The sequence below is a fragment of the Enterococcus sp. LJL128 genome (genome assembly GCF_056924295.1).
Map to the genome: position 1 here is coordinate 1 of NZ_JBXPBP010000013.1, position 57362 is coordinate 57362.

The window sequence follows — 57362 nt, forward strand, 5'->3', positions numbered from 1 at the left end:
TTAACCCCTGTCAGCTCTAGTATCTCTTTTGTTGTCTTTCCTTCAATTTTCAATTCAATTACTTTCTCTTTGACTTCAAGAGAATACGCCATTTTTTTCTTCATCAAAAGCACCTCCGCTAAATTTATTATATAAAATAAATTCAACGGAGGTGCCTCTTTTTTATATTCTCATTCTTGGGGGTCAGTGCCTTTCTGTCGCAACCTCATGTTTTTTTAGTATGAATAATATGAGATGAGTTTCTTAATCGTTTCTCTAGAAAAAATCAAAGCAATATCATAAAATCTATTTTGAGTGACTATCTGCACCTATCAAAATTATAAAGTATGCGAATCGTTTTTGAAAGAACGGGCCGCGTATGAAAGAACAATTATATACTTTTATTCTGTTGGTATTAAAAAATTCAGTCTGTTTTTATCTGAGAGAAATCCGCAAATAAATATTAAGCACAAAATAATGGATTTTCAAAAATGAGCGTTTGTGAGAGGATGATTCTTAGTGCATTTTGACCATTTAGGATAACTCTTGGTGAATATTCTCAGAAACAGACGTTTTTTAAGAAAATAAAAGGTTCTCTCAAAACTGAGATAGCCAAAAAAGTTTATTGAAGAGAACGGGGTTAATTTGAATTAATAGTAGAGTATAGAAGTGTGATTGTCAACGCTGCTAGTAAACTAATCCGGGGGAATTTGAATGGATGTATCCGATTTCGACATTGAGTTAACAAGCGGGATTAAAAATTATGATATTGCTATTTATGATATTGCTATTAAAGAAGAGATTTATAAACAACCAGTTATTTTTCATGAAGTCCTTGGTTTGCACGTGATTTACGACTTCAAATATGATGGCTGTTGGGTTGTTGTTCAAAAAATAGATGTAGAAAACAATTTTTCTAAAAGCGAACGGTAAAAATTCCTGAAGCTGAAAATAGTTAGGCTTCTCAGAAGGTAGATATTGATAAATACTATTTATTTTTGAAATAGTTGAATATTTTTGTTATAGCTGTAGTAATCGCCAAAACAATGAGCGGAGAAATAATTTCGCTTCTAATAAAAGTAAAATCCATTTTCTGTATGATTGGAAGAGCAAAAAAAATAAAATAAATTGAAGGCGATACAATCATACTAACTAGGCTCAAAAAAATTAGGTCTTCATCAGGAAGAGTATTATGTTCAAAAGTTATTCGGACAAAAAAAGCAGAGATGAGTCCAATAGCTAGTACAATAATGTAACAAAGCAATAACGACTCAGGCATAAATTTAAAGAAAAACAGAGAAATTAGTATATTACATTGGAATGCTAAAGTAAGATCCTTAAATGACTTTGTATGGATTCTGAAAACAGGAGAAATAATAAGTGAATTAGAAGCAATAAAAGTCATTATTGCTGTAAGTGTAGAAAGCATATTCCAGAGAACTAAGGGTTGCTTGTCAGCGAATATATCACTAGTTAGTATAGTAAGATAGATTGTTGAAAATGCTAACATGTCTAAAACTACGTTCATAATCTTTTCTAACTTTCTCATAATGTTCTCCTTAGTGTAGTATTTACTACAATATAACAAAGTTTAAACATTAGTGGAATACTTTTTGTCTATAATTATTTGTTTAGCGTTAATAAATATAATTAAGAAAGAATTTGAAAAGAAGAGTGAATCACAAAATCGTTAGAATTCACAAAAAGGATAAATTGGAGGAATAAAATTTTGGAAGATAGAATACGAGAGTTAGAAATTCAAGTGATGGGTTTGTCATTTATGAATGAGATGTTGATGGGTAAAATAGGTGTTACAACAAAAGATATTCAGGATTTTGCAATAAAATGTTTAGACAATTTAGATAGTAATGAAAAAAATACCGATTTATATTACTCACTTATGGGATATGCTTATCAGGAGAAGGCGGTTGAAATGTTGAAAAAAGATTTTGAGAAATCTTCAACCAAAAAAGATTGAAAGAGAGGTTAAAAAATGGATTTTGTCGTAAGTGGTCAATATTCTTCCCCTAAAGTATTATTAATCCATGCCATGTTAAACGATTCAACTTGTTTCGATGATTTAGCAGAAAAATTAAAAGAGAAATACTGTGTCATTAGACCTACGCTAGATGGTCATGATGGAAATACTGAATTTTCTAGTCTTAACGATCAAGTTAACAAAATAGTACAATACTTAACTAAGTATAATTGTTGTGAATTAGAGTTCATAATGGGTTCGTCTTTAGGTGCACTTGTTGCATTAGGTGTTTCAAGAGATTCAACGATTAAAGTAAAACAAACCATTTTAGACGGTATTCCTTTTTTTAAATTTGGAAAAGTGATTAAATCCATAGCTAAAGTCATTTTCCTCCAGATATGGAAGAAAAGTAGAAAACAACCAGATTATATGACAAAAAAATTTGAAGCTTCTTTCCCCGGGAGAGGTGAGAGGATGGTGAAAATCACCAGTACCATGACAAAATCAACTATAGAAAGATTAGTAGAAGCCTGCTATAGCAATGATTTATTTGTTCTGAATAAGACTAGTCAAAAAAATTTTCATTTTCTGTTTGGAAGTAAAGAACCCGCACGATTTAGTATCCGTAGAATTAAAAAAACTGGAAATGTAGATATTCAGATTTTTAATGGTTATGGACACTGCGAGTATATAAATAAATATCCAAATGAGTATATAGAAAAGATTTTTTCTATTTTAAAGCAATTTCCCACGCAAGAATAACTAAGAATTTTTTGTATCACTCATACTAAAAAAATACCCGTTTATAATAAATAAAGAATGAAAGATTTGGGAGGTAGACCAAGGATGGCTGTTACTATCAGACTTGAAGAAGAAAAAGATTATAGAATTGTGGAAGAAATAACCCGGGAAGCATTTTGGAATTTATATGTTCCAGGAGCTTTTGAACATTATATCGCGCATAACATTCGCAAACATGCTGACTTTATTCCAGAATTGTCCTTTGTCATTGAATTAGATGATAAAATTATCGGCAGTATTTTATATACTCAGGCGAAGGTTGTGGCCGAAGATGGGACGGAATATCCAGTCATCTCATTTGGTCCGGTTAGTATTTTACCGGAATATCATAGACAAGGGTTTGGACGTATGCTGATTGAGCATTCCATTAACGAGGCGAAAAAACAGGGCTTTAATGCCATTATCCTTGGCGGCTATCCGTATCATTATCAGCCATATGGATTTATCGGCAGTAAAAAATACAATATATCAATGCCTGACGGTAAATTTTATACAGGAATTATGGCTCTTCCTTTATATGAAGGAGCATTAGCAGGAATTAGCGGCAGCATTCACTTTTCAGAGTCGATGTATCCGGATGAAGCAAAGATGGAGGCTTTCGACAAAACATTTCCGCCTAAAGAGAAAAAGGTTCAAGCGAGTCATCAGGAATTTGAAAAAGCAGCGACAGAGATAGACAATAATTTATATGATTGAGTAGTTAAATCAAAAAGCTTTAGAATCTCTCATGTGTGGGAAATTCTAAAGCTTTTATTATGTTGACTGATTGTAATTAAACAATCAAAATAAATGAGGATGAACGCATAAGGCATAGTTAATTCTTATGGCTCAAAAATCAGTTGTGGCATTATCGTTTCCCATAAATCCCATATAAAAACATATCCATGATTTCATCTGTATATGGCAGGATTTTGTTATAAATGCCTTGGTCCTGCATCGAGGTAGTTAATAACTGCATGTACAGCATTAGCGCTGGAACAGATAAATCTTTACTAATCATCCCTTCCCTTTTACCCTGTTCAAATAAAAGCAGATACAAATCAGTTCCTTTTTTCAAAAAATCCTTCATGGCAGGATTATTCGGTTTGCTGTATTCGGCCATCAGGGCTTCATAAAATTCAGGATGTATTTCTTTAGAAACCTGATTCTTGGTAAAAATCAAAAAATGCATCTTTTCTTCAAAGCCTTTATCAGAATGGACCATATGAAAAAAATCTTCATACATAGTATTTAAGTAAAGAAAGCAGGTTTGTGTTATTAGATTTTCTTTTGAATTAAAATAGTTAAAAATTGTAACCGGTGAAACCCCTGCTTGTTTTGATATTATCTGCACGGATGTATTTTTGAGCCCCTCAGATAGAAATAGGTGGAGAGCTGTTTTTAGAATGCTTTCTTCTTTTTGCTTTCTTCTTTTTTCAAAACCGTTCATCTAATCTGTCAGCTCCTTTACTATTGATATAATCTGTTTCAAGACCACATGAAGCTTTAGTGTTTGCTGTAGATTCCAGATAAGTCTTAATTTTAATATAGAATATTATTTGAATTATTTCAACGATTAAAATACATAATTTGTTGCTAAAAAAAGTGAATCGGCGTATATTATGAATTATCAATAGGATTATAATTCATAATTAAATGGTTAGTGTTAGTGATGAAAAAGTACAGGAGGGGTAAATATGACTAATGTTATTGAAATGACCAATGTAACCAAGCGGTTTGGACATTTTGAGGCGCTAAAATCTATTAGTTTAACGGTGAAGCAGGGAGAAGTGTTTGGTTTTATTGGTCCAAATGGCGCAGGAAAATCTACAACGATTAAAACCTTGTTGGAAATTATTAAAGCGAATTCTGGTGAATCCAGTGTGTTCTCAAAGGATTCCTGGAAAAATACTGTTGAAATTCATAAGAATCTCGCCTATGTACCAGGAGATGTAAACTTGTGGCCGAATCTGACAGGCGGCGAGGTTATTGACTTATTTATGTCTCTACAGGGGCGGCCAAATCCGCAGAAACGGGAAGAACTAATCAGAAAATTTGATTTGGACCCAACAAAAAAATGCCGTACTTACTCAAAAGGAAACCGGCAAAAGGTGGCTTTAATTGCAGCATTTTCTAGTGATGCAGACTTATTTATCCTTGATGAACCCACCTCTGGCTTAGACCCGCTGATGGAAAGGATTTTTCAGGAATGTGTAGAGGAAGTTAAGGCACAGGGGAAAACAGTGTTGCTTTCCAGCCATATTCTCTCCGAGGTAGAACGGTTGTGCGATCGTATTACGATAATTCGGGAGGGAAAAATTATAGAAACAGGTTCTTTAAATGAGATGAGGCATCTAACAAGAACTTTGTTGAAGATAGAAACTAAAACGGCTGTACCAGAGCTGTCGAAACAGCCTGGTGTTCATGAGGTTACCGGAACAGAAACAGCATTCAGTTTTCAAATCGATTCTGAGCGGTTAGGTGAAATGATTGCATATTTGGTTCCCTTTTCAGTTGTTAAACTAGAAAGTACGCCCCCAACGCTGGAAGATTTGTTTATGAGACATTATGAGGATAAAGACGGCAAGCTGGAAGGGGATCGTTAAGATGAGCATCTACTTTTCAGGCTGGCTGAGATTACTGCGGCTGAACCTGCGCAGAGACCGCTGGCAGATTGGCTGCTGGCTGTTGGGATTGGCTGGTTTATCAATCACTGTAGCGGCAGCCTTTCCAGAGCTGTTTTCCACTCAAGAGGAACGGCAGGTAATGGCTGAGACAGTGAAAAATCCGGCCATGATTGCGATGATTGGCCCAAGTGAAAGCTTAGATAATTATACTCTCGGTGCTATGTTTGGTCATGAGATGACCTTGCTGATGGCTATTGCAGCGGCAATTATGATGATTCTGTTAACTGCAAGGCACACAAGAGGTGAAGAAGAGGATGGCCGGCTGGAAATGATTCGGGTTCTTCCTGTTGGACGTTTGGCAACCTTGATAGCTGTTTTTGCAGAAATGGTCATTATTTCTTTTTTTATTGCAGGAACTAATGGTATTGGTGTAGGACTGCTGGGCATTGAGACAATGCCGATGAGTGCTTCTATTTTATATGGCGCTGCGTTGGCCGGTGCGGGTTTGGTGTTCTCTGCTGTAACAGCGGTATTTGCTCAGTTGGCAGAAACCAATCGGGGAACAGTTGGTTTTTCCTTAGGTATTTTAGGTGCCGCTTATCTCTATCGGGGGTTTACAGATTTGAGCAATAAACAGCTGTCCTGGCTGTCGCCTTTGGCTTGGGTTTATAAGACTGAGGTTTACGTGAACAATAACTGGCTTCCGATCGTCTTAAGTATCGTCTTTGCACTCTTGGTATTTGGGTTAGCTGCTTATCTTAACAGTATTCGAGATTTAGAAGCAGGCTTTATTCCTCAAAGAGCTGGTCGAAAACATGCTGGCAGATTTTTGAAAAGCAGGATAGGCTTCAGTCTAAGCTTGATGAAAACCACACTAATCAGCTGGGGTGTTGCTCTTTTGATTGCTGGGGCAAGTTATGGTTCATTTTTCGGTGATTTAGATAGCTTCTTCCAATCAAATGAAATGCTGGTTATGCTGCTGCCGAAGAACAGCAGCTACTCGTTAACTGAACAGTTTATGACGGTATTAATGGTCATTCTTGCTATTTTGAGTTCTATTCCTGTATTAAGTGTGGGGTTGAAGATTTATTCAGAGGAAAAGAAAGGTCGTTTAGAGCAGCTATTTTCAAAAGCAATAACTAGGTATCAGCTGTTTGGCGGGTATTTAATCATAGCTGTCGTTGCTTCAGTAATCATGATGGGAGCAGCAATCACAGGTTTGTATATAGCCTCCAGTAGTGTAATGACGACACCAATTGCTTTAAATGTGATGCTTCAATCCGGTTTTGCTTATCTGCCTGCTATCTGGTTTGTTCTTGGAATGGGTGTGTGTTTAATCGGTTTTCTGCCAAAATGGAGCAGCTTGATTTGGGCATATCTGGTCTTTTCATTTTTTGTTGATTATCTTGGCAATATGCTGAATATTCCTGAGTGGGTTAACCGTATCTCTGTATTTAGCTATATTCCAAGAATACCAGTTGATTCTATGGATTGGTTCCCTTTGCTGATAATTTGTGGGGCAGCAGCAGTGTTGACAGCTGTTGGTCTTGTTGGCTATCGTCAGCGGGATATTAAAGGATAATAAAAAGAAGACTGGGTAACGGAACAGGTGTGCCGCAATCATCCTTTAGCTGGCGAGCTGTAGCTGGATTTTTTCGGTGAAACAGATGATTATGTTGAGAATAGAGAAGATGGTACACTTGGCATGAAAATAGATTCAGACGATAAGAAGTGTGTGGGGAGTCCGATTATGTTTGTCTGCACTTCGGGAAGAATGGTTGTCTGCAAATGGCTAGCTAATCTTTAACGAAGGTAGGAATCCTTGTACCCAAATCATCTTTCGATTAGGGGAAGGTGAAAGATTTTCAGTGAATCCATATGATTTTTCCCTGCACAAGCTTTGACTGGAGTATGCAGCAAGAGATGTCTAACACAATCAAAAGAAAAGAAGGAGTGATTCATGATGACCCATAAATTTGGCAGCTGCTTATGGCTGAAAGAAAAACCTCAGGAAACAGCGGACTTTTATTTATCGGTTTTTGAAGATGCCCGTCAGACAAATATCAGCTATTTTGTAGATGATCTTCACGGAAGCAAAGGAGATATTTTGACAATTACTTTAGAGCTAGGTGGTCATGAATTCATTTTACTAAATGGCGGACCTGATTTTACTCCCACACCAGCAGTCTCATATGTTGTGACGGTAGCAACAGAGGCTGGACTTCGTAAGCTGTGGGCGCAGTTAAGTGCTGAAGGAGACGTTTTAATGGAGCTGTCAGAGCTTCCCGGAATTGGACTTTTTGGCTGGACCAATGACCGGTATGGTTTTTCATGGCAATTAAAACTAGCGAAAGGCAAACAGACCATCACGCCAGCACTTTTGTTTGCTAATGAACTGTATGGAAGAGCGGATGAAGCAATGACCTATTGGTTCGATGCTTTTGGTCAGGGGGAAGTTTTATCCAGAGTGCCGGATAGTAATGGCAATATTCAGATAGCGGAATTTCAACTATATGATCAGCATTTTTATAGTATGGATAGTGAAGTTTCCCATAACTTTGGCTTTTCAATGGCGAATTCCTTCTTTGTTTATTGTGAAAATCAGGAGGAAATTGATCGATTGTGGCAGCGTATTGCTCTAGATGGTGCTGAGTATCCCTGTGGCTGGATGCAGGATAAATTTGGTGTTGCTTGGCAAACAGTAACAGAAGATATGAATCAGCTTTTTGATGCTGCTGATTTTGAAAAAGCCTATCAGACAACGATGGCTATGTATGAAATGAAAAAAATTGATATTGAATTATTAAGAAAAATCCACCGGGAAGCGTAACGCACGACGGAGGAAAGAGGAAATCCGAGGGTGTTGTTGACTTCGGATTTTTTTCTTTACACCAGTTCCTAGAAACGGACTACCTGAAATGATATAATTTTTAAAGTAGTGTGCGGCTAAATAAGGCTTGAAAAAAGCCTACAGGAGCCTGTTGTAGAATAAATATAGATGCTATTGAAGCTGTGGAGAGAAGGTGGCGGTTATCGATTTAGATACAATGTGTCGGCAGGTTGAAGAACGATATCAGCTGTACAAGCCGATAAAAATGACTGAAGCAGCCTACGCCAGCTATCTTTTCAGATTAGTTGAACTAGAAAGAAAAATAATCGAGCAGGATGGTTGGGACGAGCCGGCATTGCGGGCCTGTATTTTCTGGTTGAAGAAAAAGGTCGAAGAAGTACCCGAAGAAGCCGAAGCACTTATTCAACAGCTGGAGCTGGAAGCTAGGCAAATAGGGACAGTTGGTTATTCCCGGCTATTTTACGGAAGTCAAAAGGGCAATCGGGAAAAAGTTCGGCTGCTGCTGCGACAGCTAGGCAGTAGGATGGATGAGCATAATCAGCTGCAGCTGTATGGAACCCATAGGATTTCATTGAGTATAGCGCCCCACAGTCAATTTTTAGAGGAGCTGGCTGCGTGTGTCAAGAGAGGGTATCCCTCCGGGCTGCTTGTAGATGCAGATGAAGGAACTAGTAAAAGGGAAATTCAGATGGTTCATCAGCTTCGACATTATATTGACCGGCAGAATTTATTTTATATTCGAGCGAATTATACAGGAGAAACGGATTATGATAAGCTGCTGAGCTATGCACGATTAGAGAGACAAAAACTTATCTACAGAGATACGGCCCGTTTTCATAATCGAATGAGTCGAAGTCAAGTGGCAGCTGTTTCAAAAAAGTATAAGAAAAAACAAGTAGCGAAGCAGGCTAATGCTAAAGTGAAAACTGCTAATGGGTTATCTGAATTTATTATTCATGTTGAAACAGGTGAATTTATTTCTCAATGGAACCAGCTTCGAACCCAAGATGGCTTGCCTGTATTTATTGAACAGGCTGGCGCGGTAACAGGAATTAGGCATCAGTTGATTGATAGCTCGGTGAGCAGCTATGACTTGAAAGGCCGCTCTGGAAAAGAGATTGCGGATACAGAGTCCTTCAACTATGATTCCGGTTTTCTTGATTGGCTGCCTTGGCGACGCAGACATGAGCGCTATGACATGAAGCCGGGCGGACAGGAAAAGCTGGACAGCGATATACGAAAAAGAGCTAAAAAGGAATGGCCCTTTCCCAAAAGATACCGAGAAATCTACTGGAGCGAAAAAAGTATTTTCCGGCAGATAAAAAAAAGTTAGAACTAGTGTTTATTGGAATAGAATGTTTGAAAGTTATATGGAGGGACAAGAATGGAAAGAAAAATGTTGATTGAGCTGTTGTCAGAGACATTGTTGTGGGAGACTGTGTCGCTGCATGCAGAGGAGTTGGAGCGTGTGAAGCCGCTGTTGAAAACTCTTGAGTATGTCGATCAGAAAAAAGCGGCGGCAGTCAATCGCTCTGAGGTTTTCCATACAGATAGTTTTGAGGTGAAGTCATGGGGCGTAGAAGGAACGAAGCTAATTATGGATTTTGAGATGCCGTTTGTTTTGTCTCTTTGGCAGGAGGAAGAGTGCTTGTTTCGGTTGAGTGCTTCTGCAGCAGGAAGCTGCATGATTCCAGATGTGGGGAGTTGGGACTGGTCTAAGCTGGACTGGGAAAGCTTGGATAAGCTAGAGATGCTAAAGCATGCTCACTTAGTCGATATAACAGGCATGAGATATACGAATGTTGAGTGTGATGATATCAGTTTGTTCTAAAAATATAAATCCCGTAAAAGATTTAGGTATTGCTGCCATTTTCAAAATCTTTTGCGGGATTTGTATATGTTTCGGACTTTAATAAATTTTAAGAATTATTCTTGTTAGTACGAAACCGCAGTTTGACAGGGTTTTATCTTTTTTTGTAATTGAAAAACAATAGATTTTTATCGATTATCGATAAAAATCTATTGACCAACAGTAAAATGTCACTTATGATAAATGTACCTGAGGGAGGGAATAATGCATGCATTGGACTGATAAGCAATCAATCCGGCTATCTGCGTGGTGTATCTATATTTTGGGGCTTTTGATTCTTTTGGCTATGGTTTTCATATCTGTATTTATTGATATTGTTATTCCGGACTATGCCATCTCAAGAGATAACCGAATGTTTTTCATACTCACGTTGGAGATATGTCTGGCAACAGGTTTAGCTATCCTGTTTTTGCTGTACCAACTGATTCAAAACATTGATAACAATCAAACCTTTACTGAAAAAAATATTAAGCTGTTGAGAGGAATTAGCTGGCTGTGCTTTTTAGAAGCCTTGTTCCTGCTGGTTTCAGGAAGCTATTACTATCCTTGGTTTTTTGTAGCCGGGCTAGCTGCTTTTGTTGGCGTTATTGTAAGAATAATTAAAAATGTGTTCTGCCAGGCACTTTTAATTAAGGAAGAGAACGATTTTACAATATAATGCCGATAATTGTAAATATTGATGTAATGATGGCAAAACGAAAGATGAGTGCCGGTGAACTGGCAGAGAAAATTAATTTAACACCAGCTAATCTTTCGATTTTGAAAAATAATAAGGCTAAAGCAATACGTTTTAGCACGCTGGAAGCCTTATGTCGGGCACTGGATTGTCAGCCGGCAGATATCTTGGAGTATCGAGAGGATGAATGATTTATGGAAATGGGTCATGGAAATGAGTTGGAGGAGAAGCCAAAGCCGACCCTTCAGTTTGAAACGAAGGACATTATCTTTAGTGTAGTAAGTATTTTGATTGCTTTCTTCGCATTGGAAATGATTGTACAGAATCGAGGAGGCGTCTGGGTAACGTTGTTGACGGGCATTTTTTGTCTCGCTGTATTTATTTATGGTAAATCACAAAAGCTGACGATGAAATGGTATCATTTCGGCTTTATGGCATTTAATCTATTGTTGGGGATCTCATTTTCACTGTTTGAAAATAAGCTGCTGCTGGGAACAAATGGGCTATTTCTCTTTATGAGCTGTATGTATTGGGTGTTAGTATTATCTGGTTCCAGAAGGACAGGGCGTTTGGATGATCAGCTGATATTTGACTATCTTGATGGCTTTTTATTGCGGCCTCTGAAAGATTTTTCTGCTAGCTTCTCCATCTATCAGTCGATAGGGAAAGGCAATAAGAATTTGAAGTATATGCTGGCTGGAATTGCTGTCTCGCTGCCGGTAGTATTAGTTGTTGTTTCCTTACTGGCAGGTGCAGATACGATGTTTGATCATTTTATCTACCAGTTGGTAGGGAGTATTTCAGAAAATGTTATGGAAAATTTAATTACCTTTATTTTCGCAGTTCCAATTGGCTTTTATCTGTTTCTCTGTATTTATAGAAACATGAAAAAGAGTCAAGTTCGTCATTTTGCACTGCCGCTGCTTAAAGGACCTGATGTTCTGTTCTGGACGATACTAACAATCTTTATTTCAATTTATCTGCTCTTTTTCGGAACTGCAATTTACGGATATCTTAGCTTCAGTAAAGGTTCATTTGCTGGTCAAAGCTTATCTGATTATGCTAGAGAAGGCTTCTTCCAGCTACTGGCAGTTGCATTGATTAATGTTCTTATATTTGGTGTGATTAATATGTTCAGCAGCAACTCAAAAGGAATCAAAGTTGGGCTAACACTAATTGGTGTTGAAACACTTGGACTGGTTGTACTGGGATTGGCGAAAATGAAGCTGTATATTGATTCTTTCGGATTGACTGTTTTACGCTTTAATACTTCGTGGTTTATGCTGCTGCTGTTTGTTTGTGTCTGCGTTTTTATCGCAGCGTTATGGCAGCAGTTTAACTACCTGCGTCTAATTGTCCTTTTATTAGGCAGCTGTATGTTGTTTTTCAGCTTTCGCAACAGCGGTAAAGAGATTATTAACTACAACTACGAGCACTATCAGCAAGGGAATTTATCAGAGTTAGATGTCAGTGTTTTTTATACACTAGGAGTTGCCGCTGTTCCTGATGCGGTAAAAATCTATGAAGAGACTGATGATGTGTATTTAAAGGAAGAATTGGAAAATTACTTTTGGATGATGAAGGCGTATGTTGAGGCCACACCAGGAAAGATTAATCTCCAACGCTCACAAGCAATGACCTTAATTGAAAAAACATTGAGTTAACTATCAGGCGAAGCTGTTGAACAATCCTGTAAATTCTGTTAAAGATTCTAGTGAAGCTTTTACAGAGTTTATGTTGGGAAATGTTCAGCAGCTTTTTTGTAAAAAGCATATTTATAGAAGCCGGCTGACGGAGTAAGATATAATAAAGAAAAAAGGAGGCAGGGTTATGGAAATTAAAGCGGAAGTGATTATTTCAGAAAAAAAGGTGTGTATTCAACTGCCGGAAGCTCTGGGAAAAATAGTCATTAGTGAAAAGGTTAAAAAGAAATTAGTCATAGACGAACCTGCAGTTTATGTTTTATTAAAGGATAAAGCGGTCGTTTCAATCGGTCTTGCTGAAACAGCAGTGCAGGCTTTAACTGATTACAATCAAAGTATTTTGTTCATCCCTCCTGTCTGGGATGTGGAGCCTGATTATCTAAAACAGTTTTTACTTACGGTGGCGATAGAGAACGGCGTTTACTCAGGAGAAGAGCTGGAAACCATCAAAATTCCTGTGAATCATGAAAAGGCATTAAGAAGCTATGTGGAACAAATTTCACTGGTATTAGAAAAATTTGGTGTTTCTTTAAATAAGAAAGTCGAACCTGAAAAAGTAAAGGCGAAGCCTGCGAAAGCACGTCACCGCTGGACTAAGGAAGTCAGCCAGATAGAGTTCACAGTAGCATTTCGGGAAAGTAAAGGAACGGTTTTCTGGCAGAAAAGAAATGAGATGCTGTTAAAGGCCGGAGCGATATTGAAGAAAGAACCTGAACTAAACAAAGATGGTTCTTTAGGTTATAGTGGGAAATATGGAGAAAAGCTTCGAGCGGACTATCAGGATAAAATTAAAAACTTTAAAACAACCGAAGACATTGTTTTAAAAAGTGTGAATGAATTAGGTCTGTTTTTATATTTCGGCGGAACCAATGGCTGGTTGGAACTAAAGGATGCTGACGGGAAAACGATGAATGAATGGACCGTGGTTGAATAATGAAAGATGAGATTGTGACAAAAAGGATGTGCCTTAAAAAATTGTATTTTTCATGTACAATTTTTTAAGGTACATCCTTTTGTTTTAACCTTTTTTCGACAATAAATACGTAGAGAAGCGCCGGCAAAGAGTCGCCCCGCCTCCTCGACAGCCTATTTAAGAAGCAAGATACTAAGCAACGCCAGAATTGCTGGTCCGCCTTGTTTGATAATAATTGATTTTGAACTGGTTAATCCGCCGTAAATAGCAACTGTAATGATGATGATTAGAAAAACAGCAGCCATTTCAAGAGGATTGCTGGAGAAAAATATGCTATAGAGCAATCCAAGTGCCAGCATGCCATTGTAAACACCTTGATTTTTCAATAAGGTATTGATGGTTGTATCTCTTAGCTGTTCAGTTTTTACATTAAAAGTTTGCGCTGTTTTTGCTGAAGTTGTAGCAAGTGTTTCCAGATAGAAAATATATAAATGTTCCACTGCCACAAGTCCAACTAAAAGCATTGAAATCAGAGACATGGCTTTTCCTCCCTATTTCCAGTCGGTAAATTTCTCAGGTGATAATCTGATTGATTCATAGCCTTCTTCAGCAGCCTTACCAATAGAAAGAATCATAACCGGTACGTAGCGTTCAGAATCCAAATCAAAAGCAGCAGCTAGCTGATCTGCTTCAAAGCCGCCAATCGGATTTGTATCATAGCCATGTGCTCTGGCCACCAGCATTAACTGCATTGCTAATAAGCTGCTGTCGATTTTTACAACGTCATTCATTTTTTCTTTAGAAAAGCTTTCATAATAAGGTAAAATTGCAGCAAGCTGCTGATCACGAACCTCAGCCGGCATTTTTCCTAAATCAACAGCAGTATCATAAATTTCTTTTCCATAGCTATAGCATTCTAAATCACCAAAAATTAAAATCATTGCTGAAGAAGTATCATTTTGATTTGTATTAAAACGGATTAAGGGCTTTAGCTTATCTTTGCCTTCCTGTGATTCAACAACCACAAAGCGCCAAGGCTGCATATTAACTGAAGAGGGAGCAGTAGCAGCTTCTGCCAGCATTTCCATCATTTCCTCTTTCGGTATTTTGACCGCTGGATCATAGGCCCGAATAGAACGGCGGTTTTTTAGTAAATCTGAAAAATCATTGTTTTTAAAAGTTGTCATTTCTTTTTATCCTTTCTTTTTTGAAATCATTTCTTCAACAGCTTCTGCCTGACGGTTAAAATCAGTAAGAAACTGGATAAATGAACACATTTGCTCTGGCGAATAGTCACGGAATAAGGAATCAATCAGCTCAGACTTATTTCCTGCGCACCCATGAAGCACGCTTTTTCCTTCGCTAGTTAAATACACTAAGACTTCCCGATTATTTTCAGGATTTCGTTCTCTGGATATATAGTTCTTTTCCTCCAGAATTTTCAGATGCCTAGCAACAGCAGCTTGATCAATCCCTAGCTTTTCCTGCAGTATTCGTTGAGAAACAGCTTCTTTTTTTGCCAGCTGCAGCAGTAGTTCATATCTCGTTAAGCTAATGTTCATCTGAGATTCAAACAGATGAGTGATGTGCAAATCCGCCTGCTTCAGAAGAAAAAAGATTTCACTGTAGGCTGCGTTTTCCATCATTTTCTCCTCCTTTTTAACGAATGACTAGTCAACAGTTGATGAGTCATATTATAGTCCAACTTACTTTTAAGTCAAACATTTAGGCTTGCGTACTCTTTGATTTTATTGATTAAAGATGAAATAATGGTTGTTAGTAAACGCTCTCATGAAAAGTAGAATAGTTAAATATAATAGAATAAGAAGTTTTCAGAAATTTTCCTTGACCTTTTCTAAGAGAATGTCGTAAAATAGTTAGGCAACGAACTATTTAAGAAGGAATGGATTATGAGTAAAAAAACAGCGTTACGAGTCAAAATTGTAGCAAATGAGCTGAATCGAAAAGTTGCGGAGCTATTAAAGGAAGACGGTGAACCTTCTTCCGGAATTCAGATGCGTATACTGAATTTCATTGACAGAAAGAACCATAAAGAAGAGCCTGTTTATCAAAAGGATATTGAGCATGAATTTGATATTCGTCGCTCTACAGCCAGCGGTATCCTGCAAAGAATGGAAAAACGCCAGCTGATTGAACGTCAGAGCTGTAAGGATGATAATCGTCTGAAGGCTATTTTTTTGACGCTAAATGGTCAGGTAAAGGTAAAGGAAAATATCTGCAAGCTGGAAAAATTTGATAAACAGCTGATTCAGGATATTTCTGAAGAGGAGCTTGAAACATTTTTCAATTTATTGGAAAAGTTATCCGATAATTGTAAAAAAATAGAAATTGGGGAAGGTAGGCGAACTACATGATAAAAAAATTACTTGCTAATGTAGGTGAGTATAAAAAAGAAAGCATCATCACTCCGATTTATGTGACTGGTGAAGTTATCTTAGATATTATTATTCCTTTAGTCATGGCGATGATGATTGATAATGGTATTGAAAAAGGCGATACGAAAGCAATTTTGATGTATGGCGCGTTATTATTCGTATGTGCAGTTATTGCATTGTTTTTGGGCGCGATGTCCGGCCGTTATGCAGCCGTAGCGTCTGCTGGTTTTGCAAAAAATTTGAGAGGCAATTTATTTAAAAAAATTCAAGGCTTCTCATTTTCCAATATTGACCGGTTCTCAACATCCAGTTTGATTACACGGATGACAACAGATGTAACCAATATTCAAAATGCCTATCAGATGATTATTCGTTTGTTAGTAAGAAGCCCGTTGATTTTCATTTTCTCATTAGCGATGGCTTTCAAGATTAACAAAGACTTATCTGTCATTTATTTAGCGGTAGTACCATTTTTGATTATTGGGCTGGCACTGGTTATCTATTTCGCCCATCCGATTTTTGAAAAAGTTTTTCGGATTTACGACCGTTTGAATAATGTGGTACAGGAAAATCTACAGGGAATTCGAGTAGTAAAATCTTATGTGAGAGAAGACTTCGAAGATGAAAAATTCAAAACAGTATCAAAAGATATCTACAAGAATTTTTCTAAAGCTCAAAGTATAGTTGCCTTCAATAACCCTGTGCTGCAGTTTGCAGTGTATACCTGTATGCTGCTGATTTCATGGCTGGGTGCAAAATTTGTAGTGGGCAGTACGCTGACAACAGGAGAATTGATTAGTATGTTTACGTATACTATGCAGATTTTGATGAGTCTGAACATGCTTTCCATGGTTTTTGTTATGGTCATTATAGCCCGCACTTCTGCAGAGCGTGTCACAGAGGTTCTGTCGGAAGAAAGTGATTTGAAGAATAATGCAGATCCATTATACGATGTACCCAATGGATCAGTGACGTTTAAAGATGTTTGCTTTAGCTATGCCAACGATCCGGAAAAGCTGGCGTTGATGCATGCTGACATGAGCATCAAGCCTGGTGAAGTCATCGGGATTGTCGGTGGAACTGGTAGTTCGAAATCGACTATGGTTCAGCTGATTCCCCGATTATATGACGTGACCAACGGAGTTATTGAGGTTGGTGGTCATGATGTTCGGGACTATGATTTGAAAACACTGCGGGATCAGGTAAGTATGGTGCTGCAGAATAATGTACTATTTACTGGAACGATTAAAGAAAATCTCCGCTGGGGAAATGAAGATGCTACCGATGAAGATATCATCAGAGTCTGTAAAATTGCCCAAGCTGACGGATTTATTCAGGAGTTTCCTGATAAGTACGATACAATGCTTTCTCAAGGCGGAAACAATGTGTCAGGCGGACAAAAGCAGCGGTTATGTATTGCCAGAGCACTGCTGAAGCAGCCTAAAATCCTAATTATGGATGATTCAACAAGTGCTGTCGATACAAAAACAGATAGGTTAATTCGAGAAGGAATGAGAAAAGAAATTCCGGGAACAACAACCTTTATTATTGGTCAGCGGGTTTCTTCTGTTCAGGATTCCGACAGAATTATTGTAATGGACAAAGGAATGATTAATGCAATCGGCACACACGATGAACTATTGGAAACAAATCCGATCTATCAGGAAGTGTATGAATCTCAGCAGAAAGGATTTGGTGAAGATGATGAATAATCCGAAAAAAGGTGCACGCGGACCACAACAGCCGCTGAAAACACTAGGCCGTCTGTTTTCTTATATGTTTCAAAAATATAAGTTTCTTCTAATTCTAGTGATTGCCTTCATCCTGATTAGTACGTATGCAAATGTACGTGGTTCTCTGTTCCTACAGGTCGTTATTGATGATCATATCACTCCGCTTTTAGGACAGTCGAATCCAAATTTCTCTGGTCTGCTGAAGGCTATTACAACAATGGCCTTTATCTATGGCATCGGAATTTTATCCAATCTATTTTATAATCTGATTATGGTTCGAATTAGTGAAGGAACACAAAAAGAAATTCGTGATCAGATGTTTACCCATATGGAAACACTGCCGATTGGTTATTTTGACTCAAATTCTGATGGAGATATCATGAGTCATTTTACTAATGATACGGATACGCTAAGGCAGATGATTTCACAAAGTATTCCTAATCTGCTGGCAGCGGTTGTCAGCTTTGTCAGTGTCTTTATTGCTATGTTCACAATCAGTGTTCCGCTGACGTTAATCGTGATTGTCTCAGTAGGTATCATGATTCTAACCATTCGGACAATTGCCGGTCGAAGTGGCAGATACTTTGGTAAGCAGCAAAAAGATTTGGGAAAAGTAAATGGTTATATTGAAGAAATGATGCATGGACAAAAAGTTGTTAAAATCTTTAATCATGAGCCGAAGGTTATTGAAGAATTCAATGAAATCAATGAATCACTTCGTGAGAGTGCCACACAGGCCAATAAATACGCGAACAGTCTAATGCCGATTATGATGAACCTGTTGAATATTCAGTATGTACTGCTGGCCATTATCGGCGGGTTATTCTCAGTCTATGGTATTTCAGGCTTAACGATTGGGATGATTGCTTCCTTCCTGCAGCTAAGCCGGTCATTGAACATGCCGATTAGTCAGGTCTCTCAGCAAATTAACTTTGTTATCATGGCACTGGCAGGTGCTGACCGCATCTTCAAGCTAATTGATGAGAAGTCAGAAGTTGACGATGGGTATGTAACCTTGGTTAATGTAACACGTCAGGAGAACGGCGCCTTAGCAGAAAGCCAAGCCCGGACGGGACTATGGGCTTGGAAGCATCCCCATGAAGATGGAACAGTTACCTATACAGAGCTGACAGGGGATGTTCGGTTTGAAGATGTATCCTTTGGTTATGTAGAAAATAAAAGGGTTCTAAAAGATATTCAGCTTTATGCAGAGCCAGGTCAGAAAGTAGCCTTTGTGGGTGCAACTGGTGCGGGTAAAACAACTATTACCAACCTGATTAATCGTTTTTATGATATTCAGGAAGGAAAAATCCGTTACGATGGAATCAATGTCAAGAAAATTAAAAAGCATTCTCTGAGAAGATCTTTAGGGATTGTCTTACAGGATACACACTTGTTTACTGGTACGATTCGAGAAAATATTCGTTATGGAAAACTTGATGCTAGTGATGAGGATGTTGTTGAAGCAGCTCAGCTGGCAAATGCAGAGGTCTTTATCAATAACCTGCCTGATAAATATGATACAGTCATTACCGGAGACGGAGAAGGCTTGTCACAAGGGCAGCGCCAGCTTTTAGCTATTGCCCGGGCAGCGATTGCTGATCCGCCGGTGATGATTATGGACGAGGCGACTTCTAGTATTGATACTAGAACAGAGAAGCATGTTCAGGCGGGGATGGATCGTTTGATGAACGGGCGGACCGTTTTCGTGATTGCCCATCGTCTGTCAACCATTCAAAATTCGGATGTTATTATGGTAATGGACCATGGTCGAATCATCGAACGCGGCAGTCATGATGATTTATTAGCTGAAAAAGGTGTTTATTATCAACTATATACTGGAAAAGTTGAATTAGATTAATGTAACGTGAAAAAGGAACCGTATAAACCATCGTTTTCTCTAGAAAATAAGATGGCTTATACGGTTTTTCTTGTTAGTATTCTGTTCTGATTAATAGGAGTAAAACGTCCTGTTCCCTATGCAGAAGGAGTATGAGTAAGATCCCCTCAACTCATTTTTCTATACGCTATTCTTTCAGCTTTTGATTTAGAACGATTAGTTTGCAGCCAATAGCGCATCGATATCTGCGGTCATTTTTAGCGGATTAGTTTGAGGTGCATAACGCTGCACAACTTCGCCCTGCTGATTCACCAGAAATTTGGTGAAGTTCCATTTTATCACACTACCCAATGTACCGCCCGTTTCTTCCTTCAAATAGCTGAACAGAGGCAACGCCTCTTTCCCATTTACCCGGCACAGCTGATGCATCGGGAAGGTTACTCCATAAGTTAGGCGGCAGGCTTCCGCAGCCTCCTGACCATTTTCAAGCTCTTGTTTAAATTGATCGGATGGGAACCCCAGAACAACTAAACCTTGATTCTTATACGTTTTATATAATTCTTCCAGTTGTTCAAACTGAGGTGCCAGTCCACATTTTGTTGCGGTATTTACAATAATTAGGGGCTGACCTTTATAGCGGTCAAGTGAATAGGTTTCTTCGTTTTCAAGTGTTGCTTCAAAATCATAAATGGACATGCAAATCCCTCTTTTCCTGTATCTGTCTGTGTAATTCCTGCAAAAGCTTCTATTGCAAGTCTTTATATTATCAGTATAGTACGAAATGAGGAATAACACACGGTAAACAGCTCACTTGCACCTTTCAAATGTGAAGAAAAGTATAGCTGGTTTTGGCGTAGTAGGGCTTATCTATTGTAATTAGAGCAGCTTCTAAATCATTTGCCGGAAGCTGTGTTTCAAAAGTAATACCTGCATATCTCGGATAACAGCGCCCGTCAATGCTAAAGGCAGGTTGTTCCTGATTGAAGGTGAAAATGACTGCGGCCGGCAAGGTCGTTTTAATGCGAACGGCTCGGCCGTTTTTTTTATGCCGAATTAGTCCCTCTTTTTTCTCTCCCAGTTTAAACGTTGTATCCAGACCACCGTAGGCTGCTAGATTACTTAGTGATTTTCCTGTAGGCTGAGTAAAATCCCATTGGCTGTTGGTCGGAATAGATGAAAGTCCGGAAATCAGTTTTTGCTCATTCTCCAAATAGTAAGCTGTACTATCTAGGTAAAGTGAATGGCTTTCGACAGAGTCAAAGAGATTGCCGTTCAAGTTAAAATAGATATGATTAGTTGGATTAAAAAAAGCTGTACGCTCTGTACGAGCGGTGATTTCCATAGTCAGCTGTTTTGATAATGTTAGAGAATAACAAACTTCAGCCTCCAACTGATTTTTCCTATCAGAAAAAGAAAAAATAAGCTGAGCAGTATCCTCTGTTTGGTGAATGGTATATCGCCATAGCTGCTTATCATAACCCGCTGTTCCCCCGTGAAAATGCAGCGGGGCTCTATTTTGTTCTAGGCTGGTATGACGAGGATGATATCGTCCTGCTAAAGGAGCGACAATTGCTCCTGAATAGGTTCGCTCTTTTATCCATTCCAACGGATTGTCAGGTATTAATGTCACATTTTCATAGTTTTTGTTCTTATCTGAAAATTTTATTCCATAAATAGCACTCCCTAAATTGCTAAAGGTTACAGAGAACTCATCTTCTATTGAAAAGCTAATGAAATGAACGTCTTCGGTGACTTTTACTTTACTTACCTGGATCATGTTGTCAGCCCCTTTCAAAATTAGTATAGCATATTTAAGAATATTTTTTTCATAAATGTTGACATTTTTTGAAAATATTGTATTATGTGTGTAAGCGCTAACCTATTAAGGAGGAATTTCAGATGATTCATGTAAAGGATTTGAAAGAATCTTACGATGTCATTGTTGCAGGAGGAGGGATGTCTGGTGCCTTTGCTGCAATTGCTGCAGCAAAGAATGGAGCGAAGGTACTAATCATTGATCAAAATGGCTATTTTGGCGGAACGTTGACTGCGAATGGTGTTGGACCAATGATGACATTTTTTGCAGGCGAAAAACAGGTAATTCAAGGATTAGGGGAAGATATGGTTCAACGTCTCGTGAAGCGGGGCTACTCGCCAGGACATGTGTTGGATTCAACGAATTATATTTCCTATGTTACGCCTTTTTCTGCAGAGGGTTTAAAAATGGTGCTGGATGAGATGGTAACGGAAGCTGGCTGCGACGTGCTTTTCCATACGTACCTGATAGATGTTGAGCTAAAAGAGAAGGAGTTGACAAGTCTTGTTGTCTCTAACAAGGACGGCATTTCAAGAATTCATGGAAAAGTTTTTATTGATGCTTCAGGAGATGCTGATTTAGCAACACAGGCCGGTATTCCTTTTCAGCTAGGTAGAGAAGCAGATAACGCCATGCAGCCAATGACAATGAATATGAAGGTCTATGGTGTGGATACAAAGGCTTTAAGACAGGCAGTTTTGGCTGAACCGGAAAAATTTCCACGCCTGAATAGAGATCTCAATGTGATGAAAAATACGGAAATCCTATCATTTGTAGGGTTTGATGAAGAATTCAAAAGAGCCAAGGAAAATGGTGAAATCTCTATTCCAAGAGAGGATATTCTCTTTTTTGAAACAGGCACACCGGGAGAATTCATTATGAATACTTCTAGAATCATTAATGAAAGCGGTGTATCTGCTGCAGGCTTGACAAGGGCGGAAATGTTGGGAAGAGAACAATGTGAGGAGCTTTATCGGTTCCTTGTAAAAAATATTCCCGGCTTTGAGCAGGCCCAGGTAGCCTACACTGGACCAAGCGTTGGCGTTAGAGGCACCAGACAAATCAGAGGAGTTTACACACTGACGAATGAAGATGTACTGGAAAATAAAGATTTTCAAACAGCAATTGCACATTCCGGTTATCCGATTGATATTCACAATCCTAAGGGAGAAGGAACAGTATCTGTTCACAGTAATCAAAATGAAGAGCTTCAGGATCATGCATTTAACAGAGATGCCTTCAATAGCTATTATAAAATTCCTTATGAAATCATGATTACGAATGAGTTAGATAATTTGATTGTAACCGGACGATGTGTTTCAGCTTCCTTTGAAGCGCAGGCGGCAATCCGCACGACGCCGACAATGACTGCCATCGGACAAGCAGCCGGGACAGCAGCAGCACAGGCCGTTAAATGGGGGCAGTCAGTAAAGGACATTGATATTCCGAAATTACAGGATACATTAATTAAACAAGGAAGCTATATCGAAAAATAGGAGGAGAAGAGATGGAAACAGTACAGTTAATTGGTATTTTACTTGTGTTTTTAGTAATGGTCGGCTTAATGATGACGAGGAAGGTGCCGACAATTCTTGCCCTTCCTATTATGGCAATAGCTATTTCTTTTATTGCCGGCATTCAGTTTATGTCGAATGACGGGGAGCAGTTTACGATTGTAAAGGATGTTCTGGAAGCTGGTTCGATGCGGATGTCAACAGCTATCTCCGGATTGATTTTTGGGTCACTGTTCGGTAAGGTGTTAAGCAAAGTTGGCGTAACAGAAACAATCATTAAGAAGGCAGCGGAGATGGCAGGAGATAAAGCCCTGCCGATAGCTTTGTCCTTCCTGGCAGTATGTTCCGTTATTTTTGCTGCCAGCAACGGCTTGGGAATGGTTATTTTGGTTGGAACGATTATTATCCCAATTATGATTTCAGCGGGTCTGTCGCCAATGGTCAGCGGGATTATTCTTTTGCTGGCAAACGGGATAGGAGTGACTTTCTCCGTATCAACACTAGCAGTTTATATTGATGTATTAGGGTTACCGCTGGAAACAGTAACTTCTTATTCCTGGCTGGTCGGCGTTCCGCTAATCATCGTATCTGTCTTAATGGTATTTTACTATATCAAGTTTCAAGGGAAACGCCGGAAGGCATGGGCAATGCCTGTAAAGCAAAGAAATAATGGACAGGTTCGAAGCATAGCCCTGATTTCACCAATTATCCCAGTCGTTTTAGTATTTGCCTTTAAAGTTCCGTTGGTTGCTTCCATTATTATTGGTATTGCAGCGGCTCTGCTATTAAGTACACCAAAAAATCCGATTCATGTAGTCAGCAGCTCCTTTGTTGAAGGGATTCAGGATGTAGCTGGTGCGGCTGGTCTGATGATTGGCATCGGGATGCTTTTAAATGCAGTAATGTCTGTTGAAGTTTCACAAATTCTGCAGCCGGCGATTTCCATGATGATTCCTAAAAATCAACTGATGTTTATTCTAGTCTTTGGCTTGCTGTCGCCGTTAGCTATCTATCGCGGTCCATTAAATGTTTGGGGTCTAGGCAGCGGGATTATTTCTTTACTGGTTGCCGGCGGTATGAATCCGATAGCAGCAATGGTAGCATTGCGCTTAGATAGTAATGTTCAAGCTGTCTGTGATCCGACAAATTCACATAATGTCTGGGTATCAGATTTCACAAAAACAGATGTCAACGAAGTCTTGAAGAAAACAATTGTCTGGATTACTGTATCCACAGTCATTGGATTGATTGTATCTTCATTCTTCCTATATTAAGAGACGGTTGGAAGGGATTAGTATGAGTAAAAAAGTAAGAATCGGTATTGACGTAGGCGGTACATTTACAGATGCAGTTGCCATTGATAATGAAACCTATGATGTGATTGCAAAATTGAAAATTCCTACTACCCATGAAGAGGGCGTAGCTCAGGGGATAGTTACAATTATTCAGAAGCTTTTAACAGAAAATAAGATTGCGCCGGAAGATGTAATGTTCATAGCTCATGGGACAACACAGGCAACAAATGCACTTCTTGAAGGTGATGTTGCCAAGGTTGGAATTATCGGGATGGGCACAGGAATGGATGCCCGAACAGCCAAGAAAGAAACAGCTATTGAGCATATTGAGCTGGCACCTAACAAGTATCTAAGCTCTGAGCATTTATTCATTGACTCAGCCAAATTAAACAATGAAGCGATAGAAGCGGGTATCCGCACATTAGTAGGAAATGACTGCCAAGTAGTTGTGGCCAGTGAAGCCTACTCGGTAGATGATCCGGAAAATGAGCTGACTGTGATCAAAAAGGCACAGGAAATGCAGCTCTATGCGACAGGCGGTCATGAGATTTCTCAGCTTTACGGTTTGAAAATGCGGACGCGGACAGCGGTAGTTAATGCTTCGCTGATTCCCAAGATGATGCAGACGGCAAACATGACAGAGGATGCGGTCCTAAATACTAATATTCAGTCCAATCTGATGATTATGCGTTGTGACGGCGGTGTGATGAGCATTAACGAAGTGAGACAACGACCGATTTTAACTATGCTGTCTGGACTTGCGGCTGGTGTAGCTGGTGCACTGATGTATGAAAAAGTCAGCGATGGCATTTTCTTTGAGGTTGGCGGTACAAGTGTGGATATTTCGGTTATCAAAAATGGAAAAGTAATGATTAAATACGCTCAGGTCGGCGGACACAAAACCTATCTACGTTCATTGGATGTTCGGACGCTGGCAGTTGCAGGCGGTAGTATGATTCGGGCAAAAGGTGGGAAAATCATTGATGTAGGTCCTCGAAGTGCCCACATTGCCGGACTCGAATATGAATGCTTCACAGATAAAGAAAACTTGGCTGACCCTGTTATTGCATTTGTCTCCCCTCGTGAAGGAGATCCCAATGAATACGCAGTGGTTCAAAGCAGTACCGGAAATACCTACTCTTATACATTAGCTGGAGCGGCTAACCTATTGGGCTATGTTCCGGCAGGAGACTATGCAGAAGGAAAGCGGGAAAGTAATCAGGCAGCCTGGGAGGCGTTAGGTGCTTATCTTGGCATGTCGGCAGAAGCAGCAGCTAAAGAAGTTGTACGCTTGGCAATGGAAAAGCTGGAGCCGGTTATCGATGAACTCATTGACGAATATGAGATGGACCGCAGCTTTATTACCTTAGTTGGCGGCGGCGGCAGCGGAGCTATCGTTGTACCTGCACTGGCAGAACATTTCAATTATAAATGGAAGCTGGCTAAGAATGCGCCTTATATTTCTACGATTGGTGTGGCGCTGGCTATGGTACGGGAACAGATTGAACGGTCTGTTAATAATCCTACAGAGCAGGATATCAAAAAAATCAGAGCAGATGTCATTGAGAAAATTATTCAGTCTGGTGCCAATGAAGAAACAGTAGAAGTCAATATCGAAATTGATTCTCAGCGAAACATCGTTCGAGCAGTGGCGACGGGTGCAACAGAGCTAAGGCAAAAAAATCTCGGAGCAGCAGATGTTACTGAAGACGAGCTGAGACAAATCACTTCAGAAGCTTTAGGTATTGATGGAAATACAGTGCAGAGGATTGCTCAAATTGGACGCTGGAATTTGATGGATGCTTTAGTCGTTAAGAAGAAATTCTTGTTTAAGAGTAAGCAGAATAATGTTTGCGTAGTGGATCGGGAAGGGGTAGTGCGCTTTAAACGAAGCAATGCCCACTATCTGACTTTCAAGAAAAATCAGACAGAATCTGATTTCCTGTCCTTCGTAGATGACTATACAATCTATTCAGACGCCAATGCGACTATCCCTAAGGTATTTCTATTTTATAAAGAAAAAATGCTTGATTTGACTGGGATGCAGACAATTGAGCAGTTGACGTCTATAATGGATGTAGAGACAGAAAATCTTGAACCGGATGAGGAAATTATTGCTGTCGCTTATAAATAGAGGTGAAAATATGATGGATTTTTCTGATGGGTTTTTAGGCTATTTAGAGTTGAAGCAGGATTTGCTGTTCCATAAAATTCCAGATGAAAAAGTACCCTATTATGTCCGAGAGGCTCTAGAGATTGGGCGAAAATTAGGGCAAGAGTTCAAGGGGAAATCTCCGGAGGAATTACTAGCTGATAGAAATATTGCTGTTAAGACAGATGAGGGAGACGGCAGTTTTTTTAAGGTAACTTTTAGGGCCCAGTTTGAAGCAGACCGGAAAGGCAATCATCAGGTACTTATCTATGACCAGTCAATCCGAGCACTAGCTGAAGCTAACCAACTGGAGATGGAGGCGATGAAGAATATTGTGCTGATGCATGAGTTCTTCCATTATCTTGAATATGGTCATGGATTAATGGTTCCCGATCAGTTGGAGAATATCGAATCTTTTCAGTTCTTAGGCTTATCAAGGAAGGCGAAGGTTCAGCGGACGAGCGAAATTGCTGCCAACAGCTTTACAAAAGAAGCACTGGACTTGCCTTTTCTACCGAGCTGCTATGACTATATTTATCTGCTTAAAACAGGAGGTATAACTGAATCTGAGCTTGTAAGTGAACAACAGCAATATAAAAAGCTTTTTGAAAAAGTTGAAAAAAGTAACTAGAAATAGAGGACAACAGCAGCTTTTTAAATTAGAATAGAAGAGAAATCGTGTATAAGGTTCAATAGACTTTGTACACGTTTTGTCTTTAGAAATGAGAGTGGAGGACAGAAGGATGAGTAAGTTATTAGGCAGCATTGAAGCTGGAGGAACGAAGTTTGTCTGTGCAGTCGGCAATATGAACTTTGAGGTACAGGATACTGCTGTTTTTCCAACAGGAAATCCAGAGGAGACGATGGCTAAAGCCATTGAGTTTTTCAGCAACTATGAGATTGCTGCAATTGGGATTGGGTCTTTTGGCCCTGTCGATGTGAATCCGAATTCAGAAAAGTATGGTGAAATTTTAGCTACTCCTAAATTAGAATGGCGAGGGTTTAACATTCTCAAGGCACTGAAAAAGCATCTGGATGTTCCCGTATTTTTGACAACAGATGTCAATTCAAGTGCTTTTGGTGAGTATACAAAGGGCGCTGCACAGGAAGATAACTCCTGCGTTTATTATACAGTAGGTACTGGGATTGGCGGTGGCGCAATTCAAAATGGAGAATTTATCGGCGGCTTCACCCATACTGAAATGGGGCATGCTTACGTAAAACGTCATCCGCTGGATGCTGATTTTAAAGGAGTCTGTCCTTCACATGGCGCAGACTGTCTGGAGGGGCTAGCCTCGGGACCAAGTCTGCAGGCTAGAACGGGTCTTCGAGGTGAAAAGGTGGGGGAAGAGCATGATGTCTGGGCTATTGAAGCGTACTATATCGCTCAGTTGGCTTTTAATACTCGTCTGAATTTTGCGCCGGAACGGATTATTTTCGGCGGTGGAGTGATGCAGCAGGATCACTTGATGGAAAAGGTTCGTGCCATTTTTAAAGAACTGAATAATGGGTATGTAGATGTTCCCAATTTGGATACATATATTATAAATCCAGCTATTCCAGGCAATGGCAGTGCAACAATCGGCAACTTTGCCTTGGCATTGCGCGAACTGAAAAAATAAAAAAAGAGAATAGGAAATAATAAATTCTCAGACTCTTAGTCTACCTAAATCCGAATAAGCGAAGATTCGAAAGCTGCTTATTCAAAGAGAAGCCGTACTATATTGAAAATGGGTGCCAACCATTTTCGTATAGTACGGCCTTTTTTATTACCATTCATATTTTGATGAATCCGCAGATTGAAAGGAATTAATAATCGTATCGCTGCTTAGCTTACGCTGCCGCAATCCACGATTGTCTCTCAAAATTGTGGCATAGATAATATCAAGAATTAGTGAAATCATTGGTGAATTTGAGAGAACTAGCGGATTATTCGCCATGACATGATCCGGTGTAATAATCTTTATGTCAATAAGATCATTGATTTTAGGATTATCATTTCCCGATAGAAGCATTGTTTTAACATTCTTCTTTTTGATATTCGATAAGAAAGGAATAACATCCTTGCTGATTACAGAAGGAACGACCGCAATCAAAAGGGAATCACTGTTCATGTTTTCAATAGATAGTTGTGCCTCCAGTGATTCCTTCAAGGTTGTAACATCCAAACCAATTTGCCGCAGTTTAAAAGCAAATTCATCGCTGATAAAGGATGTCGTATAAATTGACAGGATAAATATTTTGCGTGAAAGGATAATGGAGGAGGCTGCGTCTTCTATTGTCTTCTCATCCAGCAAAGCACAGGTATTCAGCAGCATTTTCTGGTAATCATGAGTGACGTACTCTAATAGATTGGATTCATCAACGGCTTCATCGCTAAACTTGTCAAATTGTGTATTGCTTTGGGCTAAGGCAATTTTAAATTTATTGAATCCCTTATAGCCAATTTTCTTGCAAAAACGATTAATACTAGCTTCAGAAGTATTGATTTTTCTTGCAAGAGTAGTAATTGTATTTGTAATGACGAAATCAGGATTTTCTATCACAAACTGACTTATTTCATACTCGCTTGTCGTAAAGGTTGATTCAAGAGAAATGATTTTTAAAATCACTGCAGACTGCATAATGACACCTCTTCTAAAAGTTCTTACCCATCATTATAGCAGATTATCAGATGTCGTGTGTGGATAAAAAACTGTTTGCTTTTTGCATACTTAAAAGTAAGTAGAATGAAAATAAAAAATCAAAAAAAATGATAGGCTTTGCCAAATTTTTTACGCTCATTATGTTGAAGGTAAAGGCTTATCTCCAATAAGGCTGTAGTCAAGTTAGCAGAAATGATAGAAAAATGAATGAATGTATAGAGAAATACAGAAAGACTATTGCCTAAATAGCTAGAACAGGGTACTTTAAAAGTAATAAGAAAGAATGAACACTGGGAAGGTTTAGCTAAGAAAGGCAGAGGAGAACTTTTTTTCTGAAATAAACAAGTTGTTTGGCTGGTTGAACAACTACGGAGGGATTATGATGAAAAAGAGGAGCAGAAAATTCTGGTTTTTAGGAGGAGCAGTTATTCTCATGATTTTCCTAATCTTTTTAGGAGGAAGAATCCTAAAGAAAGAATCAGGAAAATCAACTGATGCTACAATTGGCTCGTCAATCAACGAGGGCAGACCTGCAGTCAGCTCGTCAAGCTCGATAGAGAAAGATGACGGAGATCGTATTCCCAGCCAAGAAATCAGTACAAGTGAGCAGCAGAGTACAATGAGCGACACGTCAAATGAGAGAAAACACGAATATGAAACTGTGCTGGGCGTAGAGATTGAACGGAAAATAAGTTTGCCAATTAGACAGCGAATACAAGAGACAAATTACTACTGTGTACCAGCAACTGTCCAAATGCTGCTGGAGAGTTTTGGTTTTGATGTTGAGCAAGAAATAGTGGCACAACAAATGAAAACGAGTTCTGTTACAGGTACAGAATATATTGAGATGGTTTAAGTGATTAATGCTTATTTATTTGATAAGGAAATAGCGGATGAAGGTGAATCAGGCTATCGGGTACAAGTAGTTGCTGCTAATGAAACGGAAGAGGGAGAGAATTTATTTAAAAAAAGAATAAAAAAAAATATTGATAATGGCTATCCAAGCTTTGCAGCAGTGGATTTGAATAAATTATATCCCGATTTACCTAGAGCGAATCATATGATATTAATAGTTGGTTATGCCACTTATAAAAATAGTGAAGAAATTGCATTTTATTATATAAATGATCCCTATCCTCTTGTTCAAGACCCAGTTTTTGGAAATCAAAAAATAGTTCCGGAATACGAGCTGTTTGAAGCAATCACTCGAAATGAGGAGCCTGCATATATTTGGTAAGGATTTGTATAAAAAGAACAGGGGGATAGTGATGAAAAAGCGGATGGTTGTTCTTTGTTTTCTTCAGTTGATCATTCTAGGTTCTTGTAAAAATAATTCTGAGCGAACTAAGGAGATACTGCCTGAATCAAGCTATTTAGGAGAATGGAAAGTAACCTATACAAATGACCAGAATTTAACTTATGATTTTTTGGAAGACAAAATAATTATAAAGGATGGAAATGGTAAGAGCAGTATATTGCCTTATCATGTAAATCAGAAAACAGACAAATATATTAATTTTACAGAGGCAGATAGTGAAATGGAGATAACACTTACGCTCCATTTCCCCTACACTACAGATTTGTCAACAGCAGTTCTCTTGTCCAACGTGACGAAAGAGGAGCCTTTGTCAGATAACTTATTTGCTGTGATGAATCGGGAGGAGTACATTGATTATACTCCATACTATGATTATCAAGAATATTTAGAATGAAAAGATCAAGCAGCAAAAAGAAAAAAGTGAGAAATTGATGATCTGTTCCGTTATTTCCTAGCTTAACGTTAGGGAATTTGCTACAATGATTTGGAGATTATTTTTTTAGGAAAGAGGAGGATCATCCCATGATTGCAATCAGTGATCTTAAATCAGGAATGACATTTGAACAAGATGGTAAATTAATCAAAGTATTAGAGGCAAGCCACCACAAGCCTGGTAAAGGAAATACAGTTATGCGTATGAAGCTGAAGGATGTGCGTTCAGGTTCTACCACTGAAACAACAATGCGTCCAGATGATAAGGTGAAAAAGGCTCATATCGATACAAAGCCTGCGCAATACTTATACAGCCAGGATGATACAGCAATTTTCATGGATATGGAAACATATGAGCAATATGAAATTCCAACTGAAGCAATTGATGAAGAGCTAAAATATCTTTTAGAAAATATGGAAGTTAAGATTCAGTTCTACGGTTCAGAAGTAATAGGTATTACTTTGCCGACTACAGTTATTTTGACTGTAGCTGAAACACAGCCTTCAATCAAAGGGGCTACAGTTACAGGCTCTGGTAAACCAGCAACAATGGAAACTGGCTTAGTAGTGAATGTTCCTGACTTTGTTGAAGCAGGTGAAAAGCTGGAAATCAATACACAAGAAGGTACTTACCTGAAACGTGCAAAATAAAAAATGAAAACCGGAACGGTATTTGAGGCCGTTCCGGTTTTTTTATATGCTTGTGGAAGGCAAACGTTGCTTATGGTATCTTTCCTTAAGACGAATACAATGCGCCTAAAAAGCTGAAAATAGCAAATGTATGCACAGATTTAGTTATTTTGCTGCCTGAACATTTTTAATAAAGGCAGAAAGTTCTTCTGTTTCCAGCAGTTGATGGTTGCATTGATCACTATCGTGACAGATATAGTTGCCCTTCTTTGTATACGTACCATCGCTGGCTGTTTTGGTTGTTGCCAAAAACAGTGAGACATTAGAAATCGTTTTACAAATTGCACAGGCACCCTTAATGATTTCAGGAGAAAGGACGCCGGAAACACCAACTAGCTTATCCCCTTGATGAGTGATAATAAACTTTCTTTGTGTTCCAGGATCGTTCCAGCCTACATAGGTGTGATCTCTTAAATCCAGCTCAGACCATTCTGGAATTTTTAGTTTTTTTGTTTTTCGAAACAATTTAGTCAGCTGAGGATTAGAAGGCGGATCAAAAGGAATAACCTGCTCTTTAAGCGTAGCAAGATAGCGCTCCATTCGACTGCGGGTTATTCGGATATTCATCATTTTTTCCATAAAAGCATCTACCTCAGGCTGTCCTTCTGGAAAAAGCTCATTGATTTTTCCAATTGCCAATGCCTGAATCGTTTTCACTGTCCCAGAATCATTGACTGAGGTATAGGTATTTATCAGCGTTTCTGCCTGATTTTTCACGTAATTATATTCATATGGTTGAATTGTTGGGTTCATTTGTTTGTTCCTTTCAAATAATTTCTATGGTCAAAATACCTTGATGAAAGGCAATGATTATTCCAACAAAGTATTTTGTTAGTGAGTAAAATCCTGGGCTGTTAAAGAAGATATAGTAGCGTATATCATAGCATCACCCCCCTTAATAAGAATTAGTTTATAATGCAGCCTGCAAAGAGGCTGTTAGATTGCTTAGATATATCGTCTAGTATAACGCAATGACTGGAAAATAAAAATCATTCTACTATAGAATGGCTGGAAAGACAAGGGAGTTTATCAACCTCCTTATTCAGAAATGAAGAAAGTTTAGAGCTGCTATCCAGCAAATCTAGCAGATACTCTATCGAATTTTATATGATTGTAGTACGAATAAAAAATTCCAAAGCACAATGCTAGTCTTTTCCTACCTTATTATGATATATTTGGTTAAAATTGGTCAAAGATTTCTTTGAAGGAGTGATGGATATGGCTAATTTACATAGTATAGAAGAAATTCGTTCATTTGTTGCAGAGAATAAATGGGCATTCCTTTATGTTTCTCAGCAAAATTGTTCTGTCTGTCATTCTGTCCTACCCAAATTGAAACAGCTGCTGGCACAATACCCAGACATCCAATTGGGGGAAGTAGATGGTGAAGAGGTGAAAGCTGTATCTGCTGAATATCAGATTTTTTCAGCACCAACGCTGCTGCTTTTTATTGACGGCAAAGAATTTATCCGCGAAGGTCGATTTGTTCAGTTTCAAAAATTAGGGTTTGATATTGAACGGTTATATACCTTTGAAACAGAGCTGTAGGAAGAAACGAGTGGGACTAGAGCGATTAGTGGAATAAGTAGTAAACGTGGCAGCCGGCAATCTTTACTTGAAACGAATGATGAACTAGTGGTTTTTCACTATCAGAATGTAGGATGACTAATCTGAAGTAAGCTGAACCAAAAAGTATTTTTTAAATTAAAGAGCGCAACAAAATGAATCGTTCGTTTTGTTGCGCTCCATTATTATGCTTTGATTGTAATGAATTTTATAACAACATATTCTTCAATACCGTAAGCACCGTTTTCTCTACCAAAGCCGGAATGCTTCACACCGCCGAAGGGGGTAGCTGAATTAGAGATGTCCACATCATTTACGCCAACCATGCCATAGGCTAGTTTTCGACTGACATTTGTGATGGTATGGATGTTATCGGCAAAGAAGTAAGAAGCTAAACCAAAAGGTGTATCATTGGCAGCTTTAATCACTTCTTCCTCATCGGAAAAAGTAATCAGCGGAATGACCGGACCAAAGGTTTCTTTATAATAGATGTCCATGTCTGTAGTAACTCCATCCACTATGGTAGGTTCAAAAAAGAAGCCGTCTGCATAGGCACCACTTGTTAACTGACTCCCCCCATAGAGAATGTCAGCACCTTTGTCAGCTGCGTCCTGCAGCTGCTTTTTGACTTTATCCAAGCCACCCTGATTAATTAATGGACCTGTTGTGGGGTTATCCAATCCATTTCCAACAGTCACTTCTTTTATTTTTTCAAGAATAAGTTTTGTTGCTTCAGATTTAATCTCTTCGTGAATAAAAATCCGATTTGGCGAGGTGCAGACCTGCCCGTTGTTTCTAAATTTTGCAGCAATCAGACTGTCCGCTGCCAAGTCTAAATCAGCATCAGGAAAAATGATGAAGGGGGCATGTCCTCCTAACTCCATAGAAACCTTTTTCAGTGTAGAAGCAGCTTGCTCATTTAATAACTTTCCTACCTCAGTCGAACCAGTAAAGGTTAGTTTTTGAATCTCTTCGGACGTAGCAAGAATTTCTCCAACTATTTTGGATTTTCCCAGAACAACATTGACCACACCATCAGGAAAGCCTGCTTTATCGAAAAGCTCCATCAATGCTAGCGCTGAAAGTGGTGTTTCAGAAGAAGGCTTCAAAATTACTGTACAGCCTGCTGCGATTGCCGGGGCGATTTTGCGGATAATCATATTAGATGGAAAGTTCCAAGGCGTAATAGCTGCAACAACACCTATCGGCTGCTTTTCAGCAAGCCATTGCTTATCGTCGGGAGAAGGAATAATATCCCCGTAGATTCGTTGAGCTTCGCTGGCGTTCCAACGTAGATTTTCAATATTGGTTTGAATTTCTGCTGTGGCTTGCTGTAGTGGCTTCCCCTGCTCCATCGTCATGATGGTTGCCAGACGTTCTTGATCGTCAGAAATCAAATCTGCCGCTTTATTCATCAAGTCAGCCCGTTCAGCTGGCGATGTTTTAGACCATTTAGAAAAAGCAGAGGCAGCAGCTTCGACTGCACGTAAAGTTTCATTTCGGCCGCCTTGCTGAACAGCTGTCAACGTTTCACCAGTAGCAGGATTGATTACGGACTTTGCTTCTTCAGAGCCATCTAGCCATTGTCCATTGATATAGAGACGAGTTTCAACGTTCGGTAATTCATTTCGTACCATAGTTTCTCCTCCTTGTCTTTCTATAAAAAGCGTAACATAGATAAAAAATCGACACAAAATAAACGCCCATACTTGTTTTAGAAGGGCGTTCTGTCTATCTGACAGGCTTTTTCCAGTTACTATGAGCGGATAGCTCTTTACGTATTTTCAGCTGAGGGATAAATCGTGTGAGAATAATTAAATTTCTCTCTTTTTATAGTACATTCTGTAGCTATTACTGTATTGATATTATTTTTTGAGGTAAAATTGTTATAACAAAACGCTTGTTTTGTAAATGGATAGTGGTCAATTAATATGAAGAAAACAGGAGGAAGAGCAATGATACTTGTAACTGGTGCAGCCGGAAATGTCGGCAGAAGAATAATCACTGAATTAGTCAATAGAGGACTTTCAATCAAGGCATTTGATATTAATCCCAAAGTAGAAGAATTAAAAGCGCTTGGTGTTTCTGAAACGATGGTCGGGGATGCACGTTCAGCCGAAGATATCGTTAAAGCTCTGGCAGGCTGCGAGCAAGTGCTTTATATTCCGCCGATGTTTGTCTATGATGAAGCGGAAATCGCCATGCATTTTATTGACGAGGCTGTTCGGGCAGAAATTAGTCAGTTTGTGATGATGACCGTTACACACCCGCTTATGTCCACTCTTCCTCAGCATACTCAGAAGTTGAAAGCAGAAGAATATTTGGTATATAAGGGATTATCCGCTGGATTGAATTATACAATCCTTCAGCCTATGCATTATATGCACAATTTTCTGGTTCCCGTAGTCTGGGAGACAGATGCTTATCAGTGTTTTTACACAAAAACAACGAAGCTTAGCTATGTAGATGCTGCTGATGTGGGAGCGGTAGCAGCTAAGATATTAACAGAAGCCGACCATCAAAATGCGACCTATGAGCTAGTCGGGGATGATTTTCTTTCACCGGTAGATATGGTAGAAGTGTTTAACCGGATTACTGGAAAAGAGGCAGTTTGTGACCAGGTTCCAGTGCAGCAGATTATCAACTATTTTGAAACGGCAAAATATGACAGCTACTTCGTAAAAACATTTGAACAGCTTGCAAAGACGTATAGTGAATACGGCATTGCCGGCAATAGTCATGTGCTAACCTGGTTATTAGGAAGAAAGCCAACTAGTTTTGAAGAGTATGTTCTGCGTGAATGCAAGGAAAATAATTTGTAAATCTCATAGTTGGGCAATCGCTAATACAGCAAACGAAAAGAAGTAATTTTTATTATAGAAATAAAAGAGAGAGGTTAGGGCAGAATCATATGCACCTAACCTCTCTTCATTATTTATTTAGTTTTTTTCAGGTGGAGAATCGGATAAGCTCTGTTTTGTCCGTCAGTAGGACTCTCGCTGATTATGGAAAAGCCATTTTTTAAATAAAAGGCTGTTGCCTGCGGATTGTCTTTATTAACGTCTACTGAATCAACTGATTGTTTCATTGTTAGGTATTGTAGAATTTGCCCGCCATATCCTTGACGAAAATGATTGGGATCAATAAAGAGCATTTCTAAATGGTTGTCGTTAGTTCCAGAAAAACCAACCAGCTCTTCTTCATTAAACCATAGAAGAAGTTTAACGAAAGGGAAGTAGGAAGGAATTTCCTTTTTCAACTTATTTCTGTCAGCTTCCGATAAAAAATGATGAGTGGCAATGACGGAACGTTCCCAAAGAGCTATTAAAGCGGGATAATCATTTTTTTCGGCTGATTTTTGTTTTAACATAATGGGCACCCTTCTATTTATAGATTTAAAGCTATAGTTAAGTTAGCGAAGCCAGTATTTGAGCTGTTTTCTTCAACAGCTCATCATATTGTCCAGCATTGACTACGCTGTTTCCGTAAAGAGTCTGTTCATAGAGTGCGGTTAGCTCACTGAAGCTGTGTCCTAGCGATGGATAAGTCAGCTCCAGCCGCTGTCCATAAGGAGCCAGAGGTTCCTCAGCTTTACGCACCAGCTTTTTCTCTGCTTGTTTTAACAGATGCTGATAAGCACCAATGAAATCGGCTGGTCTCATTTTTCGATAAAGTTTAAAGCGAAGCAGGAAGAAATTCTTTCTTAACAAGAAAATACCAATGACTAGGAAGAGTCCAAGTAAACCAAAAGCATAAGGTCGAATGGAACGCCAAATTTCATCAAAAGAAATGGCTGAGTCCTTCTCTGCTTCAGCAGCCTGTTGTGTGCTGTTGGACGTGGTATTTTCGGTCTCAGTTGAGGAAGAATTGCTGGTTGACGACGGGCTCTCTGAGGACTCAGAGGCTGCTGTATTTTCTTCCGATTCTGGATTGCTGAAGCTGGGCGTAGGTTCAAAAGGTATCCAGCCGTAGCCCTTGAAATAGACCTCCGGCCATGAATGGGCATGACCGTTGCGGATAGAAAACTGTTTTCGGCCGTCCTGATATTCTCTGGTGATTTCGCCGGAGGCAAAGCCTTTAGCCCAGCGGCTGGGAATCCCCAAAGAACGCAGCATGACAATCATTGCGGAGGAAAAGTTGTCACAGTACCCTACTTTAGAGTCAAAAAGAAAATAGTCTACATAATCTCGTCCTTCTGGAAGAAAAGGTGTGTCCGTTTTAGAATATTGAAAGGTTTCATCTGTTTTTAGATACTGTTCGATTGCCTTAACCTTGTCATAAATCGATTCTTCATTCTGAGTAAGGGAAAGCGCTAGCTCATAAACACGCGGGAGCGCAGTTGGCAGCATGGTATTTTGTAGGTCTGCGACTCCTTCGTTCGCCTGCTGGAGATCGCTTTCCTGATAAGCGGGTTCTTGCCAGACGAAAGATAGTTCTGTAGCTGGAGACGTAAAATTAATCCGATTTTTTTCCGGAATCCGTTCTATTGTCTGACCCGAAGATAAAAAGAGCTGAAAGCTCCCATAGGGCTGCGGCAGGTAAGATATACCAGAATCAATATTCATTGTTATGGGCGTCTCTGAAGCAAACATTCCTTGATATTCAGGGTCAGTCACTAAAAGTGCTGAGGGGTCTGTTTCAGTATCAATGGATTCAGTAAAGGTTTGCCAGCCAGTACCCGTATAGTAGTTTTTAGTTTCCACACGCCAGTAATGCGGCTTACTTTGAATAGCTGTAAAAAGGATAGTAGGATCATCTGTTAAAGGACCGCCTAACTGCCGGTCATCCTCACCAAATCCACTGCGTGAAGCACTGGAGGTTCCGTACCGATTGATTTGTTCGTAGAGACCTTTACTATTTGCATAATTTCGAACAGCAGCTGTTTGATAGAATAGAAAGCTTTGTGCTTGCGGGAAAAATTTATACATGGAATAGGCACTCCCGCTTATAAATAAAAGTAAAATACTACTGTATAAGAATATTTTATTACGTGAAAAAGCAACTGTCTGCTGCTTCAACTGATGGAACAGGATTGAAGCACAGGTAATTATAAGTAATGAAATCCCCAACTGAATTTGATTAACAACAGTTAACAATAAATGATAGCCGATAATTAAAAGCCAGGACAGCCAAATCCGCTCATAGTGAATGAGCAGTACAGCAAGAGCAATCAAAAAGAAAAGGATGATGACAAGAGCTATTGTTTTTGGCATATAGTTCAGCTCGCCGGCAAGAATTTGCTGGTGAGACACTAGCATTTCCTGATAAAAAGCTGTTGGCCAGTCAGGGATGAGTGATTGTCCCAAAGGAAAATAGATATACAGGCTGATAAAATAGCAGCAAAGATACAGCGGAACAGTAATGACAAACTGTCTGAATAAAAAAGTAATAAGACAGATTGCGGCAAGTATCGTTAGAAAAAAACTTCCATGCCCCAGCTGATAAACATCCAGAAAGGGAAAGCTGGCCGCGGCTAAAATGATAAAGCTTAACAATGGAGAGTACCAGTTTTGCTTTAGCCGTTCCTTCATAGTCTGACCTCCTCTGTATCAATAAAGCGGTCCTCATTTTTCCATTGAAGGCAAAGTCGCCCTTCTTTAAATGTAACCAGAAACAGCTCATTTGTTCGCTGGAGCTTTTCCAACTGAGCATTTAACTCTTCAGAATATTCAGGAGCAAAAATTACCAGCTTTTTATTTGTAAGCCGCGGCAGGGGTTGTTCAGTTTGAAGCGGCTTGATAACTGCAAAGAGCTTGTCTGAAGAGGTTTCAGCAGGATAATCTGCTAAGAGAATTTGTGTCCTAGTTAATTGCTTATCTAATAACCCTGTAAAGGAATAGTAGATAGACAGCAACTCTTCGAATAAAGGAGAAGGAGCGCCATAAAAAAGCAGCTGCGGCTCTTGCTCTGCCTGTGTCTCATACTCTTTTACTATTAGCTCGTTTCGTTTGCCGGATTGTTTCCAGTCAATCATTCCCAGCGGATCGCCGGAATGATGGGGACGTAGGCTGCGTATAACAAAGGTCCGGTCGCCAAAAGGAGAACGGAAATGAGGCTGCAGCGTCAAAATTTCCTGCAGCAGCTGTTCGGCAGCTGCCTTCTGTTGTTTTGGAAGAACAAAGAAAGGTCCTTCTACCGATAGTTCTCTCTGCTTTGAAAAGAGCATCAGAAAATCTGTACTGCTTAGCAAAAGCGGTAGGCTCTGAAAAACACCTCTTTTTTCAGGCTGCCAAACAAAATGCAGTTTTTTAGGTTTGCCAGAATAAAATGGAAACGAATAGTTTTCATTTTTCTCTAGGGGAATCAACCCAGCAGTCAGTAATACCAAAGGAAACAGGATTGGGCGATAACCAAACATTTCCAACTGCAGCTCTCCAGAATAATTAACGGTAAAATTCATGGCACCAGTTGCTTCCATTCGAATATTTTTAAGTGTAGAAGTTAGACTGAGAAAATCAGCGATTACTAAACCTGTCATAAAAAAGAATACTATCCAGCCAGTTGAGTTATTGAAAACAGCTGCGTAAAGAAATAGAAGCCCATAAATCAAACAGACAATCAGCAGCTGCAAACTGTTTTTTAGCTTGTATACGTTCATAGCTGTTTCCTAATGGGAACCGGAACACGTCTAAGTATTTGTTCCATAATTTCTTGAATCTGAGCCTCATTAGCTGTGTGATTGTTTTTTAGCAGAAGTCGATGACCAAAAACAGCCGGCAGGATTCGCTGAAGATCATCCGGCGTAACGAAGGTTCTGCCCTCTGTCAAAGCAAATGCCCGGGCAGCTTTGATAAATGCTAAAGAACCTCTAGGGCTGATACCTAACGCAATACTGTCATGTTCTCTGGTTGCTTGAACCAGCTGCAGTGCATAACGGGCAATCTGCGGGTCTACATAAACCTCATCGACTAATGCTTTCAATTGAGTAACTTCAGCTGCATTAAGGACCTGCCGGATTGAAACCAGCTGATCTGACTGTCTGTTCAAAAGAAGCTCTAATTCATCTGCAAACTCAGGATAGCCAATGTGAAGGCGGAATAGGAACCGGTCAAGCTGGGCCTCCGGTAAAGGATAGGTTCCTTCATAATCAACTGGATTCTGCGTAGCTAAAACAAAGAAATGTTCATCCAGTGTATAGGTGTGATTATCGATGGTCACATGCCTTTCGGACATTGCTTCTAATAACGCAGCCTGGGTTCTTGGCGTAGTCCGATTAATTTCATCAGCTAAAAGAACCGTAGTAAAAATTGGTCCTGGATGAAATTCGAATGCTTGAGACGCAGTATTGTAAACAGTGATACCTAAAATATCACTTGGTAGTAAGTCTGGTGTGAATTGAATCCGACTAAATTTACCATGGATGGCTTTTGCCAAAGTTTTGACCAGCATGGTCTTTCCAACACCGGGGATGTCTTCAAAGAGAACATGTCCGCCAGCTAAAAAAGCGGCAACGGTCAATTGGAGAACCTCTCGTTTTCCTAAGATTACCTTTTCCATTTCATCAATTAGCAGACTAATTTTTGACTGGGTAGTGTTCAACATACTAATTTTTCCTCCTTTTATCTATAGAAAATCCCGTAAAGGACATGGGGATGGTGCTGGATTCTGTTTCTGTAGAGCGGCTAAAAAAGCTGCTTTTGGTCAGTTGGTTCAAGTAGAGAGCCTGGCAGCGTTTAACACAGAGTGGTGAATTTGTACAGATACCAGATAAATGTTATATAGCAAATAAATGCACAGCAGCAGGCTCAATAAGCTCCGCTTTCAGCTATCCTACTGCTGGATGTCTTCATATAGGTGACACAGTCATTTTTATCCAGCGAAGCTGTCATGCAATTACTATAGTTAATTGTATAGATAACTGGAAAGCAGTGCAAGAAATCACAGAGATTTTTAAACAATAAAAAACAAGCAGCTCTAATGATTTATTCACAGCTAAACAAGGCAGGATGTTGAAAAAGTCGAAAAAACTGATTATAATGAGGTACTTAAACAACTGTAATCTATGTAGCAGGCTTATAGATAGCTGAACGATGAAAGGAGAGAGAACATTGACAAAGCATGAAAATAAGCTGCTGGCTGACTGGCTGCTTTTTTCTCAAGTACTGACAGCTATTGATGGAGCACTTGAAACAAGCTTAAAAAATAGAAATAATCTAACCTTGAAAGAATTCTATGTTCTTCATTTTTTAGCTGCACATCCGTCTAAAAAAATGCGTCTTCAGGATCTGCAAGAGAAGGTGGGGCTGAGCCAAAGTGCACTTTCACGGCTAGTTAGTCGAATGGAGGAGAAGGAGCAGGGTGTGATTAACCGGCACATCTGTTCAGATGATAAACGGGGCATCTATATCAGTATCACTCCGCTAGGAGAAGAAAAAGCTGGAAAGGCTGAGCAGACAGTCAATCAGCTGCTGGCTGTAGAAATTAAGAAGAAGCCGTTAGCTGCTCTAATAGCTCAATTAGCTTCTGCAAATTGAAAGATAGGCCGTTTTCTTTGCAGAAGTTATTATTATTCGCTATTATATGTATGTGCATACATATTCGGGAGGAGAGTAGATTCATGAAGATATTTGTAGCTGGGGCAACAGGAAGAGTCGGACAAGAGCTGATTTCGGTCCTTGAAAGTAAAGGTCACTATGTTTATGCTGGTGCCAGAAAGACTGAACAGATTAAAGAAACAGAGAATATTCAAGCTGTGTTTTTAGATCTCCATGAAACGGTTGAGGACTTAGCTGAAAATCTAAAAGATGCCGAGGCAGTAATCTTTGTTGCTGGTTCTCGAGGGAAAGACTTGCTTCAAACAGATTTAGATGGAGCGGTTAAACTAATGAAGGCAGCTGAAAGCAAGGGAGTCAAACGCTATATTCAGCTTAGCTCGATGTTTGCCTTAGCTCCTGAACGCTGGCAAGAACCAGGGATAGCCAGCATTTTAGATTATACAATCGCTAAATATTACTCAGATTCATGGTTGCTTAACAACACTGCTTTGGATTATACAATTTTACAGCCGGGAACATTAAGAGAAATACCGGGTACAGGTAAAATAGCCGTAGATGTTTCTGAAGCAGGAGAAAATTCTATCGAAGATGTCGCAGAAGTTCTGGCAGAGATAGTGACTGAAGTGCAGACTATTGGAAAAGTAATTTTGATGCATAGCGGAGAACAGCCGATAAAAGAAGCTCTGCAGACAATCAAATAAACCAGAGAATAAGGAGAAGTAAATGACTAATTTAACAAAACAGCTTACATTTAAGCGGGGCGTCACTTTAAAGAATTCTATTGTGATGGCGCCTATGACCACTAAAATGAGTTTTTATGATGGCGTAGTGACGCAGGATGAATTGAATTATTACCGCTTGCGTTCTGGTGAAGTAGGTGCCGTTATTACTGCTGCAGCAAATGTACAGGATGGCGGAAAAGGCTGGGAAGGAGAACTGAGTGTTGCTTCAGATGAAATGATTCCTAGTCTAAGCAGATTATCTGCAGCTATTAAGCAGAATGGGACGAAAGCAATTTTGCAGATTTTCCACGGAGGCAGAATGACCGACTCTAAGATTCTTCGCGGAGAACAGCCGGTAGCGCCAAGTGCTGTTGCTGCTGAACGTGAAGGGGCAGAAACACCTAGGGCATTGGAAAATGCAGAGATTCTTCAAATAATTGAAGATTTTAAACTAGCTGCATTACGGGCGATAAAAGCAGGATTTGACGGAATAGAGCTTCATGGCGCAAATACCTATTTGATTCAGCAGTTCTTTTCTCCTCATTCAAACCGTCGCTCAGATGAGTGGGGCGGGTCAGTTGAGAAACGTACCCATTTTATCAATCTGTTAGTGGACACAGTAACCGCTGCTGTCGACGAGGTTTCAGACGGCGGCTTTATTGTTGGCTACCGCTTTTCTCCAGAAGAATATGAAGAACCTGGCATTAAGCTGGAGGACACGATGTATCTAGTTGATTTATTAGCAGAAAAACCGCTGGATTATCTGCATCTTTCATTAAATGATTATAAGAGAGTATCTGTTTCAGCAGACTTTCAGGCAAAATCAATTTTGAATTATGTTCATGAGAAAATCAATGGGCGTTTGCCGCTGATTGGTGTTGGAGATGTGAGAACCGGTGAACAGGCAGAAGAGCTTCTTCAAAATGCAGAAGCAGCAGCTGTCGGCAGAGCACTGCTGATTGATCCTCACTGGACGAAGAAAGTGCTGGAAGGAAAAGAAAATACCATTCGAACAGTATTACCGGCAGAAGATCGGGATGAACTAATAATTCAAAACGGCGTTTGGGGGGTCTTACAGATGATGATGCCAGATCGTCTAGCCTAGCCAATGAAATAAAATGACTGGAACATCGTCTACTTGACGAATGCTCCAGTCATTTTTAACTTGTTATTTACTCTTCTAATCCCAGCTCTGTTGGAAGAACTATATCCACTTCGTCGATTGCTTCTTCTACTGGAAGGACAGAACCATCCGTTTGAAGACGGGTGAAAAAGCTCCGTGTTTCTCTGAAAACGATAGGACTTAAAACAATTAGAGCGATTAGGTTTGGAAAAGCCATCAATCCGTTAAAAATATCAGCTAATGTCCAAACGGCAGAAATCGTCATGTATGGACCAGCGAAAATTGCCAAAATATGAACGACTCTAAAAATCTTTGCCCCAGTCTGACTGCCGTTTGTTAAGTAGCTCAGACAGCGTTCAGAGTAGTAGTTCCAGCCAATGATTGTGGTAAAGGCAAAGAAGGAAAGACACATCATCAATAAAAAGGAACAGACAGCGTCAGAGAACGGCAGCGCAGCTGAAAAGGCATAAATCGTCACCGCTGCTCCGTCTAATCCTGTCTCCCAGGCTCCAGTTAGAATGATTGCCAGACCAGTCATCGTACAAACGAGAATTGTATCAATAAAGGTTCCAGTCATAGAGACTAGTCCTTGTCGAACCGGTTCATTCGTTTTGGCCGCTGCCGCTGCAATAGGGGCACTTCCCAAACCGGATTCATTTGAAAAGATACCGCGGGCGACACCTTTTTGAAGAGCAACAATCATTGCACCTAAAGCTCCGCCGCTCACAGCCCGCAGACCGAAGGCTCCTTCAATGACCTGAGAGAAGGCCATCGGCAATTTTGAAAAATTCAGGACAACCATTAATAGACAAAGACCTACATAGACAACAATCATTGCTGGTACGATGACTTCTGCAACTTGAGCAATCCGCTTTACTCCGCCAATCAGAACCACTGCTGTAGCAAGTGTAACAATAGCACCTGCAATAATAACCGCCCAAGAGTAGTTTTGCCCAAAAAGGCTAACGGTGTTTTGATTGGCCGGATCAAAGAACGATTGTGCTGCACTGGTTATTCCATTGATTTGGGTAAAGGTACCAATCCCCAGCAAACCGGCAAGTAAGCCAAACAGAGCAAAGAGCTTTCCTAACCAACGCCATTTTGAGCCCATGCCATTTTCTATGTAATAAAATGGACCGCCTAAAGCACTGCCGTTTTTATCAAATATTCTGTATCTTAAAGCAAGCAGCCCTTCGGCATATTTAGTAGCCATCCCTAATAACGCCGCAATCTCCATCCAGAATAAGGCACCAGGACCACCTGCTACAATTGCAGTAGCAACACCAACGATATTCCCAGTACCAATGGTTGCGGACAGTGCTGTACAGAGAGCAGCAAAACTGGAAATATCTCCCTCGCCGTCTTCTTCATTGCTGAACATATATTTCAATGCCAGCGGCAGCTTTCTCATTTGAATCCCTTTTAAACCTATTGTCAGGAAAATCCCAACACCCATAATCAGTACGATCATAGGAATTCCCCAGACATAATCATTAATAGTACTTAAAAAATCGCCCATCCCTTTTCATACACCTCATTCATTTTTTATTGATAAGTGTATCACAAAGTTTTATGGGGAAGCAATAAGAAATTAAGAGTAGTAGGTAGGGAATTCCAGTTTAATTTTAATGTTTTAAACATTTTTTTTAAATATTACGTGGAAATTAGTAATGATAATAAATTTCGGTTTGATAATATTCGTGTTTAAGAATGAAGAGATAGAAGTGAGTAGAGTGACAAATATTTCTTTATTATTGCGATTTAATTTCTTTTGTGTTACGATTTCGTTGCATATGAAGAAAGGATGACTGAAATGAAGAAGAAATGGAGCATTATATTAATCGGTGGTTTGCTAATAGTTATGAGCGCTTGTGGCACACAAAATAAGGATACAAAGTCTTCTGAATCAACGACAGAAGCAACAAGTAAATCCAGTGTTGCGGTGAGTTCTTCGACTTCAGAAGAAACTGTTTCATCAGAAGGTAGTGCAGAAAACCCAAGTGCATCTGAGCATTCGAGTGAAAGCACAGCTGTAGTGGGAAAATATAAAGTTACTCAGCTGACAGAAGATACAAAACAAAAAATCACAGAAGAATTTCTGAACTGGGCTGGGGAACGGGCCAAAGAAGGCGGTATGGCTGTAACCGATAGATATTTCGATCATGGTGCTTCAGGAATGGGTGACTGGTATGCAGAATCAGTAGACGGTAAAATTCAAGTACAGGAAGTGGGAAATCCAGGCTATAATGCTTATGAAATTCATGCAGTGGGCGGTGTAGCCTTCTTCATTCCTTTAGATGGAGCAGTCGGAATTAGTCATGTGCCGGATATGAGTGCGACGGCATCTGGATACAGTGAGGCCGCTGATTCTAATGGTCAGATATCAAAATATCTATTAGCGGATAATGGGATTGTCTATGAGTTAAAGGGAGTTGGTCAAAGCCTGATAGCCTTTTCTTCCGGATTTGGGTTAGCTGCGGATGACGGTAGTTTTGATGGACAGCATTCAATTGTTCCTAATCAGGTCTTTCAGGTTTCTCAAGATAATGATGCACAGGCAGAATATCAAAGAATATTATCCGCTTATCAATAAAGCGGTATTAGAGAAAAACCCCCATCTAATTTTCAGATGGGTGTTTTTCTCTTTAACTTATATCAAATTAACATTAATGAGACAACACTTGAAGAAAGCGAGCTTCCAGCAAATCTAAGGCCTGTTCCAATTCTTCAAGACTTTCTTCTCTGCTAAAGCGAATAACAGGGGCGGCGCTCAGATCCAGCAGCTTAAGAGGGACAACCGCATCATTGGTTATCTCCAATGTAATCTGTGGATGTACGGTTGTGTCGCCGCAGGGACCGGCTTCTAGATAAGCCAGCTCATATACTCTTTCATCCGCTGCTCTGAGCCGATAGTAGCCATCTTTAATGAATCTCTTTTCATCAGTATCAAAATGCTTTCGCAGCTCTTTAAATGTTGCTAATTTCATTGCTATTTCTCCTGACTTTTCAATAGTTGTCTCTTAGTTATACTACTGAACAATACTGCTTGACAAGTGAAGGGTGAGAGATAAAAAAACAAAGCTGTATCAACTGATGAATAATATGTATGATATAATTGGAATAAATGAACTTATATCTAGTAAAAGGGGCGGAATTCATGAGTGAGGAGAGTATAAATGAATATCTGGAGCAGGCGAGAAAATTTGAAGAAGAGAAAGAATATGATAAAGCGATTGAAGTATATGACAAGCTGATTGAACTAGATTTGAATAATCCTGAATATAGATATGTACGAAGTACCTTGTATAACAAGATGAACTTGTTTCAAGAAGCTATAGATGACGTATTAATAGCTATTAAGTTTGATTCCAAGCAATCTAAATATTTTCATGATTTAGGCAATTATTTGCATGAAATAGAAGATTATGAGCAGGCGATAACAATGTTTAAACAAGCAATAAAGTTGAACAATACAGAAGCTGATTATTTTAATGATCTAGGGATTTCTTATGATGCACTAGGAAATTATAATGAAGCAAAAAAGCAGTATCTACAAGCACTAGAGTTGGATTCTGAAAATCCTATTTACTTGTATAATTTAGGCGATTGCTTGAACTCTTTAGGAAATTATGAACAAGCGATAAAAATGTTTGAACAAGCAATAGAATTGAAGAATACAGATGCAGATTATTTTAATAGTCTAGGGATTTCTTATGATGCATTAGGAAATCATAATGAAGCGAAAAAGCAGTATCTACAAGCACTAGAGTTGGATTCTGAAAAGTCTGTTTACTTATATAATTTAGGCGATTGCTTGAACTCCTTGAGGAATTATGAACAAGCAATAAAAATGTTTAAACAAGCAATAGAATTGAAGAATACAGATGCAGATTATTTTAATAGTCTAGGGATTTCTTATGATGCATTAGGAAATCATAATGAAGCGAAAAAGCAGTATCTACAAGCACTAGAGTTGGATTCTGAAAATCCTACTTACTTATATAATTTAGGCGATTGCTGGTTTGAAATAGGTGATTATAAACAAGCAATAGATTTGTATAAGCAGGCTATTCAGCTGAAAAGTACAGAAGCAAGTTATTTTAATAGCCTAGCGACTTCTTATTCTATGGAGAATAATACTACTGAGGCTATAAAGAATTATAAACAAGCCATCCAGCTTAATTCGAACGAGCCTGTTTTTTTCAGTAATCTTGGTATTAGCTACTTGTATATAAAAAAATATGAAGAAGCATTAAAAAATTTTTTAAATGTAGATATTGATACAAAGAAAATGGTAGAATTTGTTTGCATCTGCCTGATTGAAATTTTAAATAAAAATAGCTCTTTGGAGCCATATAAAGAGTTATTGATGAAGCCTCCGTTTAAATTTATTTTTGAAAACCTAGATTTTGCAGATGATAAGCTTATATTGGCTATTTTAGAGTTGTACAAATCAATTCAGATTTTCTTGAGAGATGCAGTGGAGGACTGCAATGGCAAAGAGATTGCTCACTATACTTCATTGGGAACATTGCGCAATATCTTAGAAAATAAACCATTAAAAGAAGAGAAACAGAAAGAAAAGACTGAAGAAGATTCAGAAAATCAGAGCAAAAAAATTCGATTATATAATACAGAGTACATGAATGATCCGGAGGAAGGGCTCTACCTGTTTAGTCTGCTTAATGGTGGAGAAACCGAGACAGTTATCAGTGAATTGGAAACAATGTACGCCAATTCAGATGAGCTGACCTGCAGCAACACCTTTATTACCTGCTTCACAGAGGAAATCGATCGTTTACCTATGTGGAGCATGTATGGAAATGATGGGGAAGGGGTCTGTCTGATTCTTGAAAAATCTGTTTTTCTTGATAAAAAAGCAGCGGAGAGCTTTGTAGAAATAAAAGAAAATGCAATTGATGATTTTGAGAAGAAAAGCCGAATACTTTATAAGACATATTATTTAGATAAAGATTTAAGCAATGAAGAAACTGTCAGCTCAACTATCGAAGCTTGGAAAGAAATATTAACAAGTATCAACCTGCAAACAGCAGACCTGAGCTCTGAGCATAAGCAAAATGTCTTGAATGTGTTGTTCGCCTTGTTTGATGAAGTTCGCTTTCTTTTTAAATCTGATTTCTATTCTTATGAAAAAGAGTATCGGTTGTTGGTCAGCCATGATTTAAACGGGGATAGGGTTAAGGTTGATATGAATGGAGAGATTCCTAAATTGTATCTGGAAATTGAGAATGTAAACTATTCAAAAGTTGTTCTTGGCAGCAAGGTTGAGCATCCGAATATGTGGATGCCGTTCATCAAAAGAACCAGCAACATTAAATCTGTGAAAAAGTCATCTATTCGCTATCAGTAATAAACATATTCACGGTAAAGAAAAAAATGCCGGTGCTTTTAGCAGCACCAGGCATTTTTTATTTTCAAATCTATAATTATTTGTTCAACGCTTTTGATACGACTTTACGAAGCATATCAATTGGAATAGCTGCTACAGATAGTCCGAGAACGATTGCCCATTCAGTGATGCTTAACGGAGTTGTTCTTAAGATAGCTCCTCCGACAAAAGTCATCAGAATCTGTACAACGACAATCAGCAGCATGATACGGATAAACATTTTGTTTCTACTTAGATTATCGAAGATGTTCAGCTTCTCAGTTCTCACATTGAAGCCGTTAAATACAGCATACAGGATAAAGAATGAGAAGAATCCTGTGTACAGAGCGATGTCACCGCTGCCGCTAGTAAAGTATTGAGATAAGAAGGTGCCTTTCAGCATCCACAGACCAATTAAGGTAATAACAACACCTTCAAAAGCAAACGCAGAGAACATAGAACGGGTAACGATATTTTCATCACGGCGTTTTGGTTTTTCTCTCATGTAGCGTTTCAAGGTTGGTTCAGCACCGAATGCCAGTGCTGCCAGTGTATCCATAACCAGGTTTACCCACAGCATTTGAGTGATTGTCAATGGATGATCAATACCGATAAACGGTGCGATAAAGCTGATTAGCAATGCACCTACGTTTAAAGTAAGCTGGAAGACAATGAACTTCTGGATTGAACGGTAAATTGTCCGTCCGAATAAGATAGACTGTGCAATAGATTTGAAGTTGTCATCAAGGATAACAATATCCCCTGCTTCCTTCGCAACTTCTGTACCACTACCCATTGCAAAGCCGACATCTGCACGTTTCAACGCAGGACTATCGTTTACACCGTCACCAGTCATCCCTACAACCAAACCGATTTCTTGAGACAAGCGTACTAGACGAGATTTGTCCGTTGGTAATGCACGGGCGATAACGCGAATATTCGGCAAAATAGATTTTACTTCTTCATCCGGCATTTCATTCAGCTCTTGAGAAGTAAGAACGACATCATCATCCGCAGTCAGAATTTTTGCATCTTTCGCAATCGCAATCGCTGTTTCTTTACGGTCACCAGTAATCATAACCACCTGAACTCCGGCACTATGCACATCAGCAATCGCTTCGATTGCTTCTGGACGAACATCGTCACGAATGGCTAAAATACCAATTAACGTATAATCAGATGGTAGCACTTCTTCAGTAACTGTTTCTTCTGTAGTTGCTAAGATCAAGACACGAATAGACCGTTTAGCCAATTCATTGATTTCATTATCTAATTCAGCCAGCTTGGTAAATGGCTGCTTGTTGCCTTCTGCATCATAGTAAGTTGAACAGTTCGGCAGGATTTTTTCCGGTGCCCCTTTGATAAGAGTTGTGTTCCATTCACCGGCTACCTGAGTTGCTGAAAACTTTCTAGCAGAAGAGAAAGGAATTACTGAAACGTGTTCCAGTGTTCCATGAAGATTTTCATTTTTCTGTGCAAAAGCAAGGACCGCTTTTTCTGTTGGATTCCCACCGATAATCAATACATTGCCATTACTATCTTCTGAAATAACTGCGTTTGTGTTGTTAACGATGGCTGATCCTACGATTTTTTGAAGTTTACCAGGAACATCGCCCAGTGTTTCAAAGCTATCATTAGCCCCATTAATGTAAGATACAACATCTAGTTTACCTTTAGTAATTGTTCCGGTTTTATCAGAGAACAGCATGTTCAAGCTTCCGCTTGTTTCAATCCCTTCCAATTTACGGACAAGAATGTTGCTGCGGAGCATTTTTTTCATGTTTTGAGAAAGCACCATGGCAATCATCATTGGCAAGCCTTCTGGAACAGCAACAACAATAATAATTACAGCTAAAATAAAGGCTTCTACAACGTCATTTCCGACTGTTCCAAGATGAGAGAAATATTCTGAAATCAAGGCGCCGTCAAAGTTATTTTGCACCAGTACACGGTTAATCATAAAGGCGATGAAAATTAAAATACCGCCAGTATAGCCGGCTTTTGAAATCTTGTCGGCAAGGTCAGCCAACTTCAATTTTAGTGGTGATTCACGTTCGTCAATAGTCAATTCAGAGGCCATTTGACCAAAGAAAGAAGCATCTCCGACTTTTGTTACCTTCATAACAGCTTCACCTGAGGTGATTACTGCGCCGCGGAACAATGCGTGCTGGTCAAAGGTATCGCCGTCTTCATAGGTTCCGCCTTGAGGCAGTGGTGTTTTCTTGGCTTCATCAGATTCTCCATTTAGAGAAGCCTGATCCACTTTTAGATCACCCTCCAGCAAGATTCCGTCAGCTGGGATTTTATCACCAGTCTGCAGGATAATCTCGTCGCCTTGAACGATGTCGTCGATTTTGATTTCTACAACGTGTCCATCACGATAAACTTTGACAACGATTTTTGAGGCATCTTCCTGTAATTTTTGGAAGGCACTCTCATTTGAGTATTCACTCCAAGTACCAATCAATGTTGCCAGTAAAACAGCAATGGCAATTCCTAGTGCTTCATACCATTCTGCATAGCCTAGAAAAGCGAAGACTAAGTTTAAAACTAATGCGACAATCAGGATTTTGATAATCGGATCATCAAAATTTCCCTTCAGCTTGTCAAAAAATGATTCTGCTTGTTTCTCGGTCAGAGCATTGGTCCCATGCTCACGCTTGGACTGCTCGACCTGTTCTGATGTTAAACCAGTAAATGTCTTGTTCACTTATTACTCTCCTTTGATTTTTTGAAAGACCCAAATCAGATGACTGTTTGGGCTTTTTCCGCTGGTGACCCAACATTATTCTTAGACTGCTAAGCAAAAAAATAACAGGGTGCACTTATTTAGATAAAGAATGAGGGTGTGACAGTCGTGTGTTCATAGTCCCTAAAACCGAATAAACGATGTTTTAGGAGCTAGCCTTTCGAAAAACAAGTCAAACGATACTGAAAATAGGAGATACTCCGCTAGGTGTCAATCAACAGCTGGGTGTTTCCTTCCCAGTGTCTCTTGACAATTTTCGTATGGTTCGCTTTATTTCTCGAGGCAGAACACCTCTGTCACAACCTCCATCTTAACTCTTGTCTTTTAGTATAAAACGAATGCTATTGAACGTCCAATCCATAAGCTCGCACCAATGCCGCTAAGCCGCCTTGGTAGCCGCTGCCGATTGCGTTAAACTTCCATTCGCCATTATGACGATAAAGCTCGCAGAACACAACAGCTGTTTCTACAGAGAAGTCTTCGCCTAAGTCGAAATTCAGAATTTCCTCGTTCGTTTCTTCATTTAGAATATGAACGAAGGCATTTGAAACCTGACCAAAGTTCTGGTTCCTCGCTGTGGCATCGTCAATCGTTACTGTGATTGCAATGCGGTCAACAGCTGGAGAAATTTTGGAAAGGTCGATTTTGATTTGTTCATCATCGCCATCCCCTTCACCTGTACGGTTGTCACCAGTGTGGAGTACAGAACCGTCTTCTGATTGAAGATTATTATAGAAGATAAAGCTGTTTTCGTTCAGACATTTCCCGTTGCTGTCTAAAAGGAAGGCAGAAGCGTCCAAGTCAAAAGCTGTACCTCCATCATACTGATTGATATCCCAGCCTAGACCAACAATAGTCTTAGTTAAACCAGGGTTTGTTTTTGTCAGGTCGACTTTCTGACCTTTTGATAAGTTAATTGCCATAGATCATATTCTCCCTCTCTTTTGCGGCTGAATTTTTAGCCGATATTTACACCAAAATCTCTACCTAAAGCCGCTAAGCCGCCTTGGTAGCCGCTGCCGATTGCTGTGAACTTCCATTCGCCGTTGTGACGGTATAATTCGCCGACAACAATAGCTGTTTCAATAGAGAAATCTTCGCCTAAGTCATAACGAATCAGTTCTTCTTCAGAATCCGCATTCAGGATTCTGATAAAAGCGTTTGAAACCTGACCAAAGTTTTGGTTGCGTTCTTCAGCACTGTCAATGGTAACGGTAAAACGAATTTTTTCAATGGATGGACTCACGTTGCCAAGTACGATTTCGATTGATTCGTCATCGCCTTCGCCCTCACCTGTACGGTTATCGCCCATATGCTTAACAGCTCCGTCTGTACTTGTCGGCTGATTGTAGAAAATGAAATCAGCGTCGCTAGTTACTTTCTCATTGCTGCCAAGTAAAAAGACTTCTGCGTCTAAATCGAAATCGCTCTGTCCGTCATACTTATTTGTATCCCAACCCAAACCAACACGAACCTTTGTTAATCCGGGATTTGTTTTTGTTAATTCAACTTTTTGACCTTTTGCTAATGAAACTGCCATGTTAGAAAACCTCCAGATTTATATTTATTTATAACGCTGCAGCATTTCAGATAGATTTGCCACATTCATCCCGCTGCCGACTGCCGCAAACTTCCATTCGTTGTCGTGGCGGTAAAGCTCACCAGCCACCAGTCCAGTCATGCCCTGATAGTTATCTGTCAGGTTGTAGCGGGCAATTTCCATACCTGAATCATCCATGATGCGGATGAAGGCATTTTTAATCATTCCGAAATCCTGTTTACGCTTATGTGCTTGATAAATGTTTACAACAAAAACCATCTTGTTGTATTTAGGACTCACTCTGCTTAGTGAAACCTTGATTACTTCGTCATCTCCGTCGCCGGCACCAGTCAGGTTATCTCCCTGGTGAACGATTGAACCATCTGTGCTCTTTAAATGACCAAAATAAACAACATCCTTTTTGTCTACGAAGCGGTCGTCTTGCAGTAGAATGACAGAGGCATCGCAGTCAATAGATGCTGGTTTAGAACCAAACAAGCCGCCAAGGAGGCCGCCGGAAGCCTGAGCTTCATCCCAGCCAAGCCCAACAGTGATATTGTTCAATGACGGGTTGGTTTTGGTCAAATCAATTTTCTGACCTTTTGATAGGTTAATTGCCATTGGTTTTTTATCTCCTTTTTCCTTAAAGTATTGTCAAAAAACAACCCATTTCTCAATCAAAATCTACCCGTAAATATCCTAAGTAAGTGTTGATTAGTTGGTATGGATTGGATATACTTTGATTATATCACATAAGACTTTCAGTGGGGTTATTTGATAAAAAAACATCAAAAAATCATGCTTAGGTTGTAGTTTTTTATAACAAAAAATGAGATAAAATGTAAAAATAGAAATGGAGTGAATGGTGTGTTGGAATTACATCCGATTCCGCAGAATCTCAACGAGATTGACTGGCAGTCAGAATTTATCACGCCTATATCACTGAGATCAGGCTTTCAAAAAACTGAAGAGACCTTAACATACCCTCAGGTTGCCGGAATCGTTTTAGGTGTTCCGCTGGATGAGTTCAGCTATGGAGAGTGGCTCTATGACGTGGTATATAATGATGAATATAAAATCCATCTTCTAGATGGAAATCTTGAAAAACAGATAGATAATCAGATTTTTCAGGGAATTCAAAAGCTGTTCAATACACATAACGAGCAGAAGGGGTTATCGCCAAACCGGTTTGTAGCTTTTATGCAGGGGAACAATCTGTTGCCTTTGCGGGAGCATCCGGAGTATTACCGCTATCTGACCTTGAAATTTATCGATTTAATAAATATCTTTTCCGAGAACCATGGAGGCTTAATGCATCCTGATTTTCGCCGGGTAGTTGTTGACTGTATCAAATGGGGCTTTAACTATATCGATAAATGGCTGAGAGAAACAGATTTGAGCAAGGAAGTGCCTAAAGTTATCTGGTATGGGGAGATGACGAAAAGTGAACAGTATTTCCTAATTCTGCTGTACCTGTTAGGCTTTGATTTATTGATTTTCAATAGTGAAAAGGAAAATGCCTTTGCAGATGTGAAGGGTGTTAATCTATCAGTTTTTGAATACCCGAATGAGATGGACATGGAACCGTTTCCTAAAGAAAAACCAATGCGCAAGTCTACAACTGCCAGAAAAGCAGCGATGGAGCTGAACAATATTATGAATTCTGACGGCTCGCTGCTGCTGAAGCCGTTTCAGCTCAGGGAGTATCTGCCGGAAAGCATCACACTGCAGACAACCTACGATGAGATTCGAATTATTGGCAAAGAAAAAGCCTTCATCCGTCCCAATTTTCAGGTAGAAAAAGGGGTAGTTAAAGTTCCTGTAATTTTCGCCAAGGTTCTAGGTGTGTCAACGGACAGGAAAAAGTATTGGGATGATTTTTATGAAGTTAGACGAAGCACCGAATTAGTTGAGGTAATTAAGGAATTTCCGATTAAACAGGAAATTAAAGGCAATCAGCAGTTTCATTATCAGTTTGCGGCGAAAAAAGACGGTACGCTGAATCCTGAAAAACTGATGGAAGCCAACTGGTGGCAGCACCGTCAAGTATCCAACGGGATGCAGCTGGCGTTGGCCAGCGCAATCAGCCGCTATGTAAAAAAAGCCCATTTTCTGCCTCACGGTAAAGAAACAAAAGAAGATGTTCAGATGTATCTGTTCTCTCAGGCAATGAATGTGCCGCCGTTTATTATGAAGCTGCTGCAGCAGTATGACTACGCGCAGGATATTCCTAAGATTATGATTTATAATAACGGTATGAGCGGAACATTGACGCGTTCTGATGCGGCATTATTATTGCTGCTGAACGAAATAGGTTTTGATATTGCGGTCTATAATCCAACCGGTCAGAATGATATTGAGCTCTATATTGATAATGGAAGATTTGACAGTCACTGGCTGGAGGAAGTGAACTTTGAAGAAACCTTCCAGACAAGCGGGATGGCTGCAAAAGGAAATAGTGCCCTTAAATCTATTTTCAATAAATTTAAAAAGTAGAAGGAGTCGGATAAAATGGAAAATCAAAATGAAACAGGTTTAGAGGAAGTTCAGGTAATTAATGTTGAGCAGCGTTTATCACAGGTAGAGCTGCAGAAGGCACAGCTGAAGACTGAGCCGGAGGTTATCAACATCAGTAAGAATATTGATATCAGAGATCAGATTTCAATTTTAGAATTTGGTAAAGAACCGGCAGAAGGAATTTCGCAGTTTTCTTCCCGGATTTTGAATAATATGAGTGTAGCAGAAACACAAAAGTCTACGGTTATGCTGGACAAGCTAGGCAAAATTATGGATAAATTTGAGCCGGAAGATTTTGCTGAAGAACGCAAAGGCCTGTTCAATAAAATTTTTGGTAAAGGCAAAGATTTAATGAGCCAAATTATGGCGAAGTACCAGACTATGGGCGGCGAAATTGAAGTTGTCTACACAGAAATCAAAAAATATGAAACAAAGATGAAAAATAATGTAACGATGCTGAATCAGCTGGCAGATGAAAATATCCGCTACTACTTTGAGCTGGAAAAATACATTGCAGCCGGTGAAGTGATTGCCGACGATCTTAGAAACAATAAAATTCCTCAGCTGCAGGAGCGTGTAAACAACGGCGACCAAATGGCGGGAATTGAGCTGAGCAAAATGACTGCTGCTTTGGAAATGGTTGAGCAGCGTGTTTATGATCTGGAAATGGCGAAGCAGGTATCGCTGCAGACTGGACCGCAAATTGATATGCTGCAAAAAGGGAATGTCCGTTTGATTGGTAAAATTAATTCAGCCTTCGTGATTACGATTCCAGTATTCAAGAGTGCACTGATTCAAGCAGTCGCTGCGAAACAGCAGAAAATGACAGCAGAAGCAATGAGCGAACTGGATAACAGAACCAATGAAATGCTGATGAAAAATGCACAGAATATTTCTCAAAACAGTATTGAAATTGCGAAGTTATCTGGATCTCCAAGTATTAAGATTGAGACAATGGAACAGACTTGGAGTACAATTATGCATGGTCTGGAAGAAACAAAACAAATTGAAGCACAAAACATGGCAGAAAGAGAAGCAGGTAAGAAACGTCTGCTTGAGCTTCAACAGGATTATGAAGCGAAAAAACATAACATGTAATTGATTCGTCTTTTAAACGATTGATTCAGGAGGCTCTGCCTCCTGTTTTTTATACATACCTTCTTGTTTTCAAACAGTAAAAAGGTATTGATTGTCTGGAAGTTGTTACATCTTCACGGGAGAGAAGAGCCGGGCAGTCATTGTTGGTTTTTAATAAAAGGAAAGAAAAGAGGAATAACTATGCGGCATTTTAATTTTTTGTCGAAAAAACAGGAGGAGGCAATTTTTTTTCAAGCTCCTCAAATCATCAAAACAAAACACAGAAACGATTATCATCAGTATACGGAAGCAGAACGGCAGCTAATCGGTCATTCTTTGGGGGCTGCTTTATATATGCCGGGAACCAGAGAAGATATCGCTAAGAACATTATTAGTGCCCGCTATTCAGCTGCGGCCTATGTATTATGCTTGGAAGACAGCATTGGCGATGTTAGTGTTGAGTTAGCGGAGCAGAATCTGATTGAGCAGCTGCAGCAGCTGGAGCTATTCATTGCACAGCTGTCTGAAGAGGAGCAAAGCAGCTTTCCGATGCTATTTGTTCGAGTAAGAACACCGGAACATTTATCATCATTTAGTAAAAAAATGAGCAGCTTGATAAAGGTCATTGATGGCTTTGCTTTACCTAAAGCAGATAACCGGAATATGGCTGCCTATTTAGAAAATCTTATCCAGGTTTCAGAGGAGAACCAGACTTGGCTCTGGGCGATGCCGATTTTGGAATCTAGAGAGTTAATGAGTAAAAGAAGTCGTGAAGAAGAGCTGAACAAGGTGTTTGAAGTCTTGACTAAGCCGGAATTTGAAGAGCGAATTCTTAATATCCGTTTAGGTGCGACTGATATGTGTGGTCTTTTTGGGCTTAGAAGAACAATCGATTCGACAATCTATGATGTATCTGTGATGAAGGATTTTATGACGGATGTGTTGAATTATTTTGCCTTAGACCGGCGCTTTGTTG

General features: G+C 39.5%; 55 protein-coding genes (1 of these 55 running past the window's edge). 35 read left to right on the plus strand and 20 right to left on the minus strand.

The genetic code is table 11. The annotated features are described in order from the left end of the window. Positions 1 to 693 precede the first annotated feature (693 nt). Entirely contained in the window at positions 694 to 912 is a 219-nt protein-coding gene (locus AC1Z3K_RS13945) for a hypothetical protein (protein WP_426081972.1), read from the plus strand. Between the two features lie 55 nt (positions 913 to 967). On the opposite strand, the gene AC1Z3K_RS13950 is transcribed toward AC1Z3K_RS13945, so the two are convergent. Further along, the gene (locus tag AC1Z3K_RS13950; protein ID WP_426081971.1) at positions 968 to 1528 is read right to left on the minus strand and encodes a hypothetical protein; all 561 of its coding nucleotides are present in this window, start codon (positions 1526 to 1528) and stop codon (positions 968 to 970) included. A 180-nt stretch (positions 1529 to 1708) separates the two neighbouring features. Between AC1Z3K_RS13950 and AC1Z3K_RS13955 the strand changes: the two genes are divergently transcribed. From AC1Z3K_RS13955 to AC1Z3K_RS13965, 3 genes are all read left to right on the plus strand, one after another. Next, entirely contained in the window at positions 1709 to 1957 is a 249-nt protein-coding gene (locus tag AC1Z3K_RS13955; RefSeq protein WP_461733022.1) for a hypothetical protein, read from the plus strand. A gap of 15 nt (positions 1958 to 1972) precedes the next feature. Then, the gene (locus AC1Z3K_RS13960) at positions 1973 to 2719 is read left to right on the plus strand and encodes an alpha/beta fold hydrolase (protein WP_461733023.1); all 747 of its coding nucleotides are present in this window, start codon (positions 1973 to 1975) and stop codon (positions 2717 to 2719) included. A gap of 84 nt (positions 2720 to 2803) precedes the next feature. Further along, positions 2804 to 3454, plus strand: a complete 651-nt coding sequence (locus AC1Z3K_RS13965; protein ID WP_461733024.1) for a GNAT family N-acetyltransferase — start codon at positions 2804 to 2806, stop codon at positions 3452 to 3454. A 151-nt stretch (positions 3455 to 3605) separates the two neighbouring features. Here the strand turns inward: AC1Z3K_RS13965 and AC1Z3K_RS13970 are convergent, their stop codons facing one another. Continuing rightward, complete coding sequence (locus AC1Z3K_RS13970; RefSeq protein ID WP_426081966.1) at positions 3606 to 4187, minus strand: TetR/AcrR family transcriptional regulator; 582 nt, start codon at positions 4185 to 4187, stop codon at positions 3606 to 3608. Between the two features lie 247 nt (positions 4188 to 4434). Between AC1Z3K_RS13970 and AC1Z3K_RS13975 the strand changes: the two genes are divergently transcribed. The 9 genes from AC1Z3K_RS13975 to AC1Z3K_RS14015 all read left to right on the plus strand — a co-directional run bounded on the left by AC1Z3K_RS13975 (position 4435) and on the right by AC1Z3K_RS14015 (position 13398). Then, entirely contained in the window at positions 4435 to 5343 is a 909-nt protein-coding gene (locus AC1Z3K_RS13975; RefSeq protein ID WP_461733025.1) for an ABC transporter ATP-binding protein, read from the plus strand. Position 5344: 1 nt separating this feature from the next. Next, complete coding sequence (locus AC1Z3K_RS13980) at positions 5345 to 6946, plus strand: ABC transporter permease (RefSeq protein ID WP_461733026.1); 1602 nt, start codon at positions 5345 to 5347, stop codon at positions 6944 to 6946. 381 nt (positions 6947 to 7327) lie between these two features. Beyond that, positions 7328 to 8194, plus strand: coding sequence for a VOC family protein (locus tag AC1Z3K_RS13985; protein WP_461733027.1), 867 nt, complete (start codon positions 7328 to 7330; stop codon positions 8192 to 8194). A gap of 193 nt (positions 8195 to 8387) precedes the next feature. Continuing rightward, entirely contained in the window at positions 8388 to 9548 is a 1161-nt protein-coding gene (locus AC1Z3K_RS13990) for a DUF3114 domain-containing protein (RefSeq protein WP_461733028.1), read from the plus strand. A gap of 51 nt (positions 9549 to 9599) precedes the next feature. Beyond that, positions 9600 to 10046, plus strand: a complete 447-nt coding sequence (locus AC1Z3K_RS13995) for a hypothetical protein (RefSeq protein WP_461733029.1) — start codon at positions 9600 to 9602, stop codon at positions 10044 to 10046. Positions 10047 to 10293: 247 nt separating this feature from the next. After that, a complete protein-coding gene (locus AC1Z3K_RS14000; RefSeq protein WP_426081960.1) occupies positions 10294 to 10743 on the plus strand; it encodes a DUF2975 domain-containing protein in 450 nt (149 codons plus the stop codon). Further along, positions 10743 to 10952 carry a helix-turn-helix domain-containing protein gene (locus tag AC1Z3K_RS14005; RefSeq protein WP_426081959.1) on the plus strand — a complete coding sequence of 70 codons (210 nt, stop codon included), beginning with the start codon at positions 10743 to 10745 and terminating at the stop codon, positions 10950 to 10952. Before AC1Z3K_RS14000 ends, AC1Z3K_RS14005 begins: the two co-directional genes overlap by 1 nt. Before the next feature lie 3 nt (positions 10953 to 10955). Continuing rightward, positions 10956 to 12425 (plus strand): DUF4153 domain-containing protein, encoded by a 1470-nt coding sequence (locus tag AC1Z3K_RS14010; RefSeq protein ID WP_461733030.1) that lies wholly within the window; start codon positions 10956 to 10958, stop codon positions 12423 to 12425. A 166-nt stretch (positions 12426 to 12591) separates the two neighbouring features. Beyond that, positions 12592 to 13398 (plus strand): hypothetical protein, encoded by an 807-nt coding sequence (locus AC1Z3K_RS14015; RefSeq protein WP_426081957.1) that lies wholly within the window; start codon positions 12592 to 12594, stop codon positions 13396 to 13398. A gap of 152 nt (positions 13399 to 13550) precedes the next feature. On the opposite strand, the gene AC1Z3K_RS14020 is transcribed toward AC1Z3K_RS14015, so the two are convergent. Genes AC1Z3K_RS14020 through AC1Z3K_RS14030 form a run of 3 tightly spaced genes read right to left on the minus strand, consistent with a single transcriptional unit; the run spans position 13551 to position 15023 of the window. Then, positions 13551 to 13916 (minus strand): DUF1304 domain-containing protein, encoded by a 366-nt coding sequence (locus AC1Z3K_RS14020; RefSeq protein WP_461733031.1) that lies wholly within the window; start codon positions 13914 to 13916, stop codon positions 13551 to 13553. Between the two features lie 12 nt (positions 13917 to 13928). Then, positions 13929 to 14564: a nitroreductase family protein gene (locus tag AC1Z3K_RS14025; RefSeq protein WP_461733032.1), complete on the minus strand. Its 636-nt coding sequence runs from the start codon at positions 14562 to 14564 to the stop codon at positions 13929 to 13931. Positions 14565 to 14570: 6 nt separating this feature from the next. Next, entirely contained in the window at positions 14571 to 15023 is a 453-nt protein-coding gene (locus AC1Z3K_RS14030; protein WP_426081954.1) for a MarR family winged helix-turn-helix transcriptional regulator, read from the minus strand. A 264-nt stretch (positions 15024 to 15287) separates the two neighbouring features. Here AC1Z3K_RS14030 and AC1Z3K_RS14035 point away from each other — a divergent pair, with 264 nt between their 5' ends. The 3 genes from AC1Z3K_RS14035 to AC1Z3K_RS14045 are packed head-to-tail and all read left to right on the plus strand — an operon-like array spanning position 15288 to position 19367. Then, on the plus strand, positions 15288 to 15752 hold the full coding sequence (locus AC1Z3K_RS14035) for a MarR family winged helix-turn-helix transcriptional regulator (protein ID WP_461733033.1): 465 nt from the start codon (positions 15288 to 15290) through the stop codon (positions 15750 to 15752). Continuing rightward, positions 15749 to 17485 carry an ABC transporter ATP-binding protein gene (locus AC1Z3K_RS14040; protein WP_461733034.1) on the plus strand — a complete coding sequence of 579 codons (1737 nt, stop codon included), beginning with the start codon at positions 15749 to 15751 and terminating at the stop codon, positions 17483 to 17485. Before AC1Z3K_RS14035 ends, AC1Z3K_RS14040 begins: the two co-directional genes overlap by 4 nt. Further along, positions 17475 to 19367, plus strand: coding sequence for an ABC transporter ATP-binding protein (locus AC1Z3K_RS14045; protein WP_426081951.1), 1893 nt, complete (start codon positions 17475 to 17477; stop codon positions 19365 to 19367). The genes AC1Z3K_RS14040 and AC1Z3K_RS14045 overlap by 11 nt, the downstream gene beginning before the upstream one ends. Before the next feature lie 195 nt (positions 19368 to 19562). Here the strand turns inward: AC1Z3K_RS14045 and AC1Z3K_RS14050 are convergent, their stop codons facing one another. Further along, a complete protein-coding gene (locus tag AC1Z3K_RS14050) occupies positions 19563 to 20042 on the minus strand; it encodes a glutathione peroxidase (RefSeq protein WP_461733035.1) in 480 nt (159 codons plus the stop codon). A 124-nt stretch (positions 20043 to 20166) separates the two neighbouring features. Beyond that, positions 20167 to 21123, minus strand: a complete 957-nt coding sequence (locus AC1Z3K_RS14055) for an aldose epimerase family protein (protein ID WP_461733036.1) — start codon at positions 21121 to 21123, stop codon at positions 20167 to 20169. A 122-nt stretch (positions 21124 to 21245) separates the two neighbouring features. Between AC1Z3K_RS14055 and AC1Z3K_RS14060 the strand changes: the two genes are divergently transcribed. The 5 genes from AC1Z3K_RS14060 (at position 21246) to scrK (ending at position 27745) form a co-directional block, all read left to right on the plus strand. Continuing rightward, complete coding sequence (locus tag AC1Z3K_RS14060; protein WP_461733037.1) at positions 21246 to 22658, plus strand: FAD-dependent oxidoreductase; 1413 nt, start codon at positions 21246 to 21248, stop codon at positions 22656 to 22658. Positions 22659 to 22669: 11 nt separating this feature from the next. After that, positions 22670 to 23950: a transporter permease gene (locus AC1Z3K_RS14065; protein WP_426081947.1), complete on the plus strand. Its 1281-nt coding sequence runs from the start codon at positions 22670 to 22672 to the stop codon at positions 23948 to 23950. 22 nt (positions 23951 to 23972) lie between these two features. After that, positions 23973 to 26105 (plus strand): hydantoinase/oxoprolinase family protein, encoded by a 2133-nt coding sequence (locus AC1Z3K_RS14070; protein WP_461733038.1) that lies wholly within the window; start codon positions 23973 to 23975, stop codon positions 26103 to 26105. Between the two features lie 10 nt (positions 26106 to 26115). Then, entirely contained in the window at positions 26116 to 26754 is a 639-nt protein-coding gene (locus AC1Z3K_RS14075) for a hypothetical protein (protein WP_426081945.1), read from the plus strand. A 112-nt stretch (positions 26755 to 26866) separates the two neighbouring features. Next, positions 26867 to 27745: a fructokinase ScrK gene (gene scrK / locus AC1Z3K_RS14080; protein ID WP_461733039.1), complete on the plus strand. Its 879-nt coding sequence runs from the start codon at positions 26867 to 26869 to the stop codon at positions 27743 to 27745. Positions 27746 to 27892: 147 nt separating this feature from the next. On the opposite strand, the gene AC1Z3K_RS14085 is transcribed toward scrK, so the two are convergent. Continuing rightward, on the minus strand, positions 27893 to 28747 hold the full coding sequence (locus AC1Z3K_RS14085; protein WP_426081943.1) for a MurR/RpiR family transcriptional regulator: 855 nt from the start codon (positions 28745 to 28747) through the stop codon (positions 27893 to 27895). Between the two features lie 403 nt (positions 28748 to 29150). On the opposite strand from AC1Z3K_RS14085, the gene AC1Z3K_RS14090 reads away from it, so the two are divergent. From AC1Z3K_RS14090 to efp, 4 genes are all read left to right on the plus strand, one after another. Then, on the plus strand, positions 29151 to 29624 hold the full coding sequence (locus AC1Z3K_RS14090) for a C39 family peptidase (RefSeq protein ID WP_461733040.1): 474 nt from the start codon (positions 29151 to 29153) through the stop codon (positions 29622 to 29624). Beyond that, positions 29625 to 30005, plus strand: a complete 381-nt coding sequence (locus tag AC1Z3K_RS14095) for a hypothetical protein (RefSeq protein WP_461733041.1) — start codon at positions 29625 to 29627, stop codon at positions 30003 to 30005. 31 nt (positions 30006 to 30036) lie between these two features. Continuing rightward, positions 30037 to 30480, plus strand: coding sequence for a hypothetical protein (locus AC1Z3K_RS14100; RefSeq protein WP_461733042.1), 444 nt, complete (start codon positions 30037 to 30039; stop codon positions 30478 to 30480). Positions 30481 to 30608: 128 nt separating this feature from the next. Then, on the plus strand, positions 30609 to 31169 hold the full coding sequence (efp, locus tag AC1Z3K_RS14105) for an elongation factor P (RefSeq protein WP_426081939.1): 561 nt from the start codon (positions 30609 to 30611) through the stop codon (positions 31167 to 31169). 144 nt (positions 31170 to 31313) lie between these two features. Here the strand turns inward: efp and AC1Z3K_RS14110 are convergent, their stop codons facing one another. Beyond that, positions 31314 to 31961 carry a FusB/FusC family EF-G-binding protein gene (locus AC1Z3K_RS14110; RefSeq protein WP_426081938.1) on the minus strand — a complete coding sequence of 216 codons (648 nt, stop codon included), beginning with the start codon at positions 31959 to 31961 and terminating at the stop codon, positions 31314 to 31316. A 465-nt stretch (positions 31962 to 32426) separates the two neighbouring features. Here AC1Z3K_RS14110 and AC1Z3K_RS14115 point away from each other — a divergent pair, with 465 nt between their 5' ends. After that, positions 32427 to 32756 carry a thioredoxin family protein gene (locus tag AC1Z3K_RS14115; protein ID WP_461733043.1) on the plus strand — a complete coding sequence of 110 codons (330 nt, stop codon included), beginning with the start codon at positions 32427 to 32429 and terminating at the stop codon, positions 32754 to 32756. 203 nt (positions 32757 to 32959) lie between these two features. Here AC1Z3K_RS14115 and AC1Z3K_RS14120 read toward each other — a convergent pair whose 3' ends face one another. After that, complete coding sequence (locus AC1Z3K_RS14120; RefSeq protein WP_426081934.1) at positions 32960 to 34411, minus strand: NAD-dependent succinate-semialdehyde dehydrogenase; 1452 nt, start codon at positions 34409 to 34411, stop codon at positions 32960 to 32962. Between the two features lie 318 nt (positions 34412 to 34729). Here AC1Z3K_RS14120 and AC1Z3K_RS14125 point away from each other — a divergent pair, with 318 nt between their 5' ends. Continuing rightward, complete coding sequence (locus tag AC1Z3K_RS14125) at positions 34730 to 35596, plus strand: NmrA family NAD(P)-binding protein (RefSeq protein WP_461733044.1); 867 nt, start codon at positions 34730 to 34732, stop codon at positions 35594 to 35596. A 113-nt stretch (positions 35597 to 35709) separates the two neighbouring features. Here AC1Z3K_RS14125 and AC1Z3K_RS14130 read toward each other — a convergent pair whose 3' ends face one another. From AC1Z3K_RS14130 to AC1Z3K_RS14145, 4 genes are read right to left on the minus strand one after another with little or no spacing between them, the layout of a single operon-like run. Beyond that, on the minus strand, positions 35710 to 36144 hold the full coding sequence (locus AC1Z3K_RS14130) for a GNAT family N-acetyltransferase (protein WP_461733045.1): 435 nt from the start codon (positions 36142 to 36144) through the stop codon (positions 35710 to 35712). Between the two features lie 37 nt (positions 36145 to 36181). Further along, complete coding sequence (locus AC1Z3K_RS14135) at positions 36182 to 38305, minus strand: DUF4129 domain-containing transglutaminase family protein (protein ID WP_461733046.1); 2124 nt, start codon at positions 38303 to 38305, stop codon at positions 36182 to 36184. Continuing rightward, positions 38302 to 39372 (minus strand): DUF58 domain-containing protein, encoded by a 1071-nt coding sequence (locus tag AC1Z3K_RS14140; RefSeq protein ID WP_461733047.1) that lies wholly within the window; start codon positions 39370 to 39372, stop codon positions 38302 to 38304. The genes AC1Z3K_RS14135 and AC1Z3K_RS14140 overlap by 4 nt, the downstream gene beginning before the upstream one ends. After that, positions 39369 to 40316, minus strand: a complete 948-nt coding sequence (locus AC1Z3K_RS14145) for an AAA family ATPase (protein ID WP_426081928.1) — start codon at positions 40314 to 40316, stop codon at positions 39369 to 39371. Before AC1Z3K_RS14145 ends, AC1Z3K_RS14140 begins: the two co-directional genes overlap by 4 nt. Before the next feature lie 506 nt (positions 40317 to 40822). Between AC1Z3K_RS14145 and AC1Z3K_RS14150 the strand changes: the two genes are divergently transcribed. The 3 genes from AC1Z3K_RS14150 to AC1Z3K_RS14160 all read left to right on the plus strand — a co-directional run bounded on the left by AC1Z3K_RS14150 (position 40823) and on the right by AC1Z3K_RS14160 (position 43096). Continuing rightward, complete coding sequence (locus tag AC1Z3K_RS14150; protein ID WP_426081927.1) at positions 40823 to 41248, plus strand: MarR family winged helix-turn-helix transcriptional regulator; 426 nt, start codon at positions 40823 to 40825, stop codon at positions 41246 to 41248. A gap of 83 nt (positions 41249 to 41331) precedes the next feature. Continuing rightward, a complete protein-coding gene (locus AC1Z3K_RS14155) occupies positions 41332 to 41970 on the plus strand; it encodes an SDR family oxidoreductase (protein WP_461733048.1) in 639 nt (212 codons plus the stop codon). A 22-nt stretch (positions 41971 to 41992) separates the two neighbouring features. Further along, positions 41993 to 43096: an NADH-dependent flavin oxidoreductase gene (locus AC1Z3K_RS14160; RefSeq protein ID WP_426081925.1), complete on the plus strand. Its 1104-nt coding sequence runs from the start codon at positions 41993 to 41995 to the stop codon at positions 43094 to 43096. A 67-nt stretch (positions 43097 to 43163) separates the two neighbouring features. On the opposite strand, the gene AC1Z3K_RS14165 is transcribed toward AC1Z3K_RS14160, so the two are convergent. Next, entirely contained in the window at positions 43164 to 44633 is a 1470-nt protein-coding gene (locus AC1Z3K_RS14165) for an alanine/glycine:cation symporter family protein (RefSeq protein ID WP_426081924.1), read from the minus strand. A gap of 294 nt (positions 44634 to 44927) precedes the next feature. On the opposite strand from AC1Z3K_RS14165, the gene AC1Z3K_RS14170 reads away from it, so the two are divergent. Next, positions 44928 to 45707: a hypothetical protein gene (locus tag AC1Z3K_RS14170; RefSeq protein WP_426081922.1), complete on the plus strand. Its 780-nt coding sequence runs from the start codon at positions 44928 to 44930 to the stop codon at positions 45705 to 45707. A gap of 73 nt (positions 45708 to 45780) precedes the next feature. Here the strand turns inward: AC1Z3K_RS14170 and AC1Z3K_RS14175 are convergent, their stop codons facing one another. Continuing rightward, positions 45781 to 46101 (minus strand): hypothetical protein, encoded by a 321-nt coding sequence (locus AC1Z3K_RS14175; protein WP_461733049.1) that lies wholly within the window; start codon positions 46099 to 46101, stop codon positions 45781 to 45783. A gap of 170 nt (positions 46102 to 46271) precedes the next feature. Here AC1Z3K_RS14175 and AC1Z3K_RS14180 point away from each other — a divergent pair, with 170 nt between their 5' ends. Next, positions 46272 to 48485 carry a tetratricopeptide repeat protein gene (locus AC1Z3K_RS14180; protein ID WP_461733050.1) on the plus strand — a complete coding sequence of 738 codons (2214 nt, stop codon included), beginning with the start codon at positions 46272 to 46274 and terminating at the stop codon, positions 48483 to 48485. Positions 48486 to 48561: 76 nt separating this feature from the next. Here the strand turns inward: AC1Z3K_RS14180 and AC1Z3K_RS14185 are convergent, their stop codons facing one another. The 4 genes from AC1Z3K_RS14185 to AC1Z3K_RS14200 form a co-directional block, all read right to left on the minus strand. Continuing rightward, entirely contained in the window at positions 48562 to 51213 is a 2652-nt protein-coding gene (locus AC1Z3K_RS14185; protein WP_426081919.1) for a calcium-translocating P-type ATPase, PMCA-type, read from the minus strand. A 380-nt stretch (positions 51214 to 51593) separates the two neighbouring features. Beyond that, on the minus strand, positions 51594 to 52175 hold the full coding sequence (locus AC1Z3K_RS14190; protein WP_426081918.1) for a TerD family protein: 582 nt from the start codon (positions 52173 to 52175) through the stop codon (positions 51594 to 51596). A 35-nt stretch (positions 52176 to 52210) separates the two neighbouring features. Further along, positions 52211 to 52792: a TerD family protein gene (locus AC1Z3K_RS14195; RefSeq protein WP_426081917.1), complete on the minus strand. Its 582-nt coding sequence runs from the start codon at positions 52790 to 52792 to the stop codon at positions 52211 to 52213. Between the two features lie 24 nt (positions 52793 to 52816). Further along, a complete protein-coding gene (locus tag AC1Z3K_RS14200; protein ID WP_426081916.1) occupies positions 52817 to 53413 on the minus strand; it encodes a TerD family protein in 597 nt (198 codons plus the stop codon). Between the two features lie 246 nt (positions 53414 to 53659). Here AC1Z3K_RS14200 and AC1Z3K_RS14205 point away from each other — a divergent pair, with 246 nt between their 5' ends. The 3 genes from AC1Z3K_RS14205 to AC1Z3K_RS14215 form a co-directional block, all read left to right on the plus strand. Continuing rightward, entirely contained in the window at positions 53660 to 55288 is a 1629-nt protein-coding gene (locus tag AC1Z3K_RS14205; protein ID WP_461733051.1) for a YceG family protein, read from the plus strand. A 15-nt stretch (positions 55289 to 55303) separates the two neighbouring features. After that, positions 55304 to 56407, plus strand: a complete 1104-nt coding sequence (locus AC1Z3K_RS14210) for a toxic anion resistance protein (protein WP_426081914.1) — start codon at positions 55304 to 55306, stop codon at positions 56405 to 56407. Positions 56408 to 56587: 180 nt separating this feature from the next. Continuing rightward, on the plus strand, positions 56588 to 57362 hold the 5' portion of the coding sequence (locus AC1Z3K_RS14215) for an HpcH/HpaI aldolase/citrate lyase family protein (RefSeq protein ID WP_426081913.1). 461 nt of this gene lie beyond the right edge of the window; 775 of the gene's 1236 nt are visible here — the first part of the coding sequence; the start codon lies at positions 56588 to 56590; its stop codon lies beyond the right edge, outside the window.

Excerpts from the sequence above, each read along its gene's own strand:
- AC1Z3K_RS14040 (WP_461733034.1), top strand. The coding sequence starts at position 15,749 with ATGATAAAAAAATTACTTGCTAATGTAGGTGAGTATAAAAAAGAAAGC.
- AC1Z3K_RS14025 (WP_461733032.1), bottom strand. The coding sequence starts at position 14,564 with ATGACAACTTTTAAAAACAATGATTTTTCAGATTTACTAAAAAACCGC.
- AC1Z3K_RS14130 (WP_461733045.1), bottom strand. The coding sequence starts at position 36,144 with ATGTTAAAACAAAAATCAGCCGAAAAAAATGATTATCCCGCTTTAATA.
- AC1Z3K_RS14055 (WP_461733036.1), bottom strand. The coding sequence starts at position 21,123 with ATGATCCAGGTAAGTAAAGTAAAAGTCACCGAAGACGTTCATTTCATT.
- AC1Z3K_RS14170 (WP_426081922.1), top strand. The coding sequence starts at position 44,928 with ATGAAGAAGAAATGGAGCATTATATTAATCGGTGGTTTGCTAATAGTT.
- AC1Z3K_RS13970 (WP_426081966.1), bottom strand. The coding sequence starts at position 4,187 with ATGAACGGTTTTGAAAAAAGAAGAAAGCAAAAAGAAGAAAGCATTCTA.
- AC1Z3K_RS14210 (WP_426081914.1), top strand. The coding sequence starts at position 55,304 with ATGGAAAATCAAAATGAAACAGGTTTAGAGGAAGTTCAGGTAATTAAT.
- AC1Z3K_RS13975 (WP_461733025.1), top strand. The coding sequence starts at position 4,435 with ATGACTAATGTTATTGAAATGACCAATGTAACCAAGCGGTTTGGACAT.
- AC1Z3K_RS14070 (WP_461733038.1), top strand. The coding sequence starts at position 23,973 with ATGAGTAAAAAAGTAAGAATCGGTATTGACGTAGGCGGTACATTTACA.
- AC1Z3K_RS14060 (WP_461733037.1), top strand. The coding sequence starts at position 21,246 with ATGATTCATGTAAAGGATTTGAAAGAATCTTACGATGTCATTGTTGCA.
- AC1Z3K_RS14035 (WP_461733033.1), top strand. The coding sequence starts at position 15,288 with ATGAGTAAAAAAACAGCGTTACGAGTCAAAATTGTAGCAAATGAGCTG.
- AC1Z3K_RS14110 (WP_426081938.1), bottom strand. The coding sequence starts at position 31,961 with ATGAACCCAACAATTCAACCATATGAATATAATTACGTGAAAAATCAG.
- AC1Z3K_RS14045 (WP_426081951.1), top strand. The coding sequence starts at position 17,475 with ATGATGAATAATCCGAAAAAAGGTGCACGCGGACCACAACAGCCGCTG.
- AC1Z3K_RS14090 (WP_461733040.1), top strand. The coding sequence starts at position 29,151 with ATGAAAAAGAGGAGCAGAAAATTCTGGTTTTTAGGAGGAGCAGTTATT.
- AC1Z3K_RS14010 (WP_461733030.1), top strand. The coding sequence starts at position 10,956 with ATGGAAATGGGTCATGGAAATGAGTTGGAGGAGAAGCCAAAGCCGACC.
- AC1Z3K_RS14190 (WP_426081918.1), bottom strand. The coding sequence starts at position 52,175 with ATGGCAATTAACTTATCAAAAGGTCAGAAAGTCGACCTGACAAAAACA.
- AC1Z3K_RS14100 (WP_461733042.1), top strand. The coding sequence starts at position 30,037 with ATGAAAAAGCGGATGGTTGTTCTTTGTTTTCTTCAGTTGATCATTCTA.
- AC1Z3K_RS14140 (WP_461733047.1), bottom strand. The coding sequence starts at position 39,372 with ATGAACGTATACAAGCTAAAAAACAGTTTGCAGCTGCTGATTGTCTGT.
- AC1Z3K_RS14015 (WP_426081957.1), top strand. The coding sequence starts at position 12,592 with ATGGAAATTAAAGCGGAAGTGATTATTTCAGAAAAAAAGGTGTGTATT.
- AC1Z3K_RS13960 (WP_461733023.1), top strand. The coding sequence starts at position 1,973 with ATGGATTTTGTCGTAAGTGGTCAATATTCTTCCCCTAAAGTATTATTA.
- AC1Z3K_RS14075 (WP_426081945.1), top strand. The coding sequence starts at position 26,116 with ATGATGGATTTTTCTGATGGGTTTTTAGGCTATTTAGAGTTGAAGCAG.
- AC1Z3K_RS14200 (WP_426081916.1), bottom strand. The coding sequence starts at position 53,413 with ATGGCAATTAACCTATCAAAAGGTCAGAAAATTGATTTGACCAAAACC.
- AC1Z3K_RS14125 (WP_461733044.1), top strand. The coding sequence starts at position 34,730 with ATGATACTTGTAACTGGTGCAGCCGGAAATGTCGGCAGAAGAATAATC.
- efp (WP_426081939.1), top strand. The coding sequence starts at position 30,609 with ATGATTGCAATCAGTGATCTTAAATCAGGAATGACATTTGAACAAGAT.
- AC1Z3K_RS14195 (WP_426081917.1), bottom strand. The coding sequence starts at position 52,792 with ATGGCAGTTTCATTAGCAAAAGGTCAAAAAGTTGAATTAACAAAAACA.
- AC1Z3K_RS14030 (WP_426081954.1), bottom strand. The coding sequence starts at position 15,023 with ATGATGGAAAACGCAGCCTACAGTGAAATCTTTTTTCTTCTGAAGCAG.
- AC1Z3K_RS13995 (WP_461733029.1), top strand. The coding sequence starts at position 9,600 with ATGGAAAGAAAAATGTTGATTGAGCTGTTGTCAGAGACATTGTTGTGG.
- AC1Z3K_RS14050 (WP_461733035.1), bottom strand. The coding sequence starts at position 20,042 with ATGTCCATTTATGATTTTGAAGCAACACTTGAAAACGAAGAAACCTAT.
- AC1Z3K_RS14115 (WP_461733043.1), top strand. The coding sequence starts at position 32,427 with ATGGCTAATTTACATAGTATAGAAGAAATTCGTTCATTTGTTGCAGAG.
- AC1Z3K_RS14085 (WP_426081943.1), bottom strand. The coding sequence starts at position 28,747 with ATGCAGTCTGCAGTGATTTTAAAAATCATTTCTCTTGAATCAACCTTT.
- AC1Z3K_RS14020 (WP_461733031.1), bottom strand. The coding sequence starts at position 13,916 with ATGTCTCTGATTTCAATGCTTTTAGTTGGACTTGTGGCAGTGGAACAT.
- AC1Z3K_RS14065 (WP_426081947.1), top strand. The coding sequence starts at position 22,670 with ATGGAAACAGTACAGTTAATTGGTATTTTACTTGTGTTTTTAGTAATG.
- scrK (WP_461733039.1), top strand. The coding sequence starts at position 26,867 with ATGAGTAAGTTATTAGGCAGCATTGAAGCTGGAGGAACGAAGTTTGTC.
- AC1Z3K_RS14120 (WP_426081934.1), bottom strand. The coding sequence starts at position 34,411 with ATGGTACGAAATGAATTACCGAACGTTGAAACTCGTCTCTATATCAAT.
- AC1Z3K_RS14175 (WP_461733049.1), bottom strand. The coding sequence starts at position 46,101 with ATGAAATTAGCAACATTTAAAGAGCTGCGAAAGCATTTTGATACTGAT.
- AC1Z3K_RS14160 (WP_426081925.1), top strand. The coding sequence starts at position 41,993 with ATGACTAATTTAACAAAACAGCTTACATTTAAGCGGGGCGTCACTTTA.
- AC1Z3K_RS14135 (WP_461733046.1), bottom strand. The coding sequence starts at position 38,305 with ATGAAGGAACGGCTAAAGCAAAACTGGTACTCTCCATTGTTAAGCTTT.
- AC1Z3K_RS13945 (WP_426081972.1), top strand. The coding sequence starts at position 694 with ATGGATGTATCCGATTTCGACATTGAGTTAACAAGCGGGATTAAAAAT.
- AC1Z3K_RS13985 (WP_461733027.1), top strand. The coding sequence starts at position 7,328 with ATGACCCATAAATTTGGCAGCTGCTTATGGCTGAAAGAAAAACCTCAG.
- AC1Z3K_RS14000 (WP_426081960.1), top strand. The coding sequence starts at position 10,294 with ATGCATTGGACTGATAAGCAATCAATCCGGCTATCTGCGTGGTGTATC.
- AC1Z3K_RS14155 (WP_461733048.1), top strand. The coding sequence starts at position 41,332 with ATGAAGATATTTGTAGCTGGGGCAACAGGAAGAGTCGGACAAGAGCTG.
- AC1Z3K_RS13965 (WP_461733024.1), top strand. The coding sequence starts at position 2,804 with ATGGCTGTTACTATCAGACTTGAAGAAGAAAAAGATTATAGAATTGTG.
- AC1Z3K_RS13950 (WP_426081971.1), bottom strand. The coding sequence starts at position 1,528 with ATGAGAAAGTTAGAAAAGATTATGAACGTAGTTTTAGACATGTTAGCA.
- AC1Z3K_RS14145 (WP_426081928.1), bottom strand. The coding sequence starts at position 40,316 with ATGTTGAACACTACCCAGTCAAAAATTAGTCTGCTAATTGATGAAATG.
- AC1Z3K_RS14165 (WP_426081924.1), bottom strand. The coding sequence starts at position 44,633 with ATGGGCGATTTTTTAAGTACTATTAATGATTATGTCTGGGGAATTCCT.
- AC1Z3K_RS13980 (WP_461733026.1), top strand. The coding sequence starts at position 5,345 with ATGAGCATCTACTTTTCAGGCTGGCTGAGATTACTGCGGCTGAACCTG.
- AC1Z3K_RS14180 (WP_461733050.1), top strand. The coding sequence starts at position 46,272 with ATGAGTGAGGAGAGTATAAATGAATATCTGGAGCAGGCGAGAAAATTT.
- AC1Z3K_RS14005 (WP_426081959.1), top strand. The coding sequence starts at position 10,743 with ATGCCGATAATTGTAAATATTGATGTAATGATGGCAAAACGAAAGATG.